At 70.3% G+C, this 57,671-nt stretch carries 45 protein-coding genes (2 of these 45 cut by a window edge); 28 read left to right on the top strand and 17 right to left on the bottom strand.

The window, feature by feature from the left end; genetic code table 11:
* Window positions 1–1,074, bottom strand: partial view of a GDSL-type esterase/lipase family protein gene (locus OEB96_RS22475; protein WP_266218660.1) — the 5' portion only. 345 nt of this gene lie to the left of the window's left edge; 1,074 of the gene's 1,419 nt are visible here — the first part of the coding sequence; the start codon lies at window positions 1,072–1,074; its stop codon lies beyond the left edge, outside the window.
* A gap of 366 nt (window positions 1,075–1,440) precedes the next feature.
* On the opposite strand from OEB96_RS22475, the gene OEB96_RS22480 reads away from it, so the two are divergent.
* The 6 genes from OEB96_RS22480 (at window position 1,441) to OEB96_RS22505 (ending at window position 10,620) form a co-directional block, all read left to right on the top strand.
* The gene (locus tag OEB96_RS22480) at window positions 1,441–3,084 is read left to right on the top strand and encodes an MBOAT family O-acyltransferase (RefSeq protein WP_266218661.1); all 1,644 of its coding nucleotides are present in this window, start codon (window positions 1,441–1,443) and stop codon (window positions 3,082–3,084) included.
* A gap of 21 nt (window positions 3,085–3,105) precedes the next feature.
* On the top strand, window positions 3,106–4,701 hold the full coding sequence (locus tag OEB96_RS22485; RefSeq protein ID WP_266218663.1) for a GDSL-type esterase/lipase family protein: 1,596 nt from the start codon (window positions 3,106–3,108) through the stop codon (window positions 4,699–4,701).
* On the top strand, window positions 4,698–6,299 hold the full coding sequence (locus tag OEB96_RS22490; RefSeq protein WP_266218665.1) for an amino acid adenylation domain-containing protein: 1,602 nt from the start codon (window positions 4,698–4,700) through the stop codon (window positions 6,297–6,299). Before OEB96_RS22485 ends, OEB96_RS22490 begins: the two co-directional genes overlap by 4 nt.
* Before the next feature lie 92 nt (window positions 6,300–6,391).
* Window positions 6,392–7,951 carry an endonuclease NucS domain-containing protein gene (locus OEB96_RS22495; RefSeq protein ID WP_266218667.1) on the top strand — a complete coding sequence of 520 codons (1,560 nt, stop codon included), beginning with the start codon at window positions 6,392–6,394 and terminating at the stop codon, window positions 7,949–7,951.
* A gap of 69 nt (window positions 7,952–8,020) precedes the next feature.
* Window positions 8,021–9,289, top strand: a complete 1,269-nt coding sequence (locus tag OEB96_RS22500; RefSeq protein WP_266218669.1) for a cytochrome P450 — start codon at window positions 8,021–8,023, stop codon at window positions 9,287–9,289.
* A 137-nt stretch (window positions 9,290–9,426) separates the two neighbouring features.
* A complete protein-coding gene (locus OEB96_RS22505; protein WP_266218671.1) occupies window positions 9,427–10,620 on the top strand; it encodes a Kelch repeat-containing protein in 1,194 nt (397 codons plus the stop codon).
* Here OEB96_RS22505 and OEB96_RS22510 read toward each other — a convergent pair whose 3' ends face one another.
* Window positions 10,621–13,386, bottom strand: coding sequence for a LamG-like jellyroll fold domain-containing protein (locus OEB96_RS22510; RefSeq protein ID WP_266218672.1), 2,766 nt, complete (start codon window positions 13,384–13,386; stop codon window positions 10,621–10,623). It lies immediately after the preceding gene.
* 245 nt (window positions 13,387–13,631) lie between these two features.
* Between OEB96_RS22510 and OEB96_RS22515 the strand changes: the two genes are divergently transcribed.
* Together OEB96_RS22515 and OEB96_RS22520 are read left to right on the top strand one after the other, a co-directional pair.
* The gene (locus OEB96_RS22515) at window positions 13,632–13,871 is read left to right on the top strand and encodes an acyl carrier protein (RefSeq protein ID WP_266218674.1); all 240 of its coding nucleotides are present in this window, start codon (window positions 13,632–13,634) and stop codon (window positions 13,869–13,871) included.
* Window positions 13,868–14,794 (top strand): sulfotransferase family protein, encoded by a 927-nt coding sequence (locus OEB96_RS22520; protein WP_266218676.1) that lies wholly within the window; start codon window positions 13,868–13,870, stop codon window positions 14,792–14,794. Before OEB96_RS22515 ends, OEB96_RS22520 begins: the two co-directional genes overlap by 4 nt.
* 23 nt (window positions 14,795–14,817) lie before the next feature.
* Here OEB96_RS22520 and OEB96_RS22525 read toward each other — a convergent pair whose 3' ends face one another.
* From OEB96_RS22525 to OEB96_RS22535, 3 genes are all read right to left on the bottom strand, one after another.
* Window positions 14,818–15,582, bottom strand: a complete 765-nt coding sequence (locus OEB96_RS22525) for a hypothetical protein (protein WP_266218678.1) — start codon at window positions 15,580–15,582, stop codon at window positions 14,818–14,820.
* Between the two features lie 85 nt (window positions 15,583–15,667).
* Window positions 15,668–17,179: an aldehyde dehydrogenase family protein gene (locus OEB96_RS22530; protein WP_266218679.1), complete on the bottom strand. Its 1,512-nt coding sequence runs from the start codon at window positions 17,177–17,179 to the stop codon at window positions 15,668–15,670.
* Between the two features lie 191 nt (window positions 17,180–17,370).
* Window positions 17,371–18,399, bottom strand: a complete 1,029-nt coding sequence (locus OEB96_RS22535) for an NAD-dependent epimerase/dehydratase family protein (protein WP_266218680.1) — start codon at window positions 18,397–18,399, stop codon at window positions 17,371–17,373.
* A gap of 133 nt (window positions 18,400–18,532) precedes the next feature.
* On the opposite strand from OEB96_RS22535, the gene OEB96_RS22540 reads away from it, so the two are divergent.
* Window positions 18,533–19,552 (top strand): hypothetical protein, encoded by a 1,020-nt coding sequence (locus OEB96_RS22540; protein ID WP_266218682.1) that lies wholly within the window; start codon window positions 18,533–18,535, stop codon window positions 19,550–19,552.
* A gap of 46 nt (window positions 19,553–19,598) precedes the next feature.
* A complete protein-coding gene (locus tag OEB96_RS22545; protein WP_266218684.1) occupies window positions 19,599–20,750 on the top strand; it encodes an esterase/lipase family protein in 1,152 nt (383 codons plus the stop codon).
* 12 nt (window positions 20,751–20,762) lie between these two features.
* On the opposite strand, the gene OEB96_RS22550 is transcribed toward OEB96_RS22545, so the two are convergent.
* Both OEB96_RS22550 and plsX read right to left on the bottom strand, forming a co-directional pair.
* The gene (locus OEB96_RS22550) at window positions 20,763–21,560 is read right to left on the bottom strand and encodes a TrmH family RNA methyltransferase (RefSeq protein ID WP_266218686.1); all 798 of its coding nucleotides are present in this window, start codon (window positions 21,558–21,560) and stop codon (window positions 20,763–20,765) included.
* Entirely contained in the window at window positions 21,550–22,635 is a 1,086-nt protein-coding gene (gene plsX / locus OEB96_RS22555; protein WP_266218688.1) for a phosphate acyltransferase PlsX, read from the bottom strand. Before plsX ends, OEB96_RS22550 begins: the two co-directional genes overlap by 11 nt.
* A gap of 117 nt (window positions 22,636–22,752) precedes the next feature.
* Between plsX and OEB96_RS22560 the strand changes: the two genes are divergently transcribed.
* Window positions 22,753–23,571 (top strand): hypothetical protein, encoded by an 819-nt coding sequence (locus OEB96_RS22560; RefSeq protein WP_266218690.1) that lies wholly within the window; start codon window positions 22,753–22,755, stop codon window positions 23,569–23,571.
* An 11-nt stretch (window positions 23,572–23,582) separates the two neighbouring features.
* On the opposite strand, the gene OEB96_RS22565 is transcribed toward OEB96_RS22560, so the two are convergent.
* On the bottom strand, window positions 23,583–24,386 hold the full coding sequence (locus OEB96_RS22565) for a GNAT family N-acetyltransferase (RefSeq protein ID WP_266218692.1): 804 nt from the start codon (window positions 24,384–24,386) through the stop codon (window positions 23,583–23,585).
* A gap of 55 nt (window positions 24,387–24,441) precedes the next feature.
* Between OEB96_RS22565 and OEB96_RS22570 the strand changes: the two genes are divergently transcribed.
* Window positions 24,442–25,302, top strand: coding sequence for a polyamine aminopropyltransferase (locus tag OEB96_RS22570; RefSeq protein WP_266218693.1), 861 nt, complete (start codon window positions 24,442–24,444; stop codon window positions 25,300–25,302).
* Between the two features lie 302 nt (window positions 25,303–25,604).
* On the top strand, window positions 25,605–26,126 hold the full coding sequence (locus tag OEB96_RS22575; protein ID WP_266218695.1) for an RNA recognition motif domain-containing protein: 522 nt from the start codon (window positions 25,605–25,607) through the stop codon (window positions 26,124–26,126).
* Here OEB96_RS22575 and OEB96_RS22580 read toward each other — a convergent pair.
* Complete coding sequence (locus tag OEB96_RS22580; RefSeq protein ID WP_266218697.1) at window positions 26,123–27,025, bottom strand: DUF72 domain-containing protein; 903 nt, start codon at window positions 27,023–27,025, stop codon at window positions 26,123–26,125. The two genes, OEB96_RS22575 and OEB96_RS22580, sit on opposite strands and share 4 nt — an antisense overlap.
* 124 nt (window positions 27,026–27,149) lie before the next feature.
* Between OEB96_RS22580 and OEB96_RS22585 the strand changes: the two genes are divergently transcribed.
* Window positions 27,150–27,854, top strand: coding sequence for a hypothetical protein (locus tag OEB96_RS22585; protein WP_266218699.1), 705 nt, complete (start codon window positions 27,150–27,152; stop codon window positions 27,852–27,854).
* 17 nt (window positions 27,855–27,871) lie between these two features.
* Here OEB96_RS22585 and OEB96_RS22590 read toward each other — a convergent pair whose 3' ends face one another.
* Window positions 27,872–29,506 carry a potassium channel family protein gene (locus tag OEB96_RS22590; protein ID WP_266218701.1) on the bottom strand — a complete coding sequence of 545 codons (1,635 nt, stop codon included), beginning with the start codon at window positions 29,504–29,506 and terminating at the stop codon, window positions 27,872–27,874.
* A gap of 188 nt (window positions 29,507–29,694) precedes the next feature.
* Between OEB96_RS22590 and OEB96_RS22595 the strand changes: the two genes are divergently transcribed.
* Window positions 29,695–30,702, top strand: coding sequence for an MBL fold metallo-hydrolase (locus OEB96_RS22595; RefSeq protein WP_266218703.1), 1,008 nt, complete (start codon window positions 29,695–29,697; stop codon window positions 30,700–30,702).
* 6 nt (window positions 30,703–30,708) lie between these two features.
* Here OEB96_RS22595 and OEB96_RS22600 read toward each other — a convergent pair whose 3' ends face one another.
* The 4 genes from OEB96_RS22600 to OEB96_RS22615 form a co-directional block, all read right to left on the bottom strand.
* Window positions 30,709–31,227, bottom strand: coding sequence for a DUF1993 domain-containing protein (locus OEB96_RS22600; RefSeq protein WP_266218704.1), 519 nt, complete (start codon window positions 31,225–31,227; stop codon window positions 30,709–30,711).
* Window positions 31,228–31,313: 86 nt separating this feature from the next.
* Complete coding sequence (locus OEB96_RS22605; protein WP_266218705.1) at window positions 31,314–32,612, bottom strand: radical SAM/SPASM domain-containing protein; 1,299 nt, start codon at window positions 32,610–32,612, stop codon at window positions 31,314–31,316.
* Between the two features lie 19 nt (window positions 32,613–32,631).
* Window positions 32,632–33,096 carry a hypothetical protein gene (locus OEB96_RS22610; protein WP_266218707.1) on the bottom strand — a complete coding sequence of 155 codons (465 nt, stop codon included), beginning with the start codon at window positions 33,094–33,096 and terminating at the stop codon, window positions 32,632–32,634.
* Window positions 33,097–33,152: 56 nt separating this feature from the next.
* Complete coding sequence (locus tag OEB96_RS22615; RefSeq protein WP_266218708.1) at window positions 33,153–33,680, bottom strand: hypothetical protein; 528 nt, start codon at window positions 33,678–33,680, stop codon at window positions 33,153–33,155.
* Window positions 33,681–33,771: 91 nt separating this feature from the next.
* Between OEB96_RS22615 and OEB96_RS22620 the strand changes: the two genes are divergently transcribed.
* The 4 genes from OEB96_RS22620 to OEB96_RS22635 are packed head-to-tail and all read left to right on the top strand — an operon-like array spanning window position 33,772 to window position 38,023.
* A complete protein-coding gene (locus tag OEB96_RS22620; RefSeq protein WP_266218710.1) occupies window positions 33,772–35,292 on the top strand; it encodes a vitamin K epoxide reductase family protein in 1,521 nt (506 codons plus the stop codon).
* Complete coding sequence (locus OEB96_RS22625) at window positions 35,289–35,990, top strand: OmpA family protein (RefSeq protein WP_266218712.1); 702 nt, start codon at window positions 35,289–35,291, stop codon at window positions 35,988–35,990. Before OEB96_RS22620 ends, OEB96_RS22625 begins: the two co-directional genes overlap by 4 nt.
* Window positions 35,991–36,004: 14 nt before the next feature.
* A complete protein-coding gene (locus OEB96_RS22630; protein ID WP_266218713.1) occupies window positions 36,005–36,628 on the top strand; it encodes a TlpA family protein disulfide reductase in 624 nt (207 codons plus the stop codon).
* Between the two features lie 60 nt (window positions 36,629–36,688).
* Window positions 36,689–38,023 carry an ABC1 kinase family protein gene (locus OEB96_RS22635; protein ID WP_266218715.1) on the top strand — a complete coding sequence of 445 codons (1,335 nt, stop codon included), beginning with the start codon at window positions 36,689–36,691 and terminating at the stop codon, window positions 38,021–38,023.
* A 7-nt stretch (window positions 38,024–38,030) separates the two neighbouring features.
* Here OEB96_RS22635 and OEB96_RS22640 read toward each other — a convergent pair whose 3' ends face one another.
* Together OEB96_RS22640 and OEB96_RS22645 are read right to left on the bottom strand one after the other, a co-directional pair.
* The gene (locus OEB96_RS22640; protein WP_266218716.1) at window positions 38,031–40,841 is read right to left on the bottom strand and encodes a serine/threonine-protein kinase; all 2,811 of its coding nucleotides are present in this window, start codon (window positions 40,839–40,841) and stop codon (window positions 38,031–38,033) included.
* Window positions 40,842–40,925: 84 nt separating this feature from the next.
* The gene (locus OEB96_RS22645) at window positions 40,926–41,795 is read right to left on the bottom strand and encodes a lamin tail domain-containing protein (protein WP_266218718.1); all 870 of its coding nucleotides are present in this window, start codon (window positions 41,793–41,795) and stop codon (window positions 40,926–40,928) included.
* Window positions 41,796–41,913: 118 nt separating this feature from the next.
* Here OEB96_RS22645 and OEB96_RS22650 point away from each other — a divergent pair, with 118 nt between their 5' ends.
* Both OEB96_RS22650 and OEB96_RS22655 read left to right on the top strand, forming a co-directional pair.
* Entirely contained in the window at window positions 41,914–43,047 is a 1,134-nt protein-coding gene (locus tag OEB96_RS22650) for a hypothetical protein (protein WP_266218719.1), read from the top strand.
* Window positions 43,048–43,261: 214 nt separating this feature from the next.
* Window positions 43,262–45,388, top strand: a complete 2,127-nt coding sequence (locus tag OEB96_RS22655) for an FG-GAP repeat domain-containing protein (RefSeq protein WP_266218721.1) — start codon at window positions 43,262–43,264, stop codon at window positions 45,386–45,388.
* A 104-nt stretch (window positions 45,389–45,492) separates the two neighbouring features.
* Here the strand turns inward: OEB96_RS22655 and OEB96_RS22660 are convergent, their stop codons facing one another.
* Window positions 45,493–47,931, bottom strand: a complete 2,439-nt coding sequence (locus tag OEB96_RS22660) for a hypothetical protein (protein WP_266218723.1) — start codon at window positions 47,929–47,931, stop codon at window positions 45,493–45,495.
* A gap of 338 nt (window positions 47,932–48,269) precedes the next feature.
* On the opposite strand from OEB96_RS22660, the gene OEB96_RS22665 reads away from it, so the two are divergent.
* From OEB96_RS22665 to OEB96_RS22695, 7 genes are all read left to right on the top strand, one after another.
* A complete protein-coding gene (locus OEB96_RS22665) occupies window positions 48,270–48,881 on the top strand; it encodes an RNA polymerase sigma factor (RefSeq protein ID WP_266218725.1) in 612 nt (203 codons plus the stop codon).
* Between the two features lie 32 nt (window positions 48,882–48,913).
* Complete coding sequence (locus tag OEB96_RS22670) at window positions 48,914–51,967, top strand: serine/threonine-protein kinase (RefSeq protein ID WP_266218727.1); 3,054 nt, start codon at window positions 48,914–48,916, stop codon at window positions 51,965–51,967.
* Window positions 51,968–52,232: 265 nt separating this feature from the next.
* Window positions 52,233–54,080, top strand: a complete 1,848-nt coding sequence (locus OEB96_RS22675; RefSeq protein WP_266218729.1) for a serine/threonine-protein kinase — start codon at window positions 52,233–52,235, stop codon at window positions 54,078–54,080.
* 14 nt (window positions 54,081–54,094) lie between these two features.
* Complete coding sequence (locus OEB96_RS22680; protein WP_266218731.1) at window positions 54,095–55,099, top strand: hypothetical protein; 1,005 nt, start codon at window positions 54,095–54,097, stop codon at window positions 55,097–55,099.
* Window positions 55,100–55,123: 24 nt separating this feature from the next.
* On the top strand, window positions 55,124–56,329 hold the full coding sequence (locus OEB96_RS22685; protein ID WP_266218732.1) for a formylglycine-generating enzyme family protein: 1,206 nt from the start codon (window positions 55,124–55,126) through the stop codon (window positions 56,327–56,329).
* A gap of 58 nt (window positions 56,330–56,387) precedes the next feature.
* Window positions 56,388–56,912, top strand: coding sequence for a gamma carbonic anhydrase family protein (locus tag OEB96_RS22690; protein ID WP_266218734.1), 525 nt, complete (start codon window positions 56,388–56,390; stop codon window positions 56,910–56,912).
* Window positions 56,909–57,671 carry the 5' portion of a hydantoinase B/oxoprolinase family protein gene (locus OEB96_RS22695; RefSeq protein WP_266218735.1) on the top strand. The gene runs 2,873 nt beyond the window's last position, so the window shows 763 of its 3,636 coding nt (coding positions 1–763); it begins with the start codon at window positions 56,909–56,911; its stop codon lies beyond the right edge, outside the window. Before OEB96_RS22690 ends, OEB96_RS22695 begins: the two co-directional genes overlap by 4 nt.

Here is a 57,671-nt window from a genome sequence, read left to right on the forward strand (position 1 = left end):
CACGCGCTTGACCGCCTCGCTGTACTCCTCCACGTATTGCTCGTGGCCGAGCTTGCCGGTGGCCACGCGGCGGGTGTCGTTGCCCCCGTAGGTGAACACCACCAGGTCCGGGTCGCGATGGGCGATCTGGCCGGCGATGTGCTCGGGATCCCAGGCCAGCATGCGCTTGGTGAACGCGCCGAGCATGCTGAACTGCTCCCAGGTGATCCCGGGGCCGTCGGTCTCGAGCACGACGCCGTAGCCCCGCACGCGCCCGCCTCCCAGCGCGCGCAGGCGGATCTGGTGGGGACCGGCCTCCACGTCGATCGGGTGATAGCGGTCCTCGAGCGCCTCGCCTCGGGTCTCGATCACCTCGGGCTCGCCCTTGTCGACGCGGACCTCCAGGCGTCCGCCGCGGGTGTCGGCCGCGTACCACACCTCGTACTTGGAGACCTTGCCGCCCAGCTCGTGGTCGCGGGTGGAGATCCGCGTGCGGGCCCCCCCGTCGGACCAGAAGGTGGTGCCGCCGAGGCCGTAGAACCCGTCCTTCTTGCACAGATAGGCGATGTAGCAGTGGTCCCAGCCGTCGGCGTCGAGCTCCACCCAGTGGTGCAGGTAGTTGGGCATGTAGCGCTGCAAGAGCACCAGGCCCGCGCCGCCGTCCCCAAAGCGGGTCTGGAACCGGGTGCGCAGCACGCTGGGGAGATCGTCGGCGCCGATCATCGACGCACCGAGGTGCACGACTCGCACGACCTCCTCGGCCCCGTCGTCGATGCGAGCGAGCCGATCGAAGAAGTAGGACAGCGCCTCGGGTCGATCGAGGCGCTGCTGGGGGGTCACGCGATCCTCCGGCCGCGGCTGCCAGGCGGGCTCGGGCGGCGGTGCGGGCTCGGCCTTGGCACCGGGGCCCTCGTCGGCCTGGTCACCGGCCGGGCCCTTGGTCGACCCTTCGACCTTCCCCTCTCCGCTCACGACCCCCGAGGCATCGGCGGGCGAGGCCTTGGCCAGCTCCGAGCCGGGTCGCCCCTCCTCCTTGCTGCTGGGCGCCGCACAACCAGTGGGTCCGAGGGTCATCAGTCCGAGGGTCGAGAGCACGAAGGCTCTCATCCCACCGAGGGGCCAAGGGGAGCGAAAGCGGGCGGATGCAAGCACGGGTCCTCCTGAGGCGTCGTCGCCGCGGTGGCGCCTCGCGACCAAACATGCAACACCACGCGCCGCGTGCCCACCCCACCCCCGCCCTGGCCCCTCTCATGCCCCATGACGCGGGATGTCACCGTCGCGTCACCGGGTCTCTCCCCGTTCCACAATCGTAGTCTCGGGCACCGATTTGACCGCGGGGGCCGCATTTCCTAAGGTGATCGCGACACCTTGCGCATCGCGCAAGGACGCGTACTCGAGGCTCGCTGGATCGCACAATTCACGGCGTGAGCGGAGCCTCATGCTCCGCGACCAAACCTACGCATGCTGTTCCCCACGTTCGACTTCCTGCTGTTCGCCCTGCCGGTGCTCATCGGCTTTTGGGCGCTGGCAGAGCGGCCGGTGGCGCGGGTGCTGTTCCTGCTGTGCGCCAGCTACTTCTTCTACATGGCGGGGCCCAAGACCGAGCCCCTGCCCGCCCCCTGGTACTACGCGGGGCTGCTGGCCTTCTCCACCCTGCTCGACTTCGTGGCGGGCGGGGCCATCCATCGCCTGGCCCCCGCGGCCGACGGTGACGATCCACGGCGCGCCGCCTGGGCCCGGCGCAAGCAGGGCGCATGGCTGCTGGCCAGCCTCGTGGGCAACCTGGGCCTGCTCGGCTACTTCAAGTACGCCAACTTCCTCATCGAGGCGTTCGGCGACATCGCAGGGGCGGCGGGGATTCCGGTGTCCGGGCTGCACCTCGACGTGGTGCTGCCGCTGGGGATCAGCTTCTACACGTTCCAGAGCCTGAGCTACACCCTCGACATCTGGCGCGGGCGGCTCGAGCCCGAGCCCTCGCTGCGGCGCTTCGCCCTGTTCGTGGTGTTCTTTCCGCAGCTGGTGGCGGGGCCGATCGTGCGGGCCAAGGAGCTCTTGCCCCAGCTGCGGGCGGGCCCCCGCTTCTCGCGGGAGGGGCTCGAGGTGGGGGCCTTTCGCATCTGCAAGGGCCTGGTCAAGAAGGTCGTGCTCGGCGACTTCATCGCCGTGGCGCTCACCGATCGGATCTTCGATGCGCCCACCACGTTCTCGTCGGCCGAGCTGATGGTGGCGCTCTACGCCTACACGCTGCAGATCTACGCCGACTTCTCGGGCTACTCCGACATCGCGATCGGGCTGTCGCGCATGCTGGGCTTTTCCATCCCCGAGAACTTCGACCGCCCCTATCAATCGCGCGACATCGCCGAGTACTGGCGACGCTGGCACATGACGCTGTCGACGTGGCTGCGCGACTACGTGTTCTTCTCGGTGCTCTCGCGCCTGGGCTCGCGCTGGGGCTACTTCGCGGTGTGGCTCACCATGTTCCTGGTGGGCATGTGGCACGGCGCGAGCTGGAACTTCGTGTTCTACGCCAACATCCACGCGCTGGCGATGGTGTTCAACCGCTGGAATCGCACCCGGCCGCCCCAGCCCCTCTCGCGGAGGCTGCTGCTGTGGCCGCTGGGCCTGGGTGCGATCGCAGCCGCCGTGGCCGGCATCGCATGGTTCGGTCTGCGGCTGCCGTGGCCACAGGCGATCGGGGTGGGCGTGGGCGTGGCGGTGCTGATGCTGGGGATCAGCGCGCTGCCGAGCGCCGGAGGCCGCCTCAACGCCGCCGCCCACGTCGCGCTGACCTTCCACCTGCTGGTGCTCTCGCGGATCTTCTTCCGCTCGCCCGATCTGGCCACCTCTCGCGACTTCATCACGGGCCTGGTCGCGCTCGACGGGCATGGCATCCGCCCTGGCCTCACCACCCCGTGGGTGTGGGGCCTGCTCGCCTTCGGCCTCGTCTACCACCTCACCCCGCGCCGGTGGGTCGACGAGTCCCTGTGCCGCGCCTTCCGTCGGGTTCCCGGCGTGGTGCTGGGCCTGGGATTCATCGCGCTCGCCTACGGGCTCATGCGGCTGATGCAGGACCAGCCGCGAGCCTTCATCTACTTCCAGTTCTGATTGCCAGCGCTGACCGGGATCATGGACACGCCCACCCAAGGCCGGCCCGCGAAGGGGCTGCTCGACGACGACGGACGCGACGCCTCGTATGGCCGCACCGACGACGAGACGCTGCCGCGGATCCACCCGTTCATGCTGCGCAAGGTCGGGCCCGCGATCCTCGTGATCATCGCGAGCCTGGTCTGCGTGTACGCCGTGCCCGGGCTGGCCTCGATGCGGCCATGGGTGCCCGGCGATCCCGTGCCGTTCTGGAACGTCCTGGGGCGTCCGTTCGAGGGCGAGCAGCTGCAGCAGACCGAAGAGCGGGTGGCCAAGGTCGACGCGATCGTGCAGGAGGCGCTGACCGAGGCCGCCGAGCCCGTGATCGTGGCCGAGCGACCCACTCCGGTGGTCACCGAGCCGCCCCCCAACGGCGGACTGCCGGCCTATGTGCCGCATCCCGACGACGACAAGCCCGTGGAGCAGTCGATCGAGCTGCCCACCGGGCACGAGCTCGACCGCTACTTCGAGGCGCTCGCGCGTACCGACGCCGGGCTGCCGGGTGCGCTCACCCGCGCGGTGCACTGGGGCGACTCGGCGATCGGCGTCGATGGCATCACCTCGGCCATTCGCAAGCGCCTGCAGGCTCGCTTCGGCGACGGCGGGCACGGCTTCCACGTGGTGGCGCCGCCCAACAGCTCCTACCGGCACCGGGGCGTGCGCTTCGAACACAACGGACAGTGGAGCCTGTGCTTCATCATCAACAAGTGCCGCGGCGACGGGCACTACGGGCTGGGCGGCACCACCTCTCGCTCCACGGGAGGGGCCGAGAGCCGCTTCTCGCCCGATCCCAAGCACAGCTCGGGGCACGTCTCGCGCTTCGAGGTCTGGTACGCCGCGGCGCCCCGCGGCGGCCGGATCAAGCTGAGGGTCGACGACCAGGAGCCGGTCGTCCTCGAGACGGTGGCCGAGGCGCTCGAGGATCGCTGGCACGCGATCGACGTCCCCGACGGCCCTCACCGGCTCACGGTGCGCGCGGCCGGAGGCGGGCGGGCGCGGGTCTACGGGGTGGTGCTCGAGCGCGAGGGCCCGGGCGTGGTGTGGGATGGGCTGTCGCTGGTGGGCGCGTTCACCCGGCGGATGATGGAATTCGATCCCGACCACCTGCGCGCGCAGCTCCAGCACCGGGCACCCGAGCTGGTGGTGCTCACGTTCGGCGGCAACGACATGATCCGCAGCGTCAGCATGGAGACCTACGCCGAGGAGTACCGCAAGGTGATCCAGCGGATCCGCACGGCTCGCCCCGAGATGGACTGCCTGGTGATGTCGCCGCTCGACCACGGCGAGCGCCGCGGGGTGCGGATCGTCAGCCAGGACGTGGTCGTGCCCATGGTGGAGGCCCAGCGCAGGGTGGCCCGCGAGGAGGGCTGTGCCTTCTACGACACCTTCATGGCCCAGGGCGGCGAGGGCTCGGCCGGCCGATGGTTCCGCCAGTCGCCGCGCCTGGTCAGCGGCGACCTGAGCCATGTGACGATGAACGGGCAGATCGTGATCGGCGAGATGTTCTACCGCGCCTTGGTCGAAGCCTACGTGGGCTACCGCAAGCGCGAGGCCAATGGCGCCACGGGTGATCGATGACCGCACGCAGCCTCCACCGCACGTTCCTGCGCTCCGCCGCCGCCCACCCCGAGCGTCCCGCGCTCGAGGTGGATGGTCGGGTGCTGACCTACGCGGAGCTCCGGCTGCGGGCGCTCGCCGTCGCGGCCACCCTGCAAGCGCGGCGCCCGGCCGAGGGCCCCCCGCTGACCGCCGTGCTGGGGCAGCGCTCCGTCGAGGGCTTTGCCGGGATCCTGGGCGCGCTGTGCTCGGGGCACGGCTACGTGCCGCTCTTGCCCAGCATGCCGCCGGCTCGGATCGCGCTGATGCTCGAGCGCTCGCGCGCGCGCTGCCTGGTGGTCGACGCCGCCGGGGCGCGGCTGCTGCCGGAAGTGCTGCCGCGGGTGCCCCAGGCGCTGACGGTGATCGGGCCCGACGACGTGGACGAGGCGCCCACCGAGGCGCCCACCGAGTCGCCCACCGAGTCATGGGTCGAGCCCAGCGTGGGCGAGGACGACATCGCCTATCTGCTGTTCACCTCGGGCAGCACCGGGCAGCCCAAGGGGGTGATGGTGGCCCACCGCAACATCGCGCGGTTCCTCGAGGTGGTCACCGAGCGCTACGGACTGCGGCCCGAGGATCGCTTCTCGCACCTGTTCGACGTGACCTTCGATCTGTCGCTGTTCGATCTGTTCGGGGCGTGGAGCGTGGGCGGGTGCCTTTGCTGCCCCACCGGGATGCAGCGCCTGTTCCCGGCACGCTACGTGGACGAGGCGGGGCTGACGGTGTGGTTCTCGGTGCCCTCGACGGCGCTGTTGATGCAGCAGACCCATGCGCTCGAGCCCGGCTCGCTGCCGGGGCTGCGGTGGTCGCTGTTCTGCGGCGAGGCGCTGCCCATGAAGGTGGCGCGGGCGTTCGCGGCGGCCGCCAGCAACTCGGTGGTGGAGAACCTCTACGGTCCCACCGAGCTCACGCTCGCGTGTACGGTGCATCGGCTCGGGCCCCCGGATGGAGGTGAGGACGACGGCGAGGTGGTGCCGATCGGAGAGCCCTACCCCGGCATGGAGGCACGGGTGGTCGACGAGTCGCTGCGCGAGGTGGCCCCGGGCGACAGCGGCGAGCTGCTGATGACCGGTCCCCAGCTGGCGCTCGGCTACTGGGACGACCCCGAGCGCACGGCGACGGCGTTCGTGACCTTGCCTGGTTCGGGGCCTGGTTCGGAGCCCGAAGACCACCCGGGGCGCACGTACTATCGCACGGGAGACCTGGTGCGACGGCCGCGAGAAGGCGAGCCGCTGCGGTTCCTCGGGCGCATCGACTCGCAGATCAAGCTGCGAGGGTTTCGGGTGGAGCTCGGAGAGATCGAGGCCGCGCTGCGCCAGGCCTCGGGGCTGCCGGTGGCGGTGGCGCTCGGCTGGCCCGTTGCGGCCCCCGGCGGAGCCGAGGCGGTGGTGGCCTTCATCGACGACGCCACGATCGACGTGAACGCGGTGCTGGAGCGCGTGGCCGAGCGCCTGCCGAGCTACATGGTGCCGAGGGAGATCCGGGTGGTCGATCGCTTTCCGCTCAACGCCAACGGGAAGATCGATCGCAATGAGCTACGGGCCCGGCTCGGGGCCGAGCCTGCTGGGTCGCAGTGATGCCCGTCGCACGCGCCGCAGGCGGCGGTGCTAGGCTTGGTGACCTGGCCGTTTGGCCATGATGGCAGCGGCGCGAGCGCTCGAGGTCCCCGATGCTCCCGTTCTTCAACACCTCCGGCCCGTGCATCCCGGGCGAGCACTACATGCTGCCGCCCGAGCGACGGCTGGGTGATGTGCTCGCGCTGATCGAGGAGCGGCGCTACTTCACGCTGCACGCCGGGCGGCAGACCGGCAAGACCACGAGTCTGATGTGGCTCGAGCGCCACCTCAACGCGACGGGGCGCTGGTGCGCGCTGTGGGTCGACCTCCAGACGGCCCGCGAGACGCCCGACGTCCAGGAGGCGATGACCGCAATCTTCGCGGCCTTCGAGCGGACGCTCGCGTTTCGTCATCCACGGCGTCCTCGGCTCGAGGCCGACGAGCGCACCGCCATGCTGGCCACGCCCAAGAGCGCGCTGCTGGCCCATCTCACCCGCCTCGCCGAGCTCGATCCGCTCCCGCTGGTGCTCCTGCTCGACGAGGCGGATGGCCTGGTTGGCGAGGCGATGGTCTCGTTCCTCACCCAGCTGCGGCACGGGTACATCGAGCGCAGCCTCGTACCCTTCCCGGCCAGCGTGGTGCTCGTGGGGCAGCGGCAGGTGCGGGACTACGCGATGCGGGAGGAGGACCGCAAGGCGCTCGCGTGGCTCGGCACCACCTCGCCGTTCAACATCACCGCCGAGGCCACCACCTTGGGCCCGTTCACCGAGGCCGAGGTGGGCGAGCTGCTCGAGCAGCACACCACGGCCACCGGGCAGCGGTTCTCGCCCGAAGCCGTGGCCCGGATCGGAGCGCTGGGCCGCGGGCATCCGTGGCTCACCAACGCCCTCGCCGATCAGATCGTACGCCGCGACGTGACCGATCGCGCGGTGGAGCTCACCGCGGCCCACGTGGAGGCGGCCAAGGAGACGATCATCCTCGAGCGCCGCACCCACATCGACTCGCTGGTCGCCCGCCTGCGCGAGGAACGGGTGCGGCGGATCCTCGCGCCCATGCTGGTGGGCGACCGCGCCACGGGGGACGTGCTCGACGACGATTTCGCCTACGTGCTGGGCCTGGGCCTGCTGCGCGCGAGCGGGGGCAGGTACGAGATCGCCAACCCGATCTACGCCGAGGTCCTGCCCCGCGCGCTCACCTACCACCAGCAGATGCAGATCGCCAACGAGCCGGCCTGGTACGTGCGCCCCGACGGCTCGCTCGACATGCCCAAGCTGATGGCCGACTGGCAGGTGTTCTGGCGCAAGGACGGGCACCTCGCGGCCGACGGCTTCCACTACCGCGAGGCAGGCCCGCACCTGATGCTCATGGCGTTCCTGCAGCGGGTGGTCAACGGGGGCGGGCGGATCGAACGCGAGTACGCGCTGGGTCGGGGGGCGCTCGACTTGCTGGTGGAGTGGCGGGGGCATCGACACGCGATCGAGCTCAAGCTGCGCCGCAAGACCGAGACCGAGACCGAGGCGCTCGACCAGCTGCTGCGGTACCTCGACCACGTCGGTCTCGATGAAGGCTGGCTGGTCATGTTCGACCTGCGCTCGACGATGCCCTGGGACGAGCGGCTGACCCAGCGCGAGGTGGAGCGCCGGGGCAAGCGGGTGCACGTGGTCGGGTGCTGAGCGGGCACGGAATCTCGTCGAGCACGAGTGAACCGGATAGACTCGCACTCACAGCTCGGGAGCCCCACGATGGAAGACACCTCGCCTCCACGCGTCGACGAGCCTGCCGACATCGGCTCGCTCTTCAATCCATTCGACCCCGCGCAGCTCGAGGATCCATACCCGGTCTATGCGCTGGCCCGGCGCCACACGCCGGTGTTCTACAGCGAGCGTCTGGGCGTGTGGGTCGTCACTCGCCACGCGGATCTATGCACCGTCTTGCGCGATCCAGCGTTCTCGTCGGCCGGCTCGCTCGAGGCGACGACCAGCTTCGCCCCGGAGGTGCACGCAGTGCTGAGCGAGGGGTACCTGACGTTCACCTCGCTGGTCCAGAGCGACCCTCCGGATCACACCCGCATTCGCAACGCCTTCAACAAGGCCCTCTCGCCCTCGCGCGTCGCGGCGATGGAGCCGAGCATCCGCAAGATCGCGAACGAGCTGATCGACGGCTTCGTGAGCGAGGGAGAGGCCGACCTGATGTCCCGGTTCGCCTATCCCCTCCCGGGCATCGTCATCTCCGACCTCCTCGGCATTCCGCGGTCCGACGTCGCGATGCTCAAGCCGTGGTCCAACGACAAGCAGGTGCTCCTCGCCGCGAACGAGACGACTGCGCGGCTCGTCGAGGCGGCACGCGGGTACGTCTCGCTGCAGCGCTACTTCCTCGAGCACTTCGAGGACCGGGCGCGCGAGCCCAAGGACGACCTCATCACGCTGCTCCTACCCAAGGAGATGGGCGGGAACGCGCCGCTCAGCGTGCAAGAGGCGGTGTGCAACGCGATGGACCTCCTCGCCGCCGGGCACGAGACGACGAGCGATCTCATCGGCAACGGCCTCGTCCTCTTCATCGAGCACCCCGATCAGGCGGCAGCGGTCCGCGCGGACGCGAGCCTCATCCCGACCGCCGTCGATGAGATCCTGCGCGCGGATACACCGATCCGCGGCATGTTCCGCGTCGCGAAGACCGACTACGAGCTCGGGGGCGCAACCATTCCGGCGGGCGCGAAGGTGTTCGTCCTCTATGGGTCCGGGAACCGTGACGAGGCCCGGTTCCGCGACCCGGATCGCTTCGACATCCACCGCAAGGACGACGGTGCCCACATCGCCTTCGGAAAGGGCATCCACTATTGCGTCGGCAACGCCCTCGCGCGTCTCGAAGCGCGCGTCGCGTTCGAGCTGCTCCTACGGCGGTTGCCCAATGTGCGGTACCACCCGAGCCTGCCCGCCGAGCGCCGGCCCTACCTGATCCTGCGAGGCTTCGAGCGCCTGCCCCTCGCGTGGGATGTCTCGGACCGCGCCTGACGTCGGGCTTGGGCACTTCGCTGCGCGCCGATGCGCTTCGGGCCGTGCCATCATCCCGGAACATGGTTCAACCCGCGTCGTTCCTTCCTTCGTGTCTCCACCCTGCGACTGGCGCTCCACGGCGGGGCATCCTGGCCATGCTCGTGGCGACCAGCGCGTGCATCGTCGACCCCGCCTCGTCCACCGACGAGCTCGAGACCGGCGCGCTGCGGACGGCGCTGCTGCTCGGCGAGGATCCGTCCTGGGAGCAGGTCGAGCAGCACGGCGACCTTCCCCCGCCGAGCTGGGAGGGCGGCGTGTCGTTCGCCCGCTCCGTCCACCAGCCGAACGTCGTCCATCGCTTTGGCGGGCAGGACGGGATCTTTCCCGAGGACTTCACCCGCAACGACTTCCACGCGCTGGACCTCGAGACCTTCACCTGGACCGATCTCGGCTCGGCGCAGACTCCTGGCCCGCGCGCCGACACGGTCGTGGTCCCCGGCCCCTGTGGGAACTGCGTGAGCATCGTGGGCGGTCGCGGCAGGTTCCGCACCGGCGCGGATCTGATGTTCCCCGAGATGTGGACGTACCACACCCAGAGTCACCAGTGGGAGGCGGTCCCGGCCGAAGACCTCGGCGATCCGCTGGCCGTTCGTCGGTCCTCGGCGCTGGTCGTGACGGCCCCCGTCGCGGGGCATCCCAACAAGACGGTGACCTACGTGTTCGGGGGCGTGGGCAACACGCTGTCGAGGTTCGCCACCACGCCCACGGGTCTACGCAACGACGTGGCGGTCCGCGATCCGGACACGGGCTGGAGCACCGTCGCCACGCACGGAACGGCGCCTGCACCTCGTGCCTGGTGCGCGGGAGGCTACGATTCCTCCAACCATGCCCTGCTGGTCCTTGGTGGCTATCGCCTGGGTGAGGACCAGGGCCCGGACACTCCGGCGTGGGAGCTGTTCGGGCCCACGAACTACGCAGACGATCTGTGGTCGCTCGACCTGGCGACGATGACGTGGACCGAGCTCGACCCGAGCGGACCGCGGCCCTCCCCGCGCGACAACGCGGTCGCGTTCTTCGACGCCGAGCGCGCGGGCCTCGTGGTCTACGGCGGGCAGAGCTTCGACGGGCTGCGGGACGACCTGTGGTTCTACTCGGTCGAGGACGATGCGTGGGTCGAGGTTGTGCTCGATGAGGCGGCTTCGGTCCCACCCGTCCGCGTGGGGGGCGTCTTCGTCGTGCGGCAGACCGCGACCGCCTACGAGCTCTACCTGCACGGCGGGGCGTCGTCCGACGGCGGAGCGAGCGTGTTCTACGACGACCTGTGGCGCCTGCGCTGGCCCAAGGCCTAGCTAGATCCCGCCGTAGGGCACCCAGCTGGGCCCGCCGTCGAGCCACCAGGCGTCCTTGTTCTCCCAGCACCAGTAGTTGATCTCGACGTTGCTGTTGATCGACCACTCCGCGCACCACCGGTCGTTGCTTCCATTGAAGTAGTTGAAGAACGCCTCACCCTGGGGAGGAAGGCCGTAGAGGCTTCGCGGGAGGATCGCGGCCACGAGCATGAACGTGGTGGTCCCCAGCTCGCCCCAGTATGCGGCCCCCCAGCCACCGAAACCACACGCGATCAGGTTGGCTCGATCGCTCTCGCAGATCGCATCCATCAGCAGATAGGGGAAGTCCTCGGCTTCGAGGAAGGTCCCCGTCGGGGTGGGGACGGAGATCGCGGTCCACGAGGGCATCGCGGGGGGAGCATCGGGATCACTGGGAGGCTCCGCCGTGACGTAGGTGGTGAGCCCCTCGTAGGGCCGCGGCGCTCCGCTGGGCCTGACTCGCAGGTTGCGGAACTGGACGTTGTCTGCCGCCTCGGCGAACAGCCCGACTTGCCCCCCCTCGAATTCCGGGTACCCCTCGAAGTACTCGAGCTGATGCATGCCGATCTCGATGAGATGCCTGCGGCCTACGCTGGTGTCGCCGTGGGTGATGCGGATGGCGCCCCAGCCCGGGCCCACGGGGAATCCCAGCGACGGCTCCTCCAGCGCCTTGAGGCGCACGCCATCACGGACGATCGTGAGCTCGGCGGCGTGAGCCCCCAGGCTGAAGCGATAGAAGTTGTCATCGTCCTGGTACCCGTAGATGATCCCCAGGCTACCGTCGGCGTCGGGATCGGCCCGGTACTCCACCCAGTACTCGGAGGAACGGGTGTAGCCCGGGGACTCGTGGCGAGCCAGCTCGAAGCGCGGAGGGGCAATCATGTTGACCCCGAGCTGGTGCCTCCAGGAGTTGGCGTTGGAGTACGCGTAGTACGGAGATCCCGCCCAGATCATGGTGTCGCTGGGCTGGTCGTACGAGACGATCCACTGCCCTTGGTTGGCCTCGGTGTGCCGCGGCCAGGTGTCGTGGCCCCGCTCGAGGTCCGCCTGCCAGTCGTCGCTCCACCCCGCGAGGCTGCGATCGGAGATCACGTGGTCGTAGATCCGCGCGTCGCCGATCGGACCGGTGAACTCGCCCGTGCCGTCGCTGCGCTGGCCGATGCCGAGCCCGACGGAGAGTGAGGGGGCGAGCTGCACGCCCGGAGTGCCCGTCTGCGATGCGAGCACGCGCCCGTTGACCAGCAGGCGAAAGCGGCCCGTGCTGGCGTCGTACGTGGCGTATACCACCGAGACCCGTTCCGCCACGCCGAGCATGTGCCCGTCGAGCTGCAGCAGCTGTCCGTTCGCCAGGCGCACCTCGGCCTGAACCCACTGTCCCTGTACGGACAGCGAGTAGCCACCGTTTTGGTCGACGTTGTCGATGATCCACTGGCGCTCGGCGGGCAGGCTGCCCGACCACCAGGCACGATCGATGCGAGCGCCGAAGGTGACCGCATCGAGGGGCTCGAGGCCTTCGTCGGCGGCGACCACCAGCCCCATGCCCGGGCCGAACACGCGATCGGGGCGATCGAGGTTGCTCGCCCCCCCACTGAAGGCGCAGCCGGACTGCGAGCAGCCCTCGACCTGCGCCGTCCTCGTGCAGCTGGGGAACGCGCTGGTGTCCACGGTCGTCTCGACCGGCACCTCGCCAAAGCCCCCGTAGAAGCAGTCGAGCAGCGGCCACGAGCCCAGCAGGCCCGGCTCGGGCAAGAGCTGGTTGCTGTTCCACAGCCGCTGCAGCTCGGCGAAGCCCACGATGTCGTCGGGCACGCCCTCGATGACATAGAGCGGGCCCGTCTCGAGCGCCGCCCGAGTGCCCGTCTGGTCGTCCGAGCCGCCGATGAGGATCTCCCACTGCTCGATCGACTCGCCACCCGCTTGGAACAGCGAGGCGTGGGCCTCGCCGTCGACATAGAGAATCAGCCAGCTATCGTCCCCGTGCTGACGCACCTGCAAGGCCAGCGCATGCCACTCCCCCTGCGTCATCGGCGTGGTCCCCCCGACGGACTGGGAGTCTCGCCCCAGGCTCCATGTGCTTTGCATGAGATCGTAGCTCGCGCTCAGCTCTTGCCCCTGGGGACCGTTGACCCGCAGCCAGTCGAGCTGGGGGCTGAGTCGATCGATCTGATCCTGCACGTCCTCGCCCTGGCTGGCGCGCCGTTGGAGGTTGGCGAGCGCGGCATCGTGATGCCACCGCACCATGCTGGTGTAGACGACCGAGCGATCGGCCGCGAGCGGGATCGAGCGCGCGTCCGTGGCCGTCCATGCGGCCGACTGGGGATCGATGGACACGATGCGGGTGCCGTACCTCGTGGTGGCCATCCCGACCTCGTCGGCCAGGCCCATGCTGGTGGGCTCGACGTGGTAGTCGTCGTAGATCTCGACGCAGACGGGCTCGTAGTCCGCGCAGCAATCGCCGTAGCCCGTGCATAGATCGTCGCAGTAGCACGAGCCAGCGTTGCCTCCGCAGTGGCCCTCGCACGATGACGATGACGATGGCGCGCAGGCTTGGGGCGTGTAGTCGTCGCAGCAATCGCCCAAGAACATGCACGCGTCATCGCAGAAGCAAGACTCCGCGCCCACGACCACCTGCCCCGTGCACGCGCCCGCGCACGAGAGCCCCTCGGCGTGCGCGGTGGTGGGAGTCAGTCCAAGCGCCGCCGCGCCGCTCGCCATTGCCACGAGGGCTCCGATCTTCCAGCTCTTCATCGTCATTCTCCAGGACTAGCCCGCGCTGGAACCACCGCCCATGAGGGCTCCACCCCAGCCGGGGGAGGGATCTTCCTCAGTCGGCGGGCGGCAGCGGCAGCGAGCCGATCCTTGCCCCCCGCGCAAGCCGCGAAAGCCCTCTTTCGCCCCTTCCGATGCCCACTACGAGCGTTTCCAGCCCTCGCGAGCGTCCATCCCCGTCCGCCCTCCCTCCCCCGCCCCGCCCCTGCTACCGTCCCTTCGCCATGGAGCTGACCTCGACCTCCGTCCGCGAGTTCCTCGGCAAGAAGACTCGCGCCGATCTGACCAAGGTGAGCGACGACGACAAGCTGTTCTCGTCGGGCATCATCGACTCGTTCGTGATGATCGACCTGCTCGGCTTCCTCGAGAAGCACACCGGTGCGCGGGTGGCCCCCGAGGATCTGCAGGCGATCGACTCGGTGCGCTCGATCCTCGAGCTCGCCGCCAGCAAGTCCAAGCGATGAGCGACTCCCGGCCCCAGGGCATCGTCATCATCGGCACCCCGCGCGCGGGCACCACCCTCCTGCGCCGGATCCTCGACGCGCACCCGCGGATCGCCTGCCCGCCCGAGACCTACCTGCTGTCGGCCGCCGCCCGCTTCCTGCACGAGGAGCGCTTCGCGGCCGGCCTGCGGATCGGCGTGCTCTCGGGCCTGGCGTTCGCGGGCTTCGAAGAGCCCGAGGTGCTGGCCCGCCTGCGCGGGCTGGTGTTCGGGTTCCTCGACGATCACGCACGCGCCCGAGGCAAGTCGCGCTGGGCCGAGAAGACCGCCTTCGACGCGTTCCACCTGCCCGCGATCGAGCGCATGCTGTCCGGCCACGTGCGCTTCGTGTGCATCCAGCGGCACGGGCTCGACGTGGCGTGCAGCCTGGCCGAGCTGGTCGACAAGACCGGTGGCTACGTACAGGAACTGCACGACTACCTGCGCCGCGATCCCGAGCCGCTGGTGGCCCTGGCCCATGCATGGGTCGACGCCGCCGAGCACGTCGCCGGCCTGGTCGAGCGCGACCCGCTGGCGCTCGACCTGCGCTACGAGGACCTGGTGCGCGATCCGGAGGCCGTCGTGCGTCGCGTGCTCGAGCACGTGGGCGAGCCCTACGACGACACGCTGCTGGCCCGTGCGCTGGCCGAGCCCGGCCAGCTCGGCTTCGGCGACTGGAAGACCTACGGTCGCGCCGCGATCGACGGCAGCAGCGTGGACCGCTGGCGGACGCTGCCCAGCCCCACCGCCTCGCGCCTGGCCGAGGTCTGCAACCCCATGCTCGTGCGGCTGGGCTACGAGCCGGTCGAGATCGACCAGGCCCCCAGCGACGAGGATGCGCGCCACCGCTATGCGATGGGCCTGCGGCTGCAGCAGATGCGGGCCGGCAAGTCCCACGAGCAGTGAGGCTCGCCGCGAGCCCACCGGGACTACGACTCGTCGCGGTGCTTGATGAGATCCGACCCCATCGCCACCGTGCGACGCCCATCGTCCGCTTGGGTGGGCATCACGGTGGTGGCGGTACCCATGCCCTTGGGCACCACCCACTGACCCGAGGACTCCCCTCCGGGCAGGGGCTCGCCCGGCACCAGCACGTGCCGAGACGCCGATTCATCGGGCGCCATCGTGCGGCGCAGCCCCGACTCGTCGGGCGGCACGACCCGCCGCGACCCGGACTCGTCGGGACGCATGGTCATCATGCGCACGCCCGACTCGTCGGCACGTGCCGCGACTTGCTCGAGGTGGCGCACCAGTGACTGCGCCGTGTGGCAGCGTCGCTCGAGCGCGGCCGCCATCTCGTCGACCTGGGCGGCGAGCCCCGAGATGACCTCGGGCAGGAGGTCGACCGCGGCGTAGCGAAGCCGTCGCGGCGCGGACAGCAGCGGGGTGATGTCCCCGGGGCTGTGGGTCGCGAGGGCCAGCTTGCTCTCGAGCACCTTCACCGTCTTGAGCGCGAGGTGATACTCCCGGCCGGCCCGCAGGTAGCCCACGTACGACAGCTCGATCACCCGCTTGCCGTTGTGGTCGAGCGAGGTGGCCTCGTCGATCGGTCGTGGATGCACGTAGTCCAGCCCCACCGAGAGCTGGGCGAGCAGCTCGTCGATGCGCTCGATGAGCCCATTGAGCTGATCCGAGCCGGCGTTGAGGCGCCGCGCGGAGTTGCCCAAGTGATGGAGCTCGTCGTTGATGGCCATGCCACCCCAGCCTAAGGGAGGGGAGGGCAGCGTGGCAACGCCCGGCGCCAATCCTAGCCCGAAATGGCCTCGAACACGGGCGCCCCTACTCCCACCGAATGCCCTGCGCCAAGGGGAGAGCGTTCGACCCGTTCACCGTGCAGGTCTGACGGCGCATGTAGGCCTTCCAGGCGTCGCTGCCGGACTCGCGCCCGCCTCCGGTGGCCTTCTCTCCACCGAACGCCCCGCCGATCTCCGCGCCGCTGGTGCCGAGGTTGACGTTGGCGATCCCGCAATCGCTCCCGGCCGGGCTCCAAAAGCGCTCGGCCGCACGCACGCTGTCGGTGAAGATGGCGCTCGACAGCCCCTGCTCCACCTGGTTCTGCACCGCGATCGCGCCGTCGAGGTCATCGGTGCCGAAGCGCCGCACGTAGAGGATGGGCGCGAAGGTCTCCTGATCCATCAGCGGGAATTCCTTGCCCTCCGGCACGGCGACCACGGTAGGGACCACGTAGTAGCCCGATCGATCGAGCACGCGGCCGCCCACCAGGATCTCGCCCCCATCGGCCTCGATGCGCTCGATCGCCGCGACGTACTGATCGCGAGCGTCTGCGTCGATGAGCGGGCCCACCAGGTTGGCCGGATCGCGGGGATCGCCGATCCGCTCCGCCAGCTGCTGGTAGGCACCCACCACCTTCCGCACCAGCGCATCGGCGACCGACTCGGCCACCAGCAGCCGCCGGGTGGTCGTGCAGCGCTGGCCCGCCGTACCCGCGGCGCCAAAGGCGATGGCGCGTGCGGCCAGATCGAGATCGGCGGTGGCATCGACGATGATGGCGTTGTTGCCTCCCAGCTCGAGCAACGTGCGCCCGAGGCGGGCCGCCACGCGGGGACCCACCTTGCGCCCCATCGCACACGAGCCGGTGGCGCTCACCAGGGGGAAGCGCGGATCGTCGACGAGGGCCTGCGCGACCTCGACGTCGGGGCCGATCACCAGCTGCATCGCGTCACCGTGGCCGGCCTCCGCGAGCACCGGCTGGAGCAGCGCATGGGTGGCCATCGCCGTCAGCGGGGTCTTGAGGCTGGGCTTCCACACCACCGGGTCGCCGCACACGAACGCCAGGGCCGCGTTCCAGGCCCACACGGCCACGGGGAAGTTGAAGGCGGTGATGCAGAGCACGGAGCCCACCGGGTGCCACTGCTCGAACATCCGATGACCCGGTCGCTCGCTGAGCATGGTGCGACCCCCGAGGCTGCGCGACAGGCCCGTGGCGAAGTCACAGATGTCGATCATCTCCTGGACCTCGCCGAGCGCCTCGGCGATGCCCTTGCCCATCTCGGCCGTGACCAGGCGCGCCAGCGGCTCCTTGTGCTGCCGCAGGCGCTCGCCGATCCGACGGACCAGCTCGCCACGCACCGGGCCCGGCACCTCGCGCAAGCGCAGGAACGCAGCGTGGGCCGCGGCCACCTTGGCCATGGCGGCCTCTCGATCGTCCTGGGCCACCCGCGCGATGATCTCGCCGCAGCTCGGATCCTCGACGGCCAGGCCGCCCTCGACGTCGGTGGGTGCCACGAGGCCCATGGCCTCGAAGATTTCCTTCACTTCCTGACTCGGCATCGCGGGGTCGGTATAGCAGCCCTGGGGCACACCCTACCGGCCCTCGACGGCCCCCCAACGACAATGGCCACGTGAGTTACGCAAGCCAAGGCCCTCGAGCCGACCGTTCGGCCCGACCACTCGGCCGGACCGCGTTGCCCGCGCGTCACGACCCGGTCGTGGATCGATCCACCTCGCTCGGCTCGTCCGCCTCACGCCTCGCCGTGCTCGCGCAGGTGCTCGATCGTTCGCTCGATCCCCTCGGCGATGCTCACCTTCGGCTCGTAGTCGAGGTCTCGGCGTGCCTTGGCGATGGAGAAGTAGTGATGCGTGCACATGTAGCGCACCGAGAACCGACTGAAGTTGCCCTCGTTGCCCAGTGAGCCGCCCTTGAGCGTGTCCCAGGTCTCCTTGATCGCGGCCACGGGATAGGCCACCGCAAACGGGACGCGGCCGCGGATCTTGGGCATGCCGAGCTCGACCAGCACGGCATCGACGAAGGCGAAGAAGTCCATCGGCTCGCCGTTGGTGATGAAGTAGGCCTGTCCGGCCACCGCCGAGCCGGGTGCGAGCCGCTCGGCCGCGGACACCGTGGCGTCGACGAGGTTGGACACGTAGGTGAAGTCGGAGAGCTTGTCGCCCGAGCCCACGCCGAGCTTGAGCTTGCCCGCACGCGCGCGCTGCAGCAGCGCGGGCAGCAGGCGCTGGTCATGGGGCCCGAACACCACGTGCGGCCGCAGGGCACACACGGCCAGGTCGTCGCCGTTGGCCGCGAGCGCGTCCTGCTCGGCTGCGATCTTCGAATCGGCATAGGGGGCCTGCGAGATCGACGAGTACGGCAGCCGCTCGTCACCACCGACGATGTCGCGGCCCTCGTAGACCACGCTCGCGGAGCTCATGTAGACCAGCCGCTCCACGCCCGCCGTCCGGCAGGCGTCGATCATCGTGCGGGTGCCGCCGTGGTTGACGTCCCACACGAAGCTCTCCTTGTTGCGTCGGGTGTGGACGACCGATGCGTTGTGCACCACGACGTCGACGCCCTCGCACAGGGCCACCATGCGCTCGCGCTCGCGGACGTCGCCGTGCTCCCAGCGAATGTCGTCACGCCAGGGCTTGCCCGCCACGTCGACGGCGATCACGGAGCCGCCCCGATCGGCGAAGGCGTCCACGAGGTGGCGTCCCACGAAGCCGGAGGCGCCGGTGACGAGGATGGTGCGGGAGTTCGGGGAGTCGCTTGCCATGGGAGCTCGTCGTGGCCATCACGGGGTCCAGGGCTCACCGCCGCATCGAGGCTTGATATCACACGGCTCGACCCGAGGGTACGGCTCTCGTTTCGACTCGCTGCCGGGCCTCGGGCTGCTACCATCGGGCGTCGTGACCCCTCCTCGCTGCCCCGTCGTGCTCGTGTCGCTCGTGCTGACGGCCTGCACGAGCGACAACCCGGCCTACGGCCTCGACGAAGGCGGCTCGTCGACCTCGGCTGGGGGCTCGTCGACCTCGGCCGGAGGCTCGCATGCGGGTGACGAGCTCGGGAGCGACGACGACGCGGGCTCGGCCGACGGCTCGGGCTCCCCTCCGAGCTGTGATGCCCCGGCCCCGACCGACGCGACGTGCGATGGCATCGACGACGACTGCGACGGATCCATCGACGAGGACTACGCACCGATCACGAGCTGCGGGATCGGCCACTGCAACGCCACCAACACCCCCTCGTCGTGCATCCAGGGCATGGAGTCGGCCTGCATCCCCGGCGAGCCCATCGACGAGCTCCCCGACGACGACGTCGACCAGGACTGCGACGGCATGGACGCGGTCAGCGGTCCACCGATCGACTCGTTCTGGGACGACTTCGAGGACGGCTCGGTCGACCCCCGCTGGGCCGAGCCCGCGTGCACCGGCGATTGCTCGATCGCCGAGCAGTCGGGCGTGATGCACTTCGCAATGCCCGCGGGGCAGGCGTGCTCCTGCACGCTCTCCACCGCCGACGTCTACAGCCTCGTCGATGAAGACGTGCTGCTCGACGTCCCGGCGATCACCTACTTCTTCGAGCCGCTGCGCTTCTCGATGGCTTTGGTCACGGAGCAGGGCGACGTCATCGAGTATGGCTTCGATGGCAGCGGCGACGCGTTCTTCGCCGAGATCGAGGACGACGGTGCCCTCGTGTTCGCGCAGAAGTCCGAGTACCCCCCCCGGCCCCGGTTCTGGCGGATCCGCGAGCAGGGCGGGCAGCTCTACTTCGAGAGCTCGCCGGACGGCGCGAGCTGGGGCGTGGAGATGCAGACCGAGACCCCGTTCTTCGTGGGCGCGGTTCGATTTCGCTTTGGCGCCGAGATCTCCGCCCCCATGCCCAACAGCGTGGGGATCAGCGTGCCGAACTACAACACGCTGCCGTAGCCGGTCGCGTGCTCGCCATGCCCGCGGTATCCTGGTCCGCGCTCCCGTGCCCCCCTTGCACCTCATCCTCGTGCCGGGCTTCCTCGGCTTCCAGCGCCTGCACACGCTGCCGTACTTCGCCGATGTAGAAGCGCTGCTCGAGCGGCCGTTTCGCGAGAGCGGGCACGCGGTCACGGTTCGGGCCATTCGAACGCTGCCCACCTCGTCGCTGGCCGATCGCGCGGCTCGACTGGCCGAGGTGGTGGCCGAGGTGGTGGCCGAGGGTCCCAAGGGGGCGGAGGTCCACCTCATCGGGCACTCCACCGGTGGACTCGATTGCCGCCTGTTCCTCTCGCCCGGCGCCTCGTTTCCCACTCAGGTCGACGTGGCCGCGACCGCCGAGCACGTGCGCTCGGTGGTGACCGTGGCCACCCCGCACCACGGGGCTCCCCTGGCGACGCTGTTCACCGGCGTGCACGGGCATCGCTTGATGAGCGTGGTCTCGGCGGCGATCACCCGTCTGCTCCGCGGCGGCCGACGCTCGGCCAGCGCGATGGTGGAGCTGGGCAAGGTGGTGCTGCTGCTCGATCGCCTCGCCGGCGTGGACGAGGCCCATCGCGGCCCGCTGCGCGAGCAATTGCGCGTGGTGCCGCGGCTCGACGACGATCCCGGCCTCGCGCGGCTGCTCGACGACATCGGGGACGACACCTCGCTGCTCGAGCACCTCACCCCCACCTCGCTGGCGCTGCTCAACACCACCACGCACGATCGTCCGGGCGTGCGCTACGCGTCGGTGGTGGCCATGGCCCCGCGCCCGCGCCTGCGCCGTCTGGCCCGCCTGGGCCTCGATCCCCTGGCCCGACTGACCTACGCGCTCTACCTGGCCAGCCACCGCCTCGCCGGTCTGGCCGCCTCGCAGCGCCTACCGGCGCTGACCCCCGAGCAAGAGCGCGTGCTCCGACAGCGCCTGGGCGTGCTGCCCGATCGCTCCGACAACGACGGCATCGTGCCCACGTGCTCGCAGGTCTGGGGCACGGTGATCGACGCGGTCTCGGCGGATCACTTCGATCTCATGGGCTACTACGGGGGACGACGCGAGCGGCCACGGCTCGACATGCTGGCCTGTGGCGCCGACTTCGGACCGCAGGAATTCGAGGCCACGTGGACCAGGGTCTCGCGATTCGTGCGCGACACGGCGGCCGAGGCCGCCGCGGCATGAGCACCGAGCCGCTCACGCGCCCCGCGAGGGCGACCGCAGCGACCACAGCAGCACCGCGGTCGCGGCGGCGACGTTGAGCGAGTCGACCCCGGGCGCCAGCGGAATCGTCACGCACGCGTCGGCCCGCGCCCGCAGCGGCTCCGACAGCCCGGCGCCCTCGTTGCCGACCAGGAGCACCACCCGCGAAGGCGCACGCCACTCCCCCAGCGCGCTCGCCCCCTCCCCCACCACCGCGGCCACCGTGCGTGCGCCCGGGCCCAGGCCGCGCTGCACCTCGTGCACCGCGGCCGGGAGATCCTCGCAGCCGATCACGGGCAACGAGAAGCAGAGCCCCATCGCGGCTCGGATCGCCCGCCTCGACCACGGCTGTGCCCCGCGCCCGTGCAGCAAGAGGTCGACCCCGAAGGCCCGCGCGTTGCGGATCACCGCGCCGAGGTTGGCCGGGTCGGCGAGCCCTTCGGCCACCACCACCGTGCGAGGGCCGTCGCCTCCGGCGATTCGCGACACCACCGCACCGAGCGGGGGCATGCGCGGACGCTCCATCACCGCCAGACAGCCGCGATGGAAGTCGAAGCCCACCACCTCCCGCAGCAGCGCGGCCTCGGCCTGCAGCACCTCCACCCCGGCGGGGATCGCCGCCTCGAGCCGCTCCCGATGCCCCGGCGTCAGCAGCAGCGCCCGCACCGGGTGCTCGCTGCGGAGCGCTCGCTCGACCGCGAGCTCCCCTTCCACCACGATCGTCTCGGTCACCCCTCGCTCGCGCAGCGCCTCGAACGGCCGTAGCCGCGGATCCGCGGGATCACGCACCATCGCGCCGGTCATCGACCCCGCCCTCCGCCTTCGAGCCTGCGCTCCGATGCTCGAAGGCCGCCACCGCCGCCTCGATCTCTCCACACACGTCGTCGCGCGCGGCCTTGGCCGCCACCTTGATCGCGTTGCCGATCGCGCGAGCATGGCTGCGCCCGTGGGCCTTGATGATCGGCGAGCAGAACCCGAGCAGCGGGGCTCCCCCGTACTCGCTGTAATCGGTGACGTCCTTGAGCCGCCACAGCCCGCTCGACAGCAGCACCAGCCCGGCCTTCCACAGCAGGCTCTGCTTGAACGCCCACTTGCCCAGCCCCTTGAACACCTCGTTGACGCCCTCGGCCAGCTTGAGCGCCACGTTGCCCACCAGGCCCTCGCACACGATCACGTCGGCGGCCCCGCGCGGGATCCCGTTGCCCTCGACGTTGCCCACGAAGTTCAGCAAGGGGTCGTCCTTCATCAGGCGATGGGCCTCGCACAGATCCTCGCCCCCCTTGGTCTCCTCGGATCCCATGTTCAGCAGCCCCACCGTGGGGCGCGCGACCTTGGAGATGCGACTGGCATAGGCATGCCCCATGTAGGCGAAGAACAGCAGATCGGTGGGACGACAGCGAACGGTGGCCCCCACGTCGAGCAGCAGCGAGAAGCGGTCGGGGTTGTTGGCCCGCCGTTGGGTGGGATGGACGGCCGCCAGCGCGGCTCGCTGCACGCCGGGGATGCGCGGGACCACCATGGCCGAAGCCAGCACCAGCGCACCGGTCGATCCGGCGGAGACCAAGGCATCGGCCTCCTTGCTGGCCAGCAGCCGCGATGCCACCAGGATCGAGGCGTCGGGCTTGGCCTGTAGGGCAGCTCGGGGTTTCTCGTCCTGCTGCACCACCTCGCGGGCGGGAACGATGTCGATGTGGCGACGCTCGTGCTCCACGCAGGCGAGCTCGGCCTGGATCCGCCCGGGGTCTCCCACCAGGGCGATCCGCAGGTCCGTCTGCCGTGACACCTCCGCAGCCGCCCGCACCGGCTCTCGCGGCGCGTCGTCTCCCCCCATGGCATCCACTGCGATCCGAAGCGTCCGATCACTCACGGGCTCACCATACCCGACCCGACCCCTCCACGAGTGCGGGGGCCTTCGCCCCCAGCACCACTGAAAACGCAGTCGATTCCCTCCCACGCGGCGATCCTTTTGGATACCCTGCCGCCCATGGTCTGGTCACGACACGCGCTGGTTCTTCTGTGTGGCATGGGTCTGGCTTGCGGTCCCGATGGCGAGCAAGCCCCCGATACCGACTCGGAGGGGGAGACCGAGTCCGAGGAGTCGGGCTCCACGGGGAACACCAACCCCACCACCACCAACTCCACCGTGGGCACGTCGTCGGCGACGGGCACCACCTCCACCACCGGCCCGGCGCCGACCACCACCACCGGTCCGGATCCCGACACCGCCACCAGCGATCCGCCGCCGCCCGAGACGGACACCGGCGAGTGCCCCTATGGCACCGAGGGCTGCCTGTGCGACGTGGGTGCGGCCTGCGACGAGGGCCTCGACTGCAACGACGAGGGCATCTGCGTGGCCCCGCCCGCCTGCGAGCCGATCGACACCGATCCGCATGGCGACGAGGCCAGCGCGATCAGCCTCGATCCGCTCGATTGCGGGATGGGCGGGGATCTGGGCCTCGTCGGAACCGTCGCGGGCCCCGAGACCGATTGGTACTCGTTCGTGGGCAACGAGGCGTTTGGCTGCCCCGAGCAGCCAGGAGCCGCGGTCGTGGCCGCCGATCCGCTCGAGGTGTGCGTGTTCCTCGAGTGCACCAACGGCGGCGACGTCGATCCCCTCGACTGCGCGGCGGGCTCGACCGACGCAACGTCCCCCGATGGCCGCCCGGGCTGCTGTGGTGACGGCGCAGCCATGGTCGAGGGCTACGACTGCACGGGCTTCGGCGGCAAGGACGTCGACGTGTGGATCTCGGTCGGCTCCGACCAGCAGATCTGCGCCGACTACGAGCTGTCCTACGGATACTAGCTCGACGAATCCTACGAGCCGTCGGATGAGCGCGAGGCTGCGACGTCCTCGCGCCCCACGCCCTTGCGGCCCTGCCGTAGCTGTCGCTGCAGCTCCTGCCACTGCCGCAACAGCACCTCCCCGCCCGACTCGACCATCAGGCGCAGCTCCACGACCTGCTCGGCCACGAGCTTGAGCCAGTGGAACAGCGGCCCGACCAGGGGCGCGCGCTCGATGGGCTCGTCGGCGGGCACCGTGGGCAGCCGGAATTCCGCCGTGACCACGGGGCCGTTCGAGTGGAAGCGCACGTCGGGCGAGACGTCGCGGAGCAGCTCGTGCATGCCGTGGTTGATGGCCAGGAAGTCGCAGCGAAACGCCTTGATCCCGCGCTCGGTCGCGGCCGCAACGAGGCGCAGCAGCAGCATGCGGCCCAGCCCCTGCCCCTGAGCGTCGTCGACCACCGCGAGCGCCGGCTCGGCCACGTCGGGCTCGCCGGCAAGCCGCACGAAGCGTCCGATCCCCAGTCCCTTGCCTTCCCGACCGTCCTCCGTGACCTCGCTGGCCCCGATCGCAAAGTGCGTGTCGCCGTCGATCTCGGTCAGGTAGCGCAGCTCCGCCTCGGTCAGCCGCTCCTTGTCGGTGAAGAAGCGCAGATACCTCGACTTCGGGGACAGCCGCGCCAGGCCCTCCGCCAGCCGCTGCTTGTCGCCTGGTCCGATGGGCCGCAGCCGCACCCGCGTGCCGTTGCGCAAGGTCAGCTCCTCGACGTAGCGGGGGCCGAAGGCGCGCACACGGGCGGTCGCGGTGGCGCCCGGGGGCTCCGAGGTGGCCGGCACCAACTCAGGGTAGCTCGCCCGCATGGGGGAGTGAAACCGGTCTGCATCCGCCGCGGTGCCCGCTGCGGCCCACGGTACGGATGGGCTCGATCGCGACTGGTACCATCGCGTGACCACGATGGCGCCGCGCATCCAGCTCACCGCCGCCCAGCAGCAGGCCCTCCTCGCTCGCCACCGCGACCGCATGCGTTCCTGCGAGCCATGGTCGGCCGCGATCAAGTGGAAGCCCGAGCTCAACGTCCAGGGATCGACCTACAAGGTGCTCGAGCTCTGGCCGGGCATCGTCGCCTCGGATGCTCCGGTGGACCAGCTCGAGCGGGGGCAGTACGTCGACTCGCCGAGCCGCCGCTTCCGCTACTGCGTACGCCTGCACCGAGCCGGCCAGACCCTGCTGACGTGGTGGGGTGCACAGGTCGGCACGGTGCTGTTCGACCACGACGTGATCATCCCCGCCCTCTATCAGGCGCGCGGTCCCGACGACCCCGGTACCGGCGAGTGGACCGAGACGCCGTGGATGTCGCTGACGCCGGCCGAGCTCATCACCTTGCGGCCCGGGACTCGGCTCGCGCGTGGCCGCACCGTGGTGGCCGGGCTCGGCCTGGGCCACCAGCTCATCGAGGTCAGCCGGCGGATCCAGGTCAAGCGCGTCATCTTGGTGGAGCTCGATCAGGAGCTCGTGGACTGGATCCTCCCGAGGATCCGCCCCCACCTGCGCAAGCCCCTCGACGTCCACGTGGGCGATGCCTATGAGATCATCCCCACCCTGCGCGCCGACGTGGCGCTCATCGACATCTTCCCGGGCTATGGCGATGGATTCGCTCGCGTGGCCGAGCTGGCCCGCCGCAGCCCCTCCATCAAGAAGTTCTGGGGCTGGGGGACATCGGAGATGACGGGCCTGGCCCAGCCCGATCGCTGAGCGCAGGCCCCAGGCCCCACCCCAAGCGCCACCCTCCCACTGGGTGAGCAAGGTCGCGACCTCCGGAAGGGCTCGTTCGCCCTCGGCGACCCGGTCCCCTCGTTGCCACCTGATTCCGATCGACCCGATTTGGCCCGGATCGGCCACGGAAGCCCAATGGGGGCGACAAGCGCTGGCACCGCCCACCATGATGCGATACCGTGGACTCGTGACCGAAGGAGCCTGGCCGTGGCCCGATCTCTGCGGGGGGCCCTTCGACGGAGCCGCCAGGTGATCGTTCGGGCGGAGCAACGAGACGAGAATTGTCCAAGAAACTCTTCGTAGGTGGACTGGCATGGGCGACCGACGAGGCCTCGCTCTTGGAGGCCTTTCAGCAGTTCGGACCCGTGGCGGAGGCCAAGGTCATCCTCGACCGTGAAACCGGGCGCTCGCGAGGCTTCGGTTTCGTGACGTACGAGAGCGATGCCGATGCGGACACGGCGATGAAGGAGCTCGACGGGGCGCAGCTCGACGGGCGAAGCATCCGCGTCAACGAGGCCCAAGCCCGACAGGGCGGCGGTGGCGGTGGCGGACCTCGGCGTGGCGGCGGCGGTGGCCGTGGCGGCGGTGCTGGCTTCGGTGGCGGCGGTGCCGGTGGCGGCGGCGGTGGCTTCGAGGATCGCGGCTTCGACGACCGTGGCGGCGGCGGGCGAGGTGGCTACGACGACCGCGGTGGCGGGCGAGGTGGCTACGACGACCGCGGTGGCGGGCGAGGTGGCTACGATCGCGACCGCGGCGGCCGGGGTGGTCGTGGTGGTCGTGGTGGTCGCGGCGGTCGCGGCTAGCCCTCCGGGTCCTCGGAGAACAAGCTCACCTGGCGAGCCGGTCGGCGCTCGCCAGGGTGGTCGTGGGCAGCGGATCCGAAGGCGGGCAGCGTGCCGACCTCGGCTCGCGCCGTGAGGTGCTCGAAGAACCGCCGAGCGAGCCGAGGGGCAAAGAAGTCGTCGGGCACGTGCATGAACAGGTAGGGCTCGCGCCCTTCCTCGAGCCAGCTCACCACCTGCTCCGCCCACGCGATCAGCCGCGCGTCGTTGGCGGGGAGCTCGGGGTTGGCCACGTAGCGCAGCATCGGATGGCGGCCGGTGGCCACCGCGGGTGCGGGCAGCCGAGGCTTGCGCTCGTGGGCCCTGGCCAGGTCGGGATCGTCGCCTTCGGCCTCGTGCACCCCGCGGGTGTCGATCACGGCTCGATCCATCCCCAGCTCGCCGAGCATCGCGTTCAGCTCGTCCTGCGCCGCCCCCTCGAAGTAGCCCGGATGCCGCACCTCCACCGCATAGGGAGCCACCGGCGGCAACGTGAGCAGGAAGTCCTCGAGCGAGGGCAGGCGCTCGGGTCCGAAGCGCGGGGGGAGCTGCACGAGCACGGGACCGAGCCGCTCACGGAGCGGCGCGAGCACCTCCATGAACGCCTCGGCCTCGCGACTGGCATTGACCAGCATGCGCTCGTGAGTGATGGCGCGCGGCAGCTTGAAGCAGAAGCGAAAGCGCGGCCCGGTCTGCTCGACCCAGCGCGCCACCGTGGTGGGCGGTGGCGTGGCGTAGAAGGTGGTGTTGCCCTCCACCGCGTTGAAGATGCGTGCGTAGGCAGCCAGTCGCTGGGACGCAGGGGTACCCGGCGGATACAGCTCCCCCGTCCAGTCCGCGCGGTTCCACACCGGGAGCCCCAGGAATGCGCGCTGGATCACCCGTGCGCTCCCCGGGGCTGGACGCTCCTTCGTACCACTGCCCCGGAGGGTAGCAGCGTGCGCCCGCCGGGCCTCGCGGCCCCGTTCTCGTCCCGCTGCGCCGGTTTCCAGTAGGATTCCGGGCATGGCCCTGTCGCTGACCAGCCAGTGGATCCTCCTTGCCTCGGGACTGATGGCCCACGCCGACGACGTGATGGCGGGTGAGGAGTGCGAGCGACTGATGACGCTGGTCGACGAGGAAGTGGATGGCGACGACTACGCCCACTGGCTCGCCATCGTCAGCGATCCTGCGCGCCTGGCCGACGCGCTGCAGGGTCTGCCGCTCCCGCCGGCCGACAGCCACCCGCAGATCCTCGAGAGCGCGTGGCTGATGGCGGTGGTGGATGGTGAGCGCGCCCAGGCCGAGGTCGAGACGCTGGGACGGATCGCAGCCCGACTGGGGGTGGAGCACGCGCAGCTCGAGACCTGGCGCGAGGCGTGGACGAAGGCCCAGCATGCCAACGCCGAGCTCGCCGCCGGCGCCCTGGCCTACGTGCTGGGCGGCGGCGCGGACGTGCCCGCCGCGCATGCAAGCGCGGTCCGGGGCTTCGTGGACGAGCTGCCCACCACCCACGAGCACCGCGAGCAGCTCGCCGACGTCGGCACCCGGGGGCACGAGCTGACCGCGCTCGAGTCGGGCCTGCGTGCCATGGCCGTGGGGCTGCGCCGCGATCTGCTCGGGCGCATCTCCGCGCTGGACCTCGACGACGAGGCCAGCGAGCGCTGGCGTGCCGTCGCCCGTGCCGCGGGGCTGGGCGACGATGACCTCGGTGGCCCGAGCGCGCGCTGAGGCCCCAGGGAGGCGGGCTAGCCCGGCCGTGCCCCGGGAAACCTCTCGAAGTAGCGCTCGAGCGCGTCCTCGGTGCCGCACAGGTACACGCGATCGCCGGCCTTGGGGACGAAGTCCTCCGACACGTCCACGATGACTTCCTCGTCGCGCTCCACCGCGACCACCGAGCAGCCGGTCTTGGCCCCGACGCTCGACTCGCGGAGCTTGCGGCCCGCGAGGCCCGCCGGCTCCACCCCCACGAGCTTGAGCCGCGTCTCCAGCGAGATCCACTCGTCGCCCAGCAGCTTGTGCGCCAGGATCTCGCCGGCGACCTCGCCCAGCGACAGCGCAAAGTCGGCGCCCGCCCGGTGGAAGCGCTCGACGTGATCGACCCGGGCCACGCGCGCGATGATGGGAATTTCGGGCGCGAGGTCGCGGACCACCGCGGTCGTGAAGAGGTTGGTGCTGTCGTCGGCCACCGAGAGGATCGCCGCCCGGGCCTTCGTCACGCCGGCCTCGCGGAGCACGGCGGGATCGAGGGCGTCGCCGACCACGTCCACGCCGTCGCCCGGCTCGCGGTCGATGACGACCGTGGGCTCCCCGGCGTCGCGCAGGAATTCCACCACCTTGCGCCCGACCTCGCCGTAGCCCAGCACCACGAACGGGCCCTGGACCGACAGCGGCTTGGCCAGCTCGCCCAGGCGGCCCAGGGCCTCCTCGCTGCCCACCGCCACCAGGATCGCGCCCGGCTCGATCACGGTGCTGCCCGGTACGCGTGCGTTGAACTCGCCGCCGCGCCACTGCCCGATGATGGTCGCTCCGGTGCGGCGACGGATGTCGGCCTCGGCGATGGTCTGGCCCGCGAGCGCGCTGTCGCGGTGCACCCGAAGCTCGCCGGTCTTGAGCTTGCCCCCCAGGTGCTGGATGCCGGTCAAGCGCGAGGCCACCCGACCATGCGCCAGCCCGGCCAGCGCAGCCGCCTGCACGTGACGCGGGGTGTACACCGCGGTCGCCCCCTGCAGCATCATGGGCCGGCGGTGCAGCGGCTCGTCGACCAGCGCGATGATCTCCCCGGAGAAGCCCCGCTGCCGCGCCAGGAGCACCAGCGCGCCATTGGCTGGATCGCTGCCGTTGGCGATGATCGCCCGGGCGCGGGCGAGCAGCGCGGGATCGAGATCGTCGTCCTCGAGGTTGCCGTAGACCACGGTGCGCCCGCGCTCGCGCAGGCGTCGGGCGAGCGGCTCGTCCTCCTCGTGCACCACCGCGGGCACCTTGGCGCGCTGCAGCTCGTCGAGCAGCGACTCCACCGCGGGGCTCCAGCGGTACACCAGCACGTAGTCCCGCAGCTTCGCCGGCGCCGCCCGGGGCAGCCGGCCCTCGAAGCGCTGCTCGAAGTACGGCATGACCAGCAGCGGGAACACCAGGAACGCCATCGACATCCCCAGGAACTGCACCATCACCACGAGGGTGATCATCGCCGGGTGGTGCCAGTGCGAGTCGCCCCCGTAGCCGGTCGAGGTCAGCGTCTCGGCGGCCCACACGAACGACGCCGCGAACGTGCGCGGCGAGTGCTCGAGGTGCTCCATGCCGAGCATGTAGAGGCACGCCAGCAACACGAGCACGCCCGGCAGCGCGGCGACCAGCAGCAGCACGCGGCGCAGGGAGGTCGACATGCCACGGCCAGTGTAGACCCGGCCGGTGCGATCCGAGAGCAAACGGGCCCCGCGGACGGCTCCGCGGGGCCACGGCGGGCTTCGACTCGGGCTATGCTGGGCACGTGCGCAGGGTCTCGTCGAGGGGCTGGTCGATGGTCTCGTCCCTGGTCTCGTCCCTGGTCTCGTCGTTGGTTTGGGGCCTCTCGATGGCGACCGCTTGCCGATCGACTCCCGCGGGCACGCCGGCCTCGGCCGTGGTCGACACCGAGCAGTCGTCGAGCCCGAGCCCGGCGGCCGAGGCCGCGCCTGCGCGCACCAAGGCGTCCCACGGCGCGCATCGGGTCTCGACCCTGACCATCACCGTGCTGTCGACCACCAGGGCCCCGGTGGGAGCGGGCGAGTGGGGATTTGCCGCGCTGGTCGAGGCCGACGGGCACGAGATCCTGTTCGACACCGGCGCCAAGCCTCGCACGGTGCTCGAGAACGCAGATGCGCTCGGGGTCGCGCTCGACTCGATCCCCACCGTGGTGCTCAGCCACCACCACGACGATCACGTGGGCGGCCTGCTGACGCTGCGCAAGGCGGTGGCCGAGCGCGCCCCCGCTGCCCTCGCGACCGTGCACGTGGCCGAGGGCATGTGGGCCCCGCGGCACGTGGAGATCGACGGGCGCACCAAGGAGGTCAACGCGATGCTCACCATCCGCCCCGCGTTCGAGGCCACCGGGGGCACCTTCGTCACCCATGCTCAGCCCGCCGAGATCCAGCCCGGGGTGTGGGTCACCGGGCCCGTGCCGCGGGTGCATCCCGAGCGCAACTGGAACACCACGCGACGGATCGAGACGAGCGAGGGCTGGATCGAGGACATGCTCCCCGAGAGCCAGGCGCTGGTGATCGACACCGACGATGGCCTGGTGGTGCTCTCGGGCTGCGGTCACGCGGGGATCGTCAACATCGTCACCCATGCGCGGCAGGTGATCCGACGAGCGCCGATCCGCGGCGCGGTGGGCGGCTTCCACCTCCACCGAGCCACGGCCGAGCACGTGCAGTGGACGGGGCAGCGGCTGCACGAGGTGGAGCTGCAGGACTTCTACGGGGCGCACTGCACGGGGGCGAAAGCCGTGCAGCACTTCGGGACCCCGGGCGTGCTCTCACCCACGGGTCGTGCGGTGGAGCTGGGGGTGGGCGAGCGCTTCGAGCTGGCCGGGCACCAGTAGCCTGGCTCAGGCCTCGATGTCGTAGAGGCGCACGTGGCCGAGGAAGTCGCGCTTGCCGAGGTTCACGCCGTTGTGCCGCAGGATCGCGTACGCGGTGATGACGTGGAAGTAGAAGTTGGGCGCGGCGAAGTCGACGAAGTACTCGATGCCCTTGGTCCACTTGCCGGGCAGGAACGGCAGCGTGACCCGACGATCCGATGCGCCCTCGAACGCGTCGGGGGTGACGGTCTCCATGTACGCGATCACGGCACGAATGCGCGCCTGCAGCTCGTCCACCGTCTTCTCCTCGTCGGGGTGGGCCGGCGCCTCGACCCCGGACAGACGGGCCACCGCATACTTGGCGGAGTCGCACGCGGACTGCACCTGCCGCACCAGCGGGAACTGATCGGGGGCCAGCCGCGAGGTGACGAGCACCTCGACGTCGAACTCCTTGGCCTTGGCGTGCTCCTTGGCCTTGTCGAGCCAGGCATCGAGGTTGCGGAGCATCTTGGACATTTGGGTGACGGATGCGTCGTGGAGGGACATGAGTCAGCACTCTACGCCGCCGGGGCCGCCTCCGTTACGGGCCGTCCCGCCCTGCACCGGAACGTCGTCCGCCACGAGCCGCCACGTCAACCGTCGAGCCAACCGCGACCGGTGCGGGCGAGCTCCCGCGCGTGCTCGAGCTCCGCGGCCGGCCAGTCTTCGAGCACGATCTCGAAGCGTGCGTGGTCGAACGGCTCGCCATCCGCCGCCTGCACTCGAACGATGCGCTCGCGCTTGCCCTGGGCGAGCAGCTCGAGCGAGCGATGGTGGCAGATCGGGTTGTTCCCTCGCCGCCCCGAGAGCACGTGCCCCGTCCACGTGCACCCGGACTTGCACACGTCGGCGTAGTAGCAGGTCGAGCAGAACCCCCACAGGTCTTCGGTGCCGCGGCCCCGAGTGAAGCGCAGCGCCTGCGCCCGCTCCCACACCGCACGCAAGCCATGCTCCCGCACGTTGCCGCCCACGTAGGCGTCGCTGGGCAGCGACGGGCAGCCCTTGATGTCGCCGTTGGCCTCGAGGCCCAGCGTGTCGCGGCCGGCCCCGCAGCCCTCGCCGTGCCCGCGCGGCATGTGTCGACGCAGCCGGCCCTCGTAGGGGCCGAAGTAGCCGATGTTGGTCCCCGGCCACAGCCGCACGCCCACCTCGTCGCAGCGATCCTGCAGGCGCATGACCATCGGCATGACCTCGATCATCTGGTACGGCTGCAGCAGCAGGTCGGGCTCGTCGGCGGCGCGGCCCATCGCCACCGTGATCTGCACCTGCCACGAGTGGATGCCCAGCGGGTGGATGCGCTCGAGCAGCGGCTCGAGCTCGTGGCGGTTGGGCTGGCAGATCTGGGTGTTGACCGAGATCGGCATGCCCACCGCACGGAAGTGGCCCAGCGCCTCGATCGCGGCGCGATGGCTGCCCTTGACCGCACGCAGGTGATCGTGGGTGGTCTCGAGCCCGTCGATCGACACGGACACCGTCGACAGCCCGGCGTCCTTGGCCTGCTGGGCGCGCTCGCGCGTGATGCCACGCCCCCCGGTGGTCATGCTGGTGTCGATGCCGGCCTTCACCAGCGCGGTCGCGATCTCCACCCAGTCATCGCGCAGGTAGGCCTCGCCGCCGATGATCGTCACGTCGCGGACCCCGAGCTCGGCGAGCTGCCGCACCATGTCGAGCGCCTCCTCGGTGGAGAGCTCGTCGGGTCGGGCGCGGCCCGCTCGCGAGCCGCAGTGACGGCACGCGAGATCGCAGCGCAGGGTCAGCTCCCAGACCGCGTACACCGGACGCACGGCGTCGAGCCCGGGCCGCGACTGCGGCGCCAGGGGCAGCCGCTTGCGCGAGGGCTTGGCAAGAGGAGCGATCGGCAGCGATCGCGGACGAGGGCCGAGCTCGGTCACGAGGAGCGAGACCTCGGGCTCACAGGGGTTCCTGTGGACTGCGGGGACGGGGTGGACCGCCGTACTTGGTCGGCTGCCGCCTCTCGATCTCCGGCTCGGGCTCGATCACGTCCTCGGGTTCGTCGGGCCCGTCGGGCGCCGGCGGAGCCCCGTACTTGTCGGCCGGACGATCGATGGGCTCGGGCTCGGGATCGATCACGTCCGAGGGCTTGGGCTCGTCGGTGATGGGCACGCCGTAGGCCGGCTCGGCCTCGACCTGGCCTCCGTCGCCCTTCGGCTCCACCGGGGTGGGCGCGACCTTCCCCTCGGGCGACGGCTTGGGCGGCTCGTTGCTCGTGCAGCCCGCCATCAGGGTCAGCGGCAGCACCAACGCCAGCATCCGTCCCGGGGCGATCGTCGTGGATGCACTGCCACAGAATGGACAACGACCATCGTCGGCCCGCACGTGGCGAGCGCAGCTGGGACAAGCGACGAGCTTGGTCATCCTGGGGATGGTACCCCGGATCCAGCAATCCCGTGGGCGGGGCCGTTTGCCACATGCTACCGCCCGCCGAGCGGATCCTCGTCGGGTCGGGGCGGCGCCCCGTACTTCTTGGCGGGCCGCGCATCGGGGCGCGGTGGCGCGCCGTACTTGCGGGGCTGCCGGGCCGTGGCGTCGGGCTCCGTGATGGGCTCGGCCACGTCCTCCGTGGGCACCGCTCCGTCGTCCATGGCCGGCGATGGGCCTGGAACCGGAACCAGCGTATCGACCATCGGGGGGCCACCATACTTGGTGGCGATGTTGCGGTCATCGCTCGGCGGCACCACGTCGGCCGCCGCTCCGCCGTCGGCGGGACCGCTCTTCTGATCGGGATCGGCCTTGGCGTCCGGCGTGGGCTTGGCGGCCTCGGGCTTGGTCGCCGGATTCGGGCCCTCCCCGCCGGTGCAGGCCATCAGCGTCAGCGGAAGCACCAGCGCCAGTACGCGACCGGGTGCCGCCGTGGTCGACGGGCGCCCGCAGAACGGGCAGCGCCCCTCGTCGGCCCTCACATGCCGCGTGCATCCCGAACACTCGACGAACCTGGTCATTGCGGGTGATGGTACCGCAAAACCAAGCCGGGAGGCCGGCGATCACCGGCTGGCTCGCCATGCGGGGAGGATCGGCACTAGAATCCGAGGCATGTGGACGCGCATCTTCGCGGTGGGCTTGCTGCTCGGGGCGCTCTTGGGCCTCGGCTTCGCCGGCGTCTCGACGCTCGACTTCGTGCAGCACCTCGATCGGCAGGTCCACGACCTCCACTGCTCGTTCGCCCCGGGCCTGGTGGAACCCGACGAGGAATCCACCGGCTGCCAGGTCACGCTGCTCAGCCCCTACTCGTCGATCATGCGCACCTCGCTGTGGGGCGGGATTCCGATCTCGCTGCCCGCGATGGCCGTGTTCGCGTTCCTGGCGTTTCGGGCCGTCGAGATCCTGGTGGCCCCGCCCGCTCGGCGCAGGACCACGGCCGCCATCGCGCTCGCAGCCACCGCGGTGCCGGTGATCGCATCGGCAGTCATGGGCTACGTGGCGTTCACCGAGCTGCACGCGGCCTGCAAGCTCTGCATCGGCATCTACATCAGCAGCGGCGTGGCCCTGGTGATGGCGCTGGGTGCATGGCTCTCGGCTCGGCGCGAGCCGGGATCCTCCGACGGGCCTCCCCCCAGGGCGGCCGCAGCCTGGCTCGCCGCGGTGGGACAGGGGGTGGCCTTCGTCACCGTGCCCGTGGTCGCCTATGCGCTGGTGGTGCCCGACTATGCACAGCGCTACATCGGGACTTGCGGCGCGCTGGCCGAGCCCGACGATCCCTACGGGGTGATGGTGCCGCTGGGACCCCCATCGAGCGGTGCCTCGGGCGGGGCCCCGGCGATCGAGGTGTTCGATCCGCTGTGCCCGTCCTGCCGCGGCTTCGAGGAGCGACTGCACGCCTCGGGCCTGGATCAGCGCCTGCGTCGCCATGCGGTGATGTTCCCGCTCGACAGCGAGTGCAACTGGATGGTCACGCGCTCGCTGCACCCCGGCGCGTGTCGGGTGAGCCAGGCGGTGCTGTGTGCCGCCACCGTGCCCGCCGTCGGGCCCGATGCAGTGGTGGCGTGGGCATTCGAGCAGCAGGAGGCGCTCCTGGCCCAGGGCAAGTCCGACCTCGAGGGGGTCAGCCGCATGATCATCGCTCGCTTTCCCGAGCTGCAGTCGTGCCTGGGCTCGCCCGAGGTCGAGTCGCGGCTCAACAAGTCGCTGCGCTGGACGGTGAAGAACCAGCTGCCCGTGATGACCCCGCAGCTCTACGTGGCGGGGGTCAAGCTCTGCGACGAGGACTCGGATCTCGGCATGGACTTCGTGCTCGATCGCATGCTGCAGCAGCATGCCGCCGGCACCCTGAAGTCGACCGCGCCCGCCCCGGCGGCTCCCGCCGAGCCCGCGCTGGTGCCCGGCTCGGAGGCCCCTGCCACGAACGAGGCGAGCAAGGGCGGCAAGACGGCCAAGGGCAAGACCGCCAAGCCGGCAGCCCCCGCGGGGACCAAGCCCTCCGAGCCCAAGCCCACCGCGCCGGAGCCTGCGGACCCCAAGCCCACCGAGCCCGCGGCCCAGCCCGACAGCAAGCTGCCCACCGTCGAGGAACTACCCCCGCCCGAGGGCGAAGAGGATGATGGAGGTACCCCATGAGCATTGCCGTACGCGTCGTCATCGGCCTGGCCGCCGCTGCGCTCCCGCTGGGCATGAGCCAGAGCTGGGTGAGCAGCGCGCAGGAGCGACTCACGGACATCGAGGCGGGCAAGTCGGTCGAGGACGCGCCCGAGGTCGCCACCGCGGCCGCCGCCAACGAGGGCTACTGCACCCCTCAGCTCAAGCAGGTGCTGCGCCGGGTGCTGCTGTCGTGCGGACTGGCGGCCGACGGCCAGGCCCGCGGCTGCCAGCCGGTCGACGCCAAGAGCGTGGCCACCATGGCCGGCGAGGACTTCAACGCGCTGTTCATGCCGCTGTCCGATCGGGTGAGCATCATCCAGTTCGACAAGAACAAGGCCACGCTCGACGACAAGGACATCGAGCTGCTCGAGCAGAGCTTTGCCGATCAGCGCGGGGCCAGCTGGTTCCTCACCGTGGCCCGCAGCTCGCCCGAGGGCAGCGTGGAGCACAACCGCGAGCTGTCGCAGAAGCGCGCCGACTCGGTGATGGAGCACCTGCGCCAGCGCTTCGACGACCCCGACCTCGACAAGGAGGTGGGGCTCTTGTGGCTGGGCGAGGAGTACGCCCAGCTCGACGAGAGCTTCTGCGGGTGGAAGCGCAGCGGGAACGAGGACGAGTGCAAGCCCGAGCACATCAACCGGAGCGCGTTCGTGGCATGGATCGACTGTCGACTGTAGTCCCGAGGATGGTGATGGCGCCGAGCGTGATGGCGGCCGTGCTGGTGCCCGCGCTGGCACTGGTGGCGCCCGGCTGTGACGGCGATGGCAAGAGCAGCGGCCCCGCTTCGGCATCGCGCTCGCGGTCCGAGGCGGTCGAGGCGGCCAAGCCGGCCACGGTGGCGCCCAAGGACTTCTGCGAGACCTGGCACGAGGCCGACGCGGCCCCCACGTTGACGCTGCCGCCCCTGCGCGCGCCCGCGCCCGACAAGGGTGCATCGCAGCGCAGCCGGTGGATCAACGTGTGGGCCACGTGGTGCAAGCCCTGCATCGAGGAGCTGCCTCGCCTGGCCAAGTGGCAGGGCGAGCTGGGCAGCAAGGCCGACTTCGAGCTGTGGTTCCTCAGCGCCGATGGGGACCCGGAGGCCGTGGCCGCGTTTGCCGAGCAGCACCCCGAGGTCGCCCCTCCCAACACGACGCTCGAGCTCCAGGAGGCCAGCGCGCTCCAGCCATGGGCCGAGACGCTGGGAGTCGAGGGCCAGGCGGTGCTGCCGATCCACGTGTTCGTGGACGGCAAGGACCGCGTGCGGTGCATTCGAACGGCCGGAGTCGGCGAGGACGACCGCGGAGCGATCGAGCAGCTGCTGATGTCGCTCTGAGAGCGGCGCAGGCAGCGTGCAACGGCCTGCTCGGTGGTGTATGGCATGGGCCACCCGACCATGACCGACGACGATGATGTTCCCCTCCGCGAGCTGGCTCGGGGCTTTCGCAAGCGGACCATGGTCACCGTGGGCCTGGCGTCGCGCGTGGGGCTGGGCTTCGCCAAGCGCTCGTTGCTCGGGCGCGGCAAGAAGGAGCCCGAGGCACCGAGTCCGGTCGAGGACTCGGCCGCGGTCGAGGCGGCGAGCAAGCTGGTCAAGGAGCTCGGCGCGCTCAAGGGCCTGGTGATGAAGCTCGGGCAGGTGGCCAGCTACATGCCGGGCGCGCTGCCTCCCGAGGCACAGCGGGTGCTGACCAAGCTGCAGGCCAACACCACGGCGATGGAGCACGACAAGGTCCGCGCGGTGATCCGGCAGGAGCTCGGCGACGAGCCCGAGGCGCTGTTCGAGCAGCTCGAGCCGCAGCCGTTCGCGGCCGCGTCGATCGGCCAGGTACACCGCGCCCGCTTCGAGGGCCGCGACGTGGCGGTGAAGGTGCAGTACCCGGGCATCGAGGACGCGCTGCGCTCCGATCTCAAGACCTTTGGCACCATCAGCCGCGTGGGCACCATCGGCACCGCGCTCGATGGCCGCGGGCTGGTCGACGAGCTGCGCGACCGCGTGCTCGAGGAGTGCGACTACGTGCAGGAAGCGCAGAGCCAGCAGCGCTTCGCGGAGCTGTTCTCGACCATGCCCGGCGCTCGCGTGCCCGCGGTGGTGCCCGAGCGAAGCAGTCGCCGCGTGCTGACCTCCGAGCTCGACCCGGGCCAGTCCTTCTATCCGTTCTGCGATCAGGCTCCCCAAGCGGCCCGCGATCGCGCCGGCGAGATCATCTTCCGCACCTGCTTCGACAGCCTGTTTCGGCACAGCATCTACAACGCCGATCCGCACCCGGGCAACTACCTGTTCTCGCCGGAGGGCGACGTCACCTTCCTCGACTTCGGCTGCATCCGTCGCTTCGATCCGCAGATGATCGAGGCGTGGAAGCGGGTGGCACGCTCGGTGCTCGACGACGATCGTGCCGCGTTCTTGCGCCACTTCCCCGCGCTGGGCTTCGTGGGCAACCCCAAGAAGTTCGACTGGGAGCACCAGTGGGGCATGATGCACTACCTCTATCGGCCGTTCATGGCCACCGAGCCCTTCACGTACACCCACGAGTACGTCAAGGAGAGCTACGGCATGCTGCTGTTCGACAACCCCAACCGGTTCCAGCAGAAGATGCCGCCCGAGTGGCTGTTCCTCAACCGGCTGCAGTGGGGGCTGAACTCGGTGCTGGCGCACCTTGGCGCCACGGCACCGTGGGGCGAGATCTGGCGAGCGGGCGTCCATGCGCCCACGGTGCCTCCGGCGTTCTGACGTCCGCTCACGGCGGGTGCTCGTCGAGCCAGGCGCGAGCCTGCGCGGCGAACTCCTGCTGCTCGGGAAACTTCACATAGATCGCCCTCGCCCGCTCGAGCTGCTCGCGCGCCGCCGCCCGCTGCCCGAGCGCCTCGAGGGCCACGCCCAGCTCGAAGGCCGACCCGGCCACGTCGGGATGCTCCGGGCCGTGAATGCGCTCGCGAATCGCCAGTGCCCGCCGATGCAGCGCCACGGCTTCCTCGAGCCCCTCCGCGCTCGCCTCGCCCTGACCGAGGAGCAGGCCCAGGTTGTCGGCGGCCACGGCCACCGCCTCGTGGTCGGGCCCGAGCGCCGCCTCGCGGATCGCCAGCGCCCGCCGCTGCAGCGGCACCGCCTCGGACACCCGCCCCTGCTCCCCACGAAGATTGGCCAGGTTGCCCACCAGGGTCGCCACGTCGGGGTGCATGGGCCCGAGCGCCCGCTCGCCTTGCCCGAGCGCCCGCTCGAGCAGATCCGCCGCGTCGTCGAGCCGCCCCTGTTCGAAGCGCACCCGCCCCAGCGAGGCCAGCACGGCCACCTCGCTCGCTCGATCCCCCACCCGCGCGTAGATCGCCCCGGCCCGCTCGAGGTTCACGACCGCATCGTCGAGTGCGCCCGCCTGCGCCAGCAAGCGCCCGATGTTGCCCACCGTCGTCGCCACGCTCGGGTGCTCGCCACCGAGCGCCTCCTCCTCGATCGCCAGCGCCTCGTGCAGGGCGGCGAGCGCCCGCTCGGGCTCGCCGAGCGACTCGAGCGTCACCGCCTGCACGCCCAGCGCAAACGCGACCGAGGTGTGCCGGGGCCCCCGCAGGCGTCGCAGGATCGTCAGCGCCTCCTCGGTGTGCTCGAGCGCCGCCGTCTGCTCGCCCTGCTCTCGCAGCACCATGCTCAGGTGCAGCCGAGCCACCGCCAGCGCCGAGGCCTCGCGCTGCCGCTGGGCCAGCGCGATCGCGATGGTGCCCCACTGGCGACCGAGCGGCAGCTGCCCCCGCTGGGCCCCGACCACGAACACCAGCAGGCTCGCGGAATCGGTGGCCACCTCGTCGTGCCCGTGCGCGAGCGCCAGCTCGAACGCTCGCACCAGCGCCTGCTCGGCCGGCTCGTGCTGCCCCTGCGCCTGCAGCACCGCCCCCTGCCGGTACTCGAGCTCGGCCCGCAGCGGCGCGTAGCCCAGCCCCTGCGCCTCGCGACGCAGCGGCCCGAGCATGCGCAGGGCCTCGTCGTAGCGGCCCACGGTCTCGAGCGCGCGCGCCCGAGCCAGCCGCTCGCGCAGCGCCTCCACCTCGATCGCCACGCTGGAATCGTCGGGAGGCGGAACCCCGGCCCGCAGCGCCTCCACGTCCTCGCAGCGCGCGAGCGAAGGCAGAGTCGACACCACGGTCCCCGCCCGCGCGATCGCATCCGCGTCGACCTGGATCAGCACGTCCACCGCCTCGCGCAGCGCGAGCTTGCGCCCGGCCAGGCACGCCATCCGCAGCGACATCACCTCCTCGGTCTGCTCGCTGCGCACGCGAGTGGCCTCGCAGGCCTCCTCGTGCATGCCAGCCCACCCCTGCGCATAGGCATCGAGCCCTTCGACGGCGTGGGTCGCCGTCGTGGCCGCGTAGGGGACCGCGGTGCCCTCGAGCGCGGCTCGCAGCGCCTCGCGGCGCCCGGGATCCCACACCCCATGCAGCTCGGTCGCCGCTCCGCCGCAGCGCAGCCGAGCCTGCTGCCACAGACCTCCGCCCACCGCCAGCAGCCCCACGCCCACCACCACCGCGGCCACCCGGCGACGCCGAGGACCAACCACCCGCTGCAGCTCGGCGAGCAGCGCGTCCATCGAGGGCCACCGCGCCGCGGGGTCGCGGGCCAGCCCGCGGCGCAGCGCCCGACGCAGCGCTCGCGGCAGACGGCGCTGCTGCGGACTGGTGCGAATCTCCTCACGCGCCAGCGCCCGGGTCAGCTCTTCCGTCGTACGGCCTGCGAACGGGCGCTCGCCGTGGATCGCCTCGTGGAGCGCCACACAGAACGCAAACTGATCACTGTGGGCATCGGCCGGCGCGCCCCTGAATTGCACGAGCGCGGTGTAGGCCGGCGTGCCCATGAACGACCCCGTGCGCGTGAGCGCATCCACGGCCACTACGCGTCCCTCGAATTCGCTGTCGACGGTGGCCGGCTCCTGCGAGCGCGCCAGCCCGAAGTCGAGCACGCGCACACGCTCATCGTCGCCCAGGATGCAGTTGTGGGGCTTGAAGTCCCGGTGCACCAGCCCCTCGGCGTGCGCAGCCGCCAGCCCACGCCCTGCCTGCAGGTACACGCGCACGCACTCGCGCCAGCCCGGGCGCTCGCGCTGCCACGCGTCGAGCGGCCGACCCCGCACCAGCTCCATGGCGATGAACGTGCGCCCGTCGACGCGGCCGATCTCGTACACCTGCACCACGTTGGGATGCGACAGTCGGGCCAGCGCTCGCGCCTCTCTCTCCATGCGCAGGCGCGCTTCTTCGTTCACCGCCCCACGCAGCACCTTGATCGCCACCGGGCGATCGAGGTCGGGATCGCGGGCCTCGTACACCGTACCCATGCCGCCCGCCCCCAGGCGCTGCACGATCACGTAGCGGCCCACCGTCTCGCCCGCCGCGAGCTCGTCGCTCGCCGTGGCTGGCCCGACGTCGGCGATCGTGTCCTGTCCGAGCTCGTCGTGGAGCACCCCGAGCGACCCACCGTGCGTGACCACGGTGGTCACCCCGAGCGCGACCACCGTACGGTCGCGCGGCGCTGGCGTACGGTCGCGCGGCGCTGAGGCATCGACGGACATTCCGAGCCACAAGCGTAACGCCGGGCCATTGCCCATTGGTGCGCGCGACGAAATTCGACCGAGCGGGGCCCGAACGAGCGGGCCTCAGCACCCCGCGTTGGCCTGCCCCGGCGTGCCCAGATCGCCCAGGCCGTAGGCGCTGGTGGCCGCGCACCAGCTGGCGGGCGCATCGTTGGCGGTGGCGTCGAGCGAGGCGCTCGACAGCTGCATCGCCACGCCCTCGGCAAACGGCCACGTGTCGATGTAGGCGACCTCGTCGATCACGGCGCCCCCACACTCGAGGCGCACCTCGTCGCCGGTGTTGGCCAGCGTGAACGACGTGCCGAACGCATAGGCCACACCGGCCACGCCGCCGTTGAGCGCCGCATCGGCGACCTTGGCGAACACCACCACCCCGCCCGGCGGCACCACCACCGGCACGCCCGAGTTCACCACGTCCTCGTCGCTCGCGTCGTCGTAGAGCACGCAGCCCTCGAGGTCGACCGGATCGGTCCCCACGTTGACCAGCTCGATCCACTCGCCATCGTCGTCGGTCACGGCCACCGGGTTGGGCATCAGCTCGGTGATCACCACCTGGCCCGGCAGCGGCGGTCCGGGCGGCACGCACTGCCCACCCTCGCACACCGAGGTCTGGGGATCGCACGCCGGATTGCAATCGTCCGAGGCGGTATCGGTCGCGGTGGAGGCATCGTCGCTGCCGCTGTCGGCGGAGTCGCTGCCACCCGAGTCGGCCGAACCGCTGGCATCGGTGCCGTCGGTTCCGGCGGTCGCGGTGTCCGTGGCGTCGGCGGTCGCGGTGTCCGTGGCGTCGGCGGTCGCGGAGCTCGCCGAGGTCCCCGACATGCCCACGGTGGCAAAGGGATCGTCGTCGGCGACGACCGCGGTGCAGGCGGTGCAGCAGAGCACCCAGCCCAGGGCGTGCATACGGATTCGCTCGGCGTTCGATGAGATCACGGCGTCGTCTCCCTCCTCGGTCCCCAAGGCCCTCGGAGTCTTCCAGGGACGGATCGGCGGCGTCGAGGTTGCGCCCGCATGACGCGACGACGCGATCGGGTGGACTATGCTGCATGACATGCCGAGCCGAGGCCGATGTGTGCTTGCCCTCGGGGCGGTGATCCTCACGGCGAGCTGTCGGCTCGGATCGGCGCCGTCGGTGGCGGCTCCGAGCGCACCGCTCGATCCGGCGCCCGTGGCGAGCGCCGCGACGCGCGACGATCCTCCGGCCGCTCCCTCCTCGAGCCCGCCCTCCCCTGCCCTCCTCGAGCACGGGATTCCGGCGATGAGCTACCGGGCTCGGCCCGCCCGCACCGCCAGCGGAGCGCCGCAGATCCCCTACGAGGCGCTGCGGCTGGGGCTCTACGATCCCCGGGCCCGCCGCTTCGTGCCGCTCACCGATCCCGTGCCATCGGCGCTCGGCGGCCTCCTCGACCCCGAGCGCGCACGCGCGTTCGTGCTCGCCGGCGACCTCGTGATGGGAGAGATCTGGCTGGTGCAGGCGCGGCGGCTCGACGTGGCGCTCTTCGATCTCACCCGGGCCGTGGATGCGAAGGGGCACGCGGTGCTGCACGCCGACGACGTGGATGTGCGCGACCCCAAGACCAATCGAAACCGAGTGGCGGTGGAGGCCAGCCTCGAGCGCGACGACGCGGTGCGCGTGACCCTGCATCAGCTCGGCTACGACCCCAAGGGCACGCTCGTCCTGCGGATCACCAGCGAGGGCGTCACCACGACCGCCGATCCGCTCGCGACCGACTCGGCCAGCGTCATCGTGAGTGCCAGCGGGGTGTTCGTGGAGCGCCCCCCTCCCGCCGGGCTGGTGCTCGAGCGCGATCGCCTGATCGTCCGCGACCCCGACCAGCCCGAGCGAACGTTCGCGCTGCCCCGCGGTCACGACGAGGGGCACCACCAAGTGGTACGCACCGACGACGGACGCTTCATCATGGTCTTCACCCAGCAGGCCGGGTGCCGCGAGGTGGCGTTTGCACGCTACGTGCTCGACCGCATCGACGTTCGCGAGGGCACCGTCACCCGTCTGTCCGCCGCGCCCGTGCACGCCGGCGTCGAGCTCGGGCCCGATGGCTCGGTGTACCTCGACGACGGCGAGCGCGTGCTCCGGTTCCCCCCAACGAGCGCCAAGCCGATCGACGACGTGCTCGAGGGCGTGCGGTTCGTGATGCCCGACTTCGATCGCGACTGCAGCATATGACGCGAGGGCCGTGATCCGCTCGGCCGCCGCGGGGCACAAGGTGGGAGACCGACTCGCGCCCTCGTGGCCCCCATGCCTCGGACCGTGGCCATGGGGCGTGAGAGCGCCGTGCAGATGATGCGTCAGCTGCCCGGCGCCCACCTCATCGACCACGCCAAGGAAAGACGAAGACATGCGTGTCTCTACTACTCTCGGATTCGCTACGGCGCCGGCCATGGCCTCGGCACTGGCCAACGCTGCGCTCCTCCTGCTCACCCCCTCGACGGCCTCGGCCACGCCCCTGCCCGGCTGGGGCATCGACGGCAACCCCAACGTCGACGAACAGTGGTGTCACGGCACCAATCGATCGCTCCACGTGGGGGATTTCGACGGCGATGGGGCCGCGGACCTGCTATGTCACAATCGCTCCACCGGCCGCAAGCGCATCGACTTTGCCAACCAGCGCCCCGGCTCGCCCGCCACCGAGATCGACTTCCTGGGCTTTTGGGGAACCGACTGGGACCACACCGACGGCTGGTGCACCGCATCCGGCGAGACCTTGCTGGTGGGTGACTACAACGGCGACGGAAGGGACGACCTGCTCTGCCACGTGAAGGGCGGCTTCGCCAACCCCGGGCGCAAGCGCATCGACTTCGCCGACGGCTTCGGCAAATTCTGGGGCACCAACTTCGACTCGCAGGACCATCCGACCGCGGCCCAGACCTGGTGCACCCACGCGGGCGAGAAGATCCTCGTGGGCGACTTCAACGGCGACGGCAAGGACGACCTGCTGTGCTTCGTGCAGGGCGGCTACGCCGACGAAGGGCGCAAGCGCATCGACTTCGCCAACCCCTCGGGCACGTTCTTCGGGACCGAGTTCAACACCGAGGACCACCCGACCGCAGACCAGACCTGGTGCACCGATGACGGGGAGTTGCTTCACGTCGGGGACTTCGACGGAGATGGCAGGGACGACCTGCTCTGCCACGTGAAAGGCCCCTACGCCCATAGCGGTCGTCGCCGGGTGGATCTCGCCAACAACGAGGGTACCTTCTTCGGCGCGAACTGGAGTTCCACGTACGACGGCCAGGCCGTCGCGAGCTGGTGCGGGAGCCCGAGCGGGCAAGTCAAGGTCGGCGACGTCGATGCGGATGGCAGGGACGACTTGATGTGCATGATGTGGGACTACGGCGGCATCAACGTCGATCACGCATCCGCGTCGGGTGCCTTCCACGGCACCGACGGAGACATGCACGCCGAGTACTGGTGTGAGACCTACCAGCAGTTCTACTCGGGTGACTTCGACGGAGACGGCGACGCCGACGCTCTGTGCCACGACACCTTGTATGGTGACCGGAGCGTCCGCTACGCCAACGACGCCGGCGACTTCTTCAGCGTCTGCTCCGACGGGAGCTTCCAGGGGGACGGCACCCTCGGCGTCATCCCCATCCACTTCGTGGTCGCCACCAACCCCAACGATCCCAACATCTCGCCTGCGCGAGACCGGCTCCCGACCTCGACCTCGTCCCACATCAACCCGCTGGTCCCCGGCATCATCAGCCAGACCGCCGATCCGTCCGAGTACTTCAGGGTCGAGGTCGACGTGATGAACGAGCGCACCTACGACCAGGCCCTCGATCCCGTGTGCGACGGTGGCGACTGCATGCTCTACGAGTACGAGAGCCATGTATTCTACGACGAGATCGCCAACACCAGCTGCGACAAGGTGCGCGAGTACGCAAACCCCACGAGCATCTGGTACACCGCCCACTGCGACGACGATGCCGTGACCCTGGGTCTGGATCCGGCCGGCTGCTTCCCCAACTCGTGCGGCAAGACGACCTTCAACGACGCGATGGCGTGCGAATTCAGGGAGTGCGACGATCCGAGGATCAACAAGCCCGGCACGGTGACCATCGTGATCGCGGACCTGTGCGACTGGGACATGATGGCCAACGACGTCACGAGGGCGTCCTGCGACGCGATGAAGGGCTCCTTTGCCTCGCGCTCCACGAACTCGTGGGGTGAGGACGGCTTCGACGCGGTCTTCGACTACTGGCGGATGATGCGGGGTCCCAACACCCTCGACATCCAGCAGGCACAGGGTGTCGAGCAGCACGAGCTCGGACACATCTTCGGGCTCGATCACCATGACAAGTGCATCGAGCCGGACAACCCGATGCACCGAAACTACGGAGCATGCGGCACCTTCGATCCGAGCACCTATCGCCTCGGCGGGTACAGCACCTGGACGCAGATCGCCGAGGACGCGACGGACACGTCGAAGTGGTACGGATGGGTGAATCAGATCGACACGATGATCGACACCGCCCGGGACTACGAGGCGACCTCGTGCAACTGAGGAACCGAGGGCGACGGGCCGCCGTACCGTGAGGCCGGCGACGGTCCGGCCTCGGCGAGCGATGGCGTCACCGCGGGAGCGGTGACGCCTTCGCGGTGGCCGGTTCAATATCCGAACGTGGGACCCCAGTCGAAATTGGGAGAGTCACAGTCGTTGGTGTAGATCTTGCTATGCTGGTTGACGCGTTGGGCGATCAGATGAGCGCAGGGCTCGGCAAACCTCCTGGTGCGGGTGTCGCCAGCGTCCGGCTGATTGCTTTCGAAGTCCTTCTCGTCTTCATAGAGGTCATAGGTCGGATTGTCCGGGTTCTCGGTGTACATGGCGGACCACTTGTGGATATTCGAGCCTCCGTCCAGGATTCTGGCGTCCTCATGCTCGCAGGAGAACCCGTGGCCGAACTCGTGGGCGGAGGTCAGGGACATGTTCCCCGTCGTTCCCGACTTGACGACCGAAGCTTGATGACAATTGAGGGTGACCCCCTCGGCGCTCCACAGAATTTCGTTCACATTGAGCACGACTTGCATGAAGTCGAGCGGATAGTCGATATTGTGACCATCCGGGAGTTGGGCAGCATGAGCGAGATCGAGCCTCGCCGCACCGAAGTAGTCACTGAACACTTCATCATCGCCGAGACTGGAGCCCAGACCTGCATAGGGATACTCGTGCGTATGCCCCGGACCAAAGATGCCGCAGTCGGCGCCACCATTGTCTCTGCACTGCGTCGCACTCGCCTCATTACCGAGGATCCAGCACTTGGCCGCCGAGAATCGCATTGGCGTCTGCTGCCGATCCAGCAGCACATCGTACGCCGTCGAGTACCCCGAGTCGCCCTCCTCTCCGTCATCGACCTCTCCTGGGCGTGCGAGGTAGATCGTCTCGGTCTTCGCCCCAAGCTCGTAGAGCAAGGGGATCCAGTTCGCCTTGTGCTTCGTGCACCAGCTGACGTCGCCGAACAACCCGAAGTGCTTGCCAACCTCCGTGACATGGGTGTGGGGCGGGTAGTTCTTGCCCGGCGTGGCGGGATCGCAGCCCGAGGTGTGCTCGCACATTTCGTCGAAGGATTGATCGTTGGGGTTCGACTTTCCATCGATGACGCCATCCCCGTCGTTGTCGATGCCATCGGCACATTGGGCCGGATGATCGGGCTCGAGAAAGTCACACGGATGCCAGCCCGGGGTAGTGTCGGGCACCATGATCGGCGTGACGCAGATGTCGCTGGGATTGCCAGGCGGCCATTGCGTGGCCTGCGGCGCGGGGCTCCATGACACGAGGTACACATCGCTCGGCCCCGCGGTGGACCCCGGCACATCCTCGATGTACCAGTCCGGATCGGGATTGCTCACCACCACCGCGTCCGCGCTCTGTCCGTTGGCCCCCGTGCGATCGGCCACCCCCTGGATGTCGAACTGCCCGAGCTCCTGCACGGTGACCGCCGTCGCCACGATCCCGTGGAGATCCGTGCCCGTCGCGAGCGTGGTGACCTTCGAGCCGTAGGTGTTGAACGTCGGCCGAAAGCCCTGGATCACGGGCCCCCCCGAGGTGGGATCGACCTGCGAGCCGTCCATGCTCACGAACTTGCGAGTGTCGTCGGTGGCCCGCAGATCGAGCTGCAGCTGCATCGTCGTCGCATCGGTCATCGGCAGCGTCACCATCGTGGAGGACTCTGCCTCCGCAAACGCCTCGTCGAGCCCTCCGAGCGTCACCAGGAACGTCCCCGGCTGCCAGCCATTGGTCTCGAGCTCCAGCTCGGTGGCACGCCGGTAGTAGCGGTTGCCGAGCGGGTCGAACGACCACGACGTCGGATCGGCGAGCCCGAGGAACTCCGGCAGCACCTTCGCGGTCTCGAACGCACACGTGCGCCCCGTATAGCCCGGCTCGCACGCGCAGCTCACCATCCCCTGATCCTCCTCGCAGGTGCCATGATCGCCGCAGGCGCCCGCATCGCAGCACTCGGCCTTCCCGATGTCCCGCGGTACGCGTTCGAACACGTCGATCGAGGCGAGCTGTGCTCCCGCTGCGATCAGCTCCCCCTCCGTGAAGGGCGAGCGAATCGTGTCGGTGCCTGGCCCTCCGGTCAGGCTCTCCCCCGCCGCGACCTCGCACAGGGCGTTGATCACGATGAGGTCGTTGCCGTAGCCCGCGGTCACCGTGTCCATGCCCGGGCCCGGCCAGATCTCGTCGTTGCCTCCGGACGCTTGGATGGTGTCGTTGCCGTCGTGCCCGAAGAACGACTCCGAGCCCGGTGAGCCGTAGGCGACGTCGTCGCCAGGACCGCCGAGCACGGTCCCTCCCACGGCCAGGTACAGCTCGTCGTCGCCCTCGAGCCCCAAAAGGCACTCCGAGGACGACGCCGCTTGCAGCGTGTCGTCCGCCGACGTGCCCGTCACGGCGATCGTACCGGAGGGGCAGCACGCGGCTCCCCAGCAGCTCGAGCGCAGCTCGGGCGACTCGGCGTCGTCGTCGTCATCGGATGCGACTGCACAAGCGATGCCGAGGGTGAGGGTGGACAGGGTGAGCGCAAAGCGGGTCGGGTGCGCGAACATGGAAACCTCCGTCGATAGCGTGATGTGCACAGGGACCAGTCCCTTGCTGAAGGCCATGTGCCCGGATCGCCCCGTGCGGATCGCCAGGTCCGACGATTCCTGCGATCACCCGCGGAGCGCTCGGGCCGAGCCCGTGCCAGCGGCGGCGACTCACGACTCGTGACGCCTCGTGCGCACAATGCGCGACCATCGCGAAATCGCGCTCGCTCGATGGATCCCACCACGAGCACCCATGTCACGCGAAGACACCAGCCCGCCAGGCACGGGCCCGTGGGAGGCGTCGCTTCGCGACGGCATCCGCTGGGCGGGCTCGATGCAGCCATCCTATCCTCGCGCCCGTGGACGACGAGGCGCTACTGCGAGCATGGGCCGACGGCAATGACGGTGCAGGCGAGAAGCTCTACCGTCGCCACTTCGACGCGCTCTATCGGTTCTTCCGCACCAAGGCCCCGGAGAGCTGCGAGGATCTGATCCAGACCACGATGCTGGAGTGCGTGCGCAGCAAGTCCAATTTCCGGGGCGACGCGACGTTTCGGGCCTTCCTGTTCGGAGTGGCGCGGCACTGCCTGTGGCACTACCTGCGCTCGCAGTCCCGTGATCGGCTCGAGTTCGATGCCTCCCGCAGCTCGGTCGCCGCCTGCGACCCTCGCCCCAGCACCATCGCCGCCCGCAACGCGGAGCACCAGCGCCTGTTCGAGGCCATGCGACACATCCCGGTCGAGCTGCAGGTCGTGCTCGAGCTGCACTACTGGGAAGACATGACGACCCACGAGCTGGCAGTGGCGCTCGACCTCCCCCAGGGCACGGTCAAGAGCCGAATGCGGCGAGCTCGTGAGGCGCTTCGCGAGATCCTCGAGTCGCCCGAGTTCCTGACCTCCACCCCCGTGCCGAGCGAGGACGAGCTGGCCACTCGGGTACGGGGGCTCCGCACCGTCCTGGATGCGTGCTGAGGGCAGCAAGCGACGAACAGGATGGTGGAGTCGTGACCTCTTCGCGTTCGCCCGTCGACGCCGATCCGACGACCAAGCCCGACTCGCCGGGGTCGCGTGACGAACGCAGCGACTCGACGTCGGCGCAGAGCCTGGAGCGCCGCATCGTGTTCGAGACGGTGGGAAAGCGGCTGTTCGGTCGAAGCACGGGCCTCGTCTCCCTGGGCCGGTTCGTGGTGCTGGGCACGATCGGGCGCGGCGGCATGGGCACGGTCTACAAGGCCTACGACGAGTCCCTCGACCGCTCGATCGCGATCAAGGTCCTGCATACGGAGACCAGCGAGGAGCACGCCCTTCGCTTGCAGCGCGAGGCGCAGGCCCTGGCCAAGCTGTCGCATCCCAACGTCGTGCACGTCTACGAGGTGGGGATGGTCGACGGCAGGCGCTTCATCGCGATGGAGCTGGTCGTGGGCCGGACGCTGCGGCAGTGGCACGAAGGCGAGCACGACTGGCGAGCCCGCGTTCGCAAGTACATCGACGTGGGAGCCGGACTCGCGGCCGCCCATGCGGCGGGACTGGTGCATCGCGACTTCAAGCCGGACAACTGCATCGTGGATGATCGGGGGTGTCCAAAGGTGCTGGACTTCGGGCTCGTGCGCGATGTCGGCAGCGCCGCCGAGTCCGGCCCATCGTCGAGCGCTCGCTCCGACGGCGATGCGTTCGACACGGCGCTCACGAGCACGGGCACCGTGATGGGGACGCGCGGGTACATGCCACCCGAGCAGCTCGAGGGCCTCGGGACCGATCAGCGCAGCGACCAGTTCGCGTTTTGCGTGTCGCTCCACGAGGCGCTCTACGGAGCGCGCCCCTTCGCGGGGACCACACGTGCCGCGCTGCTGCACTCGATGTCCACGGGGAACGTCCAGCCGGCGCCCAAGGGCAGCGGAGTTCCCGAGGCGGTCCGACGGATCCTCCTGCGAGGACTGGCGGCCGACCCCGAGCAGCGCTGGTCGTCGATGGACGAGCTGCTGGCTGCGCTGCGCCGGCAGGTGGCCCCACGCACGTGGAGAGCGCTCGCCACCGGGCTCGCGCTCGGGCTGACCGCCACCGGCATCGGCCTGGCTTCGTACGCGCAGGTGGGCTTTCGTTGCGAGGGCGCCGATGCCCACCTGCGCGGGGTGTGGGACGATGCGCGACGCCAGGAGGTCGAGCGAGCGCTCCTGCACACCCGTGTGTCCTACGCAGCCGACACCTGGGAGCGCGTGGAGCAGCGCCTGGACGACTACGCGGCCCGGTGGGCCGACAAGCACACCGAGGTCTGCGAAGCGACCTCCGTGCGGCAGGAGCAGTCGGCGGCGACGATGGACTTGCGGATGGAGTGCCTCGCTCGGCGTCGCATCGCGCTGGCGCAGTCGGTGGAGCTCCTCGTCGAGATCGATGCCGAAGGGGTGGAAACGGCGACCGAGCTGCTGGTCGGGCTGCCTCGGCTGGAGCGGTGCGACGAAGTGGAGGCGCTGCGCGCCGAGCTGGCCCCTCCCGAGGACCAGCAGCTCGATGCCCGGGTTCGAGCCGAGCGCGAGCGCCTGCAGCAGGCCGCCACCTCGCTGCGGGCCGGCCAGTACGAGCGCGCGTGGACCACCGCCAATGACGTCGTGGACCGGGCGACGGCGCTGGAGTACACGCCGCTGATGGTCGAGGCCCTGTTCCAGCGCGGACGGGCTCGCGACGAGCGAGGCGAGTATGCCGAGGCCGCATCGGACCTCGAGCGATCGCATCTGCTCGCGGCCCAGGTTGGATACCACTCGTTGCAGGCCGAGACCGCCGCTTGGCTGGTGCGGGTGGTGGGCTACCGGCTCGCGCGCCACGACGAGGGTCGATGGTGGGGCAAGACCGCGCTGGCACTGGCCCGGGGTCCCTACGCCGAGCCGGCCGTCGAGGGGTACTCGCTGGTCAACGAGGGCTCCGTGCTGCGCGAGCAAGGGGAGCCACGGCAGGCGCTGGAACGGTTCCGCGAGGCGCTCGGTGTGTTCGAGCGCACGCTCGGGACCGACCACCCCAGCACCGCGAGCGCAGAGCACGACATCGCGGCGGTGCTCCGGACACAGGGGGAGCTCGATCAGGCCCTCGAGCACCAGCAGCGCGCGCTGGCCATCCTCGAGCGGGTGCTGGGCCCGGGTCACCCCAAGGTGGCCATGGCCGTCAACGGGGTCGGTCTCGTGCTCAAGCAGCAGGGCAAGCACGACGAGGCGCTCGTGGTCCTCGAGCGTGCGCTGGCAATCCAGGAGTCCGCGCTGGGGCCCGAGCACCCCGACATCGCCGCGACCCTCGCCAACATCGGCAACCTGCACATGCAGACCGACCGTCGCCCCGAGGCGCTGCGCAGCTACGAGCGAGCCCTGGCCATCAAGGAGAAGGCGCTGGGGGCCCAACACCCGGAGTTCGCCACGCTGCTGTCCAACATGGGCAAGATGCTGGCCCAGCGAGGGGAGCACCAAGCCGCGCAGTCCTACTTGCAACGCGCGCTGGCCATTCGCGAGCGAGCTCTGGGTCCCGCGCATGCCGACACCGTCACCACCCTCCTCGACCTCGGGGTGGTGACGTCGATGTTTGGCGACCACGCAGCGGCGCTCCCCCACGTGGCGCGAGCGCTGGAGCTCCAGGAGCAAGGCGAGGGTTTTGGCCCGCTCGACCTCGCGCTGACCCACAACAACCTCGGCGCGATCCTGGACTCGCTGGGCCGTATCGAGGAATCTCGGGCCCACTCGTTGGAGGCGCTGGCGCTCCGAGAGCAAGCGCTGGGCCCCGACCACGTCGAGCTCGTCAGGCCCCTGCTGGGGCTGGCCAGGCTCGACATCGGCGCGGGCCGCTTCGCCGACGCCCAGAAGCGGGCAGAGCACGCGCTCGCGATCGCAAAGTCGCAGCCCGTCGCCCCCGAGCACGTGGCCTGGGCTCGCTTCATCCTCGCGCAGGCCCTGTGGAGCGAGCCCAGGCAGCGTGAGCGCGCGGCCACGATGGCCAAGGACGCATACGTCGCCGCCGAGGGCAAGGTCGTAGAGACGTCGCTGGCCGAGATGCGACGCTGGCTGGAAGCACGGGACCTGCTGTAGCCGCATGCCACGGCGCACCCTCGACGAGCGCTCGTCGACTCGGCGGCAAGACGCGCAACGTACGCATCTGTAGGAACGACCACGGGCAACACGGGCCCTTCGCTCACTCCGGCACGGAGGACCCGTGCGACCAAGTGGGTGGAGGAGTCGATTCCACGGCGAGCGCCGCGGACGACCGCCCGACTGCGATCGTGCGACGACCGGCCCGTTGGTTGTTAGAGTGCCCATCGTCGCGATGTCTCCCCCCGGCCCAGGATCTCCCAGCGTGCCCGCAGCCCTGGCGGCGCTCGGCGGCACCGTGCTCGAGAACCGCTACGAGCTCGGGCGAGTGCTGGGATCGGGAGGCATGGGGGCCGTGTTCGCGGCCCGTCACCTGCGACTCGATCGGCCGGTGGCGATCAAGGTGCTGCGGCCCTCGTTTGCCGCCGAGGGCGAGTACATCGAGCGCTTCCTCCGCGAGGCCAAGGCCGCCTCGAAGATCCGACACCGCAACGTGGTGGAGATCCTCGACTACGGCGAGACGACGGGGGGCCTGGCCTACTCGGTGATGGAGTTCCTGGTGGGCCGGGACCTCGAGGAGCTGCTGCGATCGCAGCCGGGGGGGCGGCTGCCCTGGGCGCAAGCCCACGGCCTGCTGCTGCAGATCGCCAGCGGGCTGCGGGCTGCCCATGCACAAGGGGTGATCCACCGGGACATCAAGCCGGCCAACTGCTTCCTCACCGAAGAGGATGGTGAGCCGCTGGTGAAGCTGGTGGACTTCGGAATCGCCAAGCTCGAGGGCCACGACCGCGGCCAGACGCTCACCGGCACGGCCCAGGTGCTGGGCACGCCGAGCTACATCGCGCCCGAGATGGTGCGCACCAAGGAGCCCGCCAGCGTCCGATCGGACGTCTACTCGCTGGGGGTGGTGGCCTACCGGATGCTGGTGGGACGGGCGCCGTTCTCGGCCCCGACCGTGTTCGAACTGCTGCGCATGGCGTGCTTCGAGCCGGTGCCGAGCCCGAGGCAGCAGGTGCCGGAGCTGCCGGCCGCGGTGGAAGCCTTCGTGCTCGAGATGCTGGCCAAGGAGCCCGAAGGGCGCCCGGCCGACATGCAGGTGGTACGGGAGCGGCTGCACGCGATCGGCCGGGAGACGCTGGCAGACCAGGCGGTTGCGCTCCCGACCATGACCGTGCCGCCGCGAAGGGCGATCGTCCCCGAGCCGATCCCATCGGAGCCCACCACGATCCCACGAGAGGTGCCGCGGGGATCTTCGGTGGGCTCGACGACCAAGGTGGCGCTCCAGCCCATGAACATCGGCGCCCAGGATCATGCGGTGGATGGGGCAACCCCGCCCATGCGCGGAGGAACGCCCCAAGGGCTGGTGTACGACTCCTCGGCGCCCTCACCGTCGCGATCGGGCGAGACGGTGCCCGCGGTCGGCGAGGCGACCCTGCGAGGGATCGAGACCTCGGGGTCGCTCCCTCGACCACGCCGGACCGTGGCCTGGCTGGTGCTGGGCTCGGCCGCGACGGTGGCAATGGCCGCCGCGCTGGCGGTGGTGGCCGCCACCCACGACGAGCCGGCCTCGGACGGCATGGCCACCATCGAGGCGCCGTCACCCGAGCCCGCGGATGGACCACAGGTACAGCAGGCCGCGGATGGACCGCCGATCGCGGATGCCCCCGAGGTCGTGACCGCACCCGATGGGGCGGACAGCGGCGACGCCACGGAGCGACCCACCGAGGCATCCAGCGGGGCCGTACCGAGCGAAGCGCCGCCGGGCACGACGGCCGGTGACGAGCCGAGCACCGACGAGGCCACGCCCACCGCAGGCGCTCCGGACACGCCGTCCGACGAGCCGCAGCCTCAGCCCAAGCGCACCAAGGCCAAGCCCTCTGGTCCTCCCTCGGACTCGGTGCTGGTCAAGCGACTCGAGAAGAAGATCGCCAAGGAGTGTGCCGTACAGCTCGGCGGCGGCTCGGTCACGGTGAAATTCCTGGTGACCGCGAGCGGTGGGATCATGGGACTGACCGCCACCGGACCGGCGGCCTCGTGCGCCAAGGCGCAGGTCCAGAGCACGGAGTTTCGCACGCGGAGCAAGAGCAAGGCGCTCATGGTCACCGCGAGGTAGGCACCCAGGCAGTCATGGCTCGGTCGTCGATTCATCGTGCGTGCGTCGTGATGGCGCTGGCGCTCGTGGCGGGGCCCGGAGGGGCGCTGCCGTCGTCGTGGGTCTGGGCGGCGGCGCGCCCCTCCAAGAAGAGCACCGCCGAGTTCGACCGCCTGATGGCCCAGGCCGAGGCGCAGCGCAACGAGGGCGATCACGCGGCGGCGGCTCGCTCGTATGCGGCGGCCCATCGCTCGCTGCCCGAAGGGGAACGCTCGGGGTTGATGGGAGAGCTCGCCGTGGACAACGCACTGGCGAGCTATCGCGCGGCATACGAGCGAGACCCCGACGAGATGGCGCTGCTCGGCGAGCCGATCGTGCTGCTGCGCGAGTTCCTGGACCTGCGCACGCGGGACCACCAGGCCGGAACGGCCGAGGAGGTGCCCTTTCGGCTGCAGATGGAGCAGGAACGCCTGCGCAGCGAGCTACGAAGCATCCGCAAGCAGCGCAAGGAGACCGAGATCATCGAAGCCGCAGAAGCGGCGGCCGCCCTGTCGAGCCCACCCGCGGAGCAGGAGGACGAGCCGAGGACCAAGAAGACGAGGACCAAGACCCCGAGGACCAAGACCCCGAAAACCAAGAACAAGCAGCCTCGAGGGAGCGAAGTCTACGACGTATGGATCCTCGTCGGCGGATCCGTGGCCCTCGCGAGCGGCGTCACGCTCCTCGGCGGAGGCCTGTGGAACATGGCCCAGGTCGGCAAGCGAGCGCGAGCTCGGCGGGATGCGCTCGACCAAGGCACCTACTCGGCGGATCGAAGGAGCGAGTACCTCGACGATCTCGACGAGTGGGAGGGGCGCTGGCGCAGGGTCGGGTCCACGATGGCAGTGACGGGCTCGCTGCTCCTGGCGGCGGGCGGCGGGCTGACGACATGGGGTGTGCTGCGGATGCAACGCCACGAGCAAGGGCGGAGACGAGCGAGCCTGAGCGTCCCGGTGCTCTCCCGCGAGCGGATCGGCCTCTCGCTGACGGTGAGCTTTTGACCGGGCAAGAACGAGGAGCTGGCGATGAATCGGCGATGGTCTTGGCTGGGTGCGGCATGGGGGATGGCCTGCGTGGGGGAGGCGCCGCCGCTGCCGATCATGACGGGGCTCGTGGACGACGGCTCGCCGACGACGCCGGGTACGACTGCGACGGCGCCCACGACCACGACCGCGACCGCGACCGCATCCACGGAGCCGAGCGAGGACGACACGACCAGCGCCTCCATGGCGGAGTGCGGCAACGGTGACGTGGAGCTGGGGGAGGACTGCGACGGCATCGACTGGCAAGGCGCGACGTGCGAGAGCCTGGGGTTCGATGGCGGCGCGCTCGAGTGTGGGATGGATTGCTCGTTCATCACGAGCGGGTGCACCTACGCATGCGGCAACGGCATCATCGATCCGACCGAGAACTGCGAGGGGCTCGATCTCGCGGAGGCCACGTGCGAGAGCCTGGGGCTCACCGGGGGGAGGCTGGCCTGCAGCGAGACCTGCCACTGGAACCTCGACGGGTGCGCGGTTCCAGCCGGCATGGTCCTGGTGCCCGGCGGGACGTTCACGATGGGCTCGGACGGCTACGCCGACGAGCGGCCGATCCGACAGGTCCACGAGGACGCCTTCTTGGTCGATGCCACGGAGGTGACCGTTGCCGCCTATGGCGAGTGCGTCACCGCCGGAATCTGCACGGCCCCGCTGACCGACTCATCGTGCAACTGGATGGTGGCGGGCCGCGAGGACCACCCGGTCAATTGCGTGTCGTGGCTCCAGGCCGACCAGTTCTGCAGCTGGGCCGAGGGCGGCTCGAAGCGTCTTCCCACCGAGGCAGAGTGGGAGAAGGCCGCACGGGGAGTGACCGCCTTGGAGTATCCGTGGGGGAACGGCCCCCAGCCGACCTGCACCCTGGCGGTGATGGATGAAGACGGCCCCGGCTGCACGATGGCCACGACATGGCCGGTGGGAAGCAAGCCGCTGGGGGCCTCCCCCTACGGCGCGCTCGACATGGCCGGGAACGTGCGGGAGTGGGTGTCGGACTGGTACGCGTCCTCCTATGAGGAGGGCGCCGTGAACAACCCGACGGGACCCGGGAGCGGCACGCAACGCGTGATGCGTGGGGGCTCGTTGCACGACAACAGCCCCTTCGCGTTTCGCACCGCCGATCGCAGCAAGTCCGCCCCCGACACGGCCAACTTCACGATCGGCTTTCGCTGCGTGTGGGACCTGCCCGCAATGTAGCGACCACCCGGGCTCGCCGGTGCCAACGTCGTACCCAACGTGCTATAGCGGCGCAGCCGTGTCGATCGAGCGCTTCCAAGATCACACCCCCCGGATCCACGCCCAGGCGTTCGTCCATGCCTCGGCGGTGGTCATCGGCCAGGTCCGCATCGGGGCCCAGTCGAGCGTGTGGCCCAACGTCACCCTGCGCGGAGACGACGGCCCCATCGTCGTCGGGGCGCGGACCTCGATCCAGGACGGGACCGTGGTCCACATGACCGAGGGGCGCAGCGTCACCACCGTGGGCAACCAGGTGACGGTGGGCCACAAGGTCATCCTGCACGGCTGCACGATCGAGGACGACTGCATCGTGGGCATGGGCTCGATCATCCTCGACGACGCGGTGGTCGAGCGCGGCAGCATCGTGGGCGCGGGCGCCGTGGTGCCCCCGGGCAAGCGGGTCTTGGCGGGCTCGGTGGTGGTGGGCAACCCGTTTCGGGTGCTGCGGGCGTGCACCGAGCAGGACCTCGAGTTCATCGCGTACTCGTGGCGCGAGTACGTCGAGCGCACGCGGCAGTACCTCGAGGCAGCGAGCACGCCGTGAGCACCCGAGCCCGGTGGCGGTTCTGGGTGGACCGCGGCGGAACCTTCACCGACTGCATCGGCCAGGATCCGAGCACCGGCGCGCTGCGAGTCACCAAGGTGCTGTCCTCCGATGAAGCGCCGCTGCTGGGGATCCGAGCGCTGCTGGGCCTGCGCCCCCACGACCCGATCCCACCCTGCGAGCTGCGCATGGGCACGACCCTGGGCACCAACGCACTGCTCGAGCGCCAGGGTCGGCCGTGTGCGCTGGCGATCACGGCCGGCTTTGGCGATCTGCTCGAGATCGGCGATCAGAGCCGCCCCGAGATCTTCGCCGTGCCCATCCACCGCCCGCCTCCGCTGCACGCCGGGGTGCTCGAGCTCGACGCACGCCTCGATCCCGACGGTCGGGTGCTGGCTCGGCCCGAGCTCGACGCGGTCCGCCGCGAGCTTCGTCGGCTGCGCGCCGACGGCCTTCGCAGCCTCGCGATCGTGGTGATGCACGCCTACCGCGACGGCACCCTCGAGCAAGAGCTCGCCCGCATCGCCCGCGCCGAGGGCTTCGAGCACGTGTCGTGCTCGCACGAGGTCGCCCCCGAGATCGGGCTGCTCGCCCGCGGCGACACCACGGTGGTCGACGCCTACCTCACACCGCTCTTGCAGGACTACCTCGACGGTCTGCGGCAGGCCCTGCCGGGCTCCGACGTCCGGGTCATGGGCAGCAGCGGCGGCCTCCATCCCGCCGATCGCTTTCGCGGGCGCGATGCAGTGCTCTCGGGCC

Origin of the sequence: Paraliomyxa miuraensis (assembly GCF_026337845.1) — a bacterium.
Classification (GTDB): Bacteria; Myxococcota_A; Polyangia; order Nannocystales; family Nannocystaceae; genus Paraliomyxa; species Paraliomyxa miuraensis.

Bases quoted from the DNA above. Each gene is read 5' to 3' on its own strand.
- OEB96_RS22525 (WP_266218678.1), bottom strand. From the start codon at position 15,582: ATGGCCATCAACGACGAGCTCCATCACTTGGGCAACTCCGCGCGGCGC.
- OEB96_RS22590 (WP_266218701.1), bottom strand. From the start codon at position 29,506: ATGTCGACCTCCCTGCGCCGCGTGCTGCTGCTGGTCGCCGCGCTGCCG.
- OEB96_RS22550 (WP_266218686.1), bottom strand. From the start codon at position 21,560: ATGGTGCGTGATCCCGCGGATCCGCGGCTACGGCCGTTCGAGGCGCTG.
- OEB96_RS22600 (WP_266218704.1), bottom strand. From the start codon at position 31,227: ATGTCCCTCCACGACGCATCCGTCACCCAAATGTCCAAGATGCTCCGC.
- OEB96_RS22530 (WP_266218679.1), bottom strand. From the start codon at position 17,179: ATGCCGAGTCAGGAAGTGAAGGAAATCTTCGAGGCCATGGGCCTCGTG.
- OEB96_RS22520 (WP_266218676.1), top strand. From the start codon at position 13,868: ATGAGCGACTCCCGGCCCCAGGGCATCGTCATCATCGGCACCCCGCGC.
- OEB96_RS22595 (WP_266218703.1), top strand. From the start codon at position 29,695: ATGGCGACCGCTTGCCGATCGACTCCCGCGGGCACGCCGGCCTCGGCC.
- OEB96_RS22640 (WP_266218716.1), bottom strand. From the start codon at position 40,841: ATGTCCGTCGATGCCTCAGCGCCGCGCGACCGTACGCCAGCGCCGCGC.
- OEB96_RS22680 (WP_266218731.1), top strand. From the start codon at position 54,095: ATGGCTCGGTCGTCGATTCATCGTGCGTGCGTCGTGATGGCGCTGGCG.
- OEB96_RS22505 (WP_266218671.1), top strand. From the start codon at position 9,427: ATGCTCGTGGCGACCAGCGCGTGCATCGTCGACCCCGCCTCGTCCACC.
- OEB96_RS22625 (WP_266218712.1), top strand. From the start codon at position 35,289: ATGAGCATTGCCGTACGCGTCGTCATCGGCCTGGCCGCCGCTGCGCTC.
- OEB96_RS22655 (WP_266218721.1), top strand. From the start codon at position 43,262: ATGGCCTCGGCACTGGCCAACGCTGCGCTCCTCCTGCTCACCCCCTCG.
- OEB96_RS22620 (WP_266218710.1), top strand. From the start codon at position 33,772: ATGTGGACGCGCATCTTCGCGGTGGGCTTGCTGCTCGGGGCGCTCTTG.
- OEB96_RS22515 (WP_266218674.1), top strand. From the start codon at position 13,632: ATGGAGCTGACCTCGACCTCCGTCCGCGAGTTCCTCGGCAAGAAGACT.
- OEB96_RS22615 (WP_266218708.1), bottom strand. From the start codon at position 33,680: ATGACCAGGTTCGTCGAGTGTTCGGGATGCACGCGGCATGTGAGGGCC.
- OEB96_RS22510 (WP_266218672.1), bottom strand. From the start codon at position 13,386: ATGAAGAGCTGGAAGATCGGAGCCCTCGTGGCAATGGCGAGCGGCGCG.
- OEB96_RS22485 (WP_266218663.1), top strand. From the start codon at position 3,106: ATGGACACGCCCACCCAAGGCCGGCCCGCGAAGGGGCTGCTCGACGAC.
- OEB96_RS22650 (WP_266218719.1), top strand. From the start codon at position 41,914: ATGCCGAGCCGAGGCCGATGTGTGCTTGCCCTCGGGGCGGTGATCCTC.
- OEB96_RS22500 (WP_266218669.1), top strand. From the start codon at position 8,021: ATGGAAGACACCTCGCCTCCACGCGTCGACGAGCCTGCCGACATCGGC.
- OEB96_RS22490 (WP_266218665.1), top strand. From the start codon at position 4,698: ATGACCGCACGCAGCCTCCACCGCACGTTCCTGCGCTCCGCCGCCGCC.
- OEB96_RS22495 (WP_266218667.1), top strand. From the start codon at position 6,392: ATGCTCCCGTTCTTCAACACCTCCGGCCCGTGCATCCCGGGCGAGCAC.
- OEB96_RS22480 (WP_266218661.1), top strand. From the start codon at position 1,441: ATGCTGTTCCCCACGTTCGACTTCCTGCTGTTCGCCCTGCCGGTGCTC.
- OEB96_RS22535 (WP_266218680.1), bottom strand. From the start codon at position 18,399: ATGGCAAGCGACTCCCCGAACTCCCGCACCATCCTCGTCACCGGCGCC.
- OEB96_RS22585 (WP_266218699.1), top strand. From the start codon at position 27,150: ATGGCCCTGTCGCTGACCAGCCAGTGGATCCTCCTTGCCTCGGGACTG.
- OEB96_RS22635 (WP_266218715.1), top strand. From the start codon at position 36,689: ATGACCGACGACGATGATGTTCCCCTCCGCGAGCTGGCTCGGGGCTTT.
- OEB96_RS22610 (WP_266218707.1), bottom strand. From the start codon at position 33,096: ATGACCAAGCTCGTCGCTTGTCCCAGCTGCGCTCGCCACGTGCGGGCC.
- OEB96_RS22660 (WP_266218723.1), bottom strand. From the start codon at position 47,931: ATGTTCGCGCACCCGACCCGCTTTGCGCTCACCCTGTCCACCCTCACC.
- OEB96_RS22685 (WP_266218732.1), top strand. From the start codon at position 55,124: ATGAATCGGCGATGGTCTTGGCTGGGTGCGGCATGGGGGATGGCCTGC.
- OEB96_RS22630 (WP_266218713.1), top strand. From the start codon at position 36,005: ATGGCGCCGAGCGTGATGGCGGCCGTGCTGGTGCCCGCGCTGGCACTG.
- OEB96_RS22560 (WP_266218690.1), top strand. From the start codon at position 22,753: ATGGTCTGGTCACGACACGCGCTGGTTCTTCTGTGTGGCATGGGTCTG.